This is a genomic window from Pseudoalteromonas sp. S3178 (genome assembly GCF_005886985.1).
Lineage (GTDB): Bacteria > Pseudomonadota > Gammaproteobacteria > Enterobacterales > Alteromonadaceae > Pseudoalteromonas > Pseudoalteromonas carrageenovora.
Genome location: NZ_PNCW01000040.1, coordinates 1 through 57,014, shown reverse-complemented (window position 1 = coordinate 57,014; position 57,014 = coordinate 1). Strand labels below are relative to the sequence as shown.

The 57,014-nt window shown below is 40.5% G+C and carries 60 protein-coding genes (1 of these 60 running past the window's edge); 24 read left to right on the top strand and 36 right to left on the bottom strand.

From position 1 onward, the window contains the following. Nucleotides 1–448, top strand: the 3' portion of a protein-coding gene (nfuA, locus tag CWC11_RS12845; RefSeq protein WP_058547934.1) for a Fe-S biogenesis protein NfuA. The gene continues 128 nt to the left of window position 1, outside the view; 448 of the gene's 576 nt are visible here — the last part of the coding sequence; its start codon lies off the left edge, out of view; it ends in the stop codon at nucleotides 446–448. A gap of 9 nt (nucleotides 449–457) precedes the next feature. Beyond that, entirely contained in the window at nucleotides 458–727 is a 270-nt protein-coding gene (locus tag CWC11_RS12840; RefSeq protein WP_138682999.1) for a hypothetical protein, read from the top strand. Between the two features lie 2 nt (nucleotides 728–729). Here the strand turns inward: CWC11_RS12840 and dinF are convergent, their stop codons facing one another. Then, nucleotides 730–2,064, bottom strand: a complete 1,335-nt coding sequence (gene dinF, locus CWC11_RS12835; protein ID WP_138682998.1) for an MATE family efflux transporter DinF — start codon at nucleotides 2,062–2,064, stop codon at nucleotides 730–732. On the opposite strand from dinF, the gene CWC11_RS12830 reads away from it, so the two are divergent. Then, entirely contained in the window at nucleotides 2,044–3,081 is a 1,038-nt protein-coding gene (locus CWC11_RS12830; protein ID WP_138682997.1) for a polysaccharide deacetylase family protein, read from the top strand. The genes dinF and CWC11_RS12830 overlap by 21 nt on opposite strands. On the opposite strand, the gene CWC11_RS12825 is transcribed toward CWC11_RS12830, so the two are convergent. The 13 genes from CWC11_RS12825 to CWC11_RS12765 all read right to left on the bottom strand — a co-directional run bounded on the left by CWC11_RS12825 (nucleotide 3,071) and on the right by CWC11_RS12765 (nucleotide 15,747). Next, a complete protein-coding gene (locus tag CWC11_RS12825; protein ID WP_138682996.1) occupies nucleotides 3,071–4,099 on the bottom strand; it encodes a protein-glutamate methylesterase/protein-glutamine glutaminase in 1,029 nt (342 codons plus the stop codon). The two genes, CWC11_RS12830 and CWC11_RS12825, sit on opposite strands and share 11 nt — an antisense overlap. Nucleotides 4,100–4,107: 8 nt before the next feature. Continuing rightward, a complete protein-coding gene (gene cheD / locus CWC11_RS12820; RefSeq protein WP_058547938.1) occupies nucleotides 4,108–4,725 on the bottom strand; it encodes a chemoreceptor glutamine deamidase CheD in 618 nt (205 codons plus the stop codon). Then, nucleotides 4,709–5,539 (bottom strand): CheR family methyltransferase, encoded by an 831-nt coding sequence (locus CWC11_RS12815; RefSeq protein ID WP_058547939.1) that lies wholly within the window; start codon nucleotides 5,537–5,539, stop codon nucleotides 4,709–4,711. The genes cheD and CWC11_RS12815 overlap by 17 nt, the downstream gene beginning before the upstream one ends. A 115-nt stretch (nucleotides 5,540–5,654) precedes the next feature. Beyond that, a complete protein-coding gene (locus CWC11_RS12810; RefSeq protein WP_138682995.1) occupies nucleotides 5,655–8,354 on the bottom strand; it encodes a methyl-accepting chemotaxis protein in 2,700 nt (899 codons plus the stop codon). 52 nt (nucleotides 8,355–8,406) lie between these two features. Beyond that, nucleotides 8,407–8,892 (bottom strand): chemotaxis protein CheW, encoded by a 486-nt coding sequence (locus CWC11_RS12805; RefSeq protein WP_058547940.1) that lies wholly within the window; start codon nucleotides 8,890–8,892, stop codon nucleotides 8,407–8,409. Further along, nucleotides 8,892–10,982 (bottom strand): chemotaxis protein CheA, encoded by a 2,091-nt coding sequence (locus CWC11_RS12800; protein ID WP_138682994.1) that lies wholly within the window; start codon nucleotides 10,980–10,982, stop codon nucleotides 8,892–8,894. The genes CWC11_RS12805 and CWC11_RS12800 overlap by 1 nt, the downstream gene beginning before the upstream one ends. A gap of 10 nt (nucleotides 10,983–10,992) precedes the next feature. Further along, the gene (locus CWC11_RS12795) at nucleotides 10,993–11,355 is read right to left on the bottom strand and encodes a response regulator (RefSeq protein ID WP_058547942.1); all 363 of its coding nucleotides are present in this window, start codon (nucleotides 11,353–11,355) and stop codon (nucleotides 10,993–10,995) included. Nucleotides 11,356–11,363: 8 nt separating this feature from the next. Next, a complete protein-coding gene (locus tag CWC11_RS12790; protein ID WP_104641771.1) occupies nucleotides 11,364–11,636 on the bottom strand; it encodes an STAS domain-containing protein in 273 nt (90 codons plus the stop codon). 316 nt (nucleotides 11,637–11,952) lie between these two features. Beyond that, nucleotides 11,953–12,570, bottom strand: coding sequence for an SCO family protein (locus tag CWC11_RS12785; protein WP_138682993.1), 618 nt, complete (start codon nucleotides 12,568–12,570; stop codon nucleotides 11,953–11,955). Continuing rightward, the gene (cyoE, locus tag CWC11_RS12780; protein WP_138682992.1) at nucleotides 12,567–13,496 is read right to left on the bottom strand and encodes a heme o synthase; all 930 of its coding nucleotides are present in this window, start codon (nucleotides 13,494–13,496) and stop codon (nucleotides 12,567–12,569) included. The genes CWC11_RS12785 and cyoE overlap by 4 nt, the downstream gene beginning before the upstream one ends. Nucleotides 13,497–13,508: 12 nt before the next feature. Continuing rightward, on the bottom strand, nucleotides 13,509–14,498 hold the full coding sequence (locus CWC11_RS12775) for a COX15/CtaA family protein (RefSeq protein WP_138682991.1): 990 nt from the start codon (nucleotides 14,496–14,498) through the stop codon (nucleotides 13,509–13,511). Nucleotides 14,499–14,528: 30 nt separating this feature from the next. Further along, entirely contained in the window at nucleotides 14,529–15,023 is a 495-nt protein-coding gene (locus tag CWC11_RS12770; protein ID WP_138682990.1) for a transmembrane cytochrome oxidase associated protein, read from the bottom strand. Next, nucleotides 15,013–15,747, bottom strand: a complete 735-nt coding sequence (locus CWC11_RS12765) for an SURF1 family protein (RefSeq protein ID WP_138682989.1) — start codon at nucleotides 15,745–15,747, stop codon at nucleotides 15,013–15,015. The genes CWC11_RS12770 and CWC11_RS12765 overlap by 11 nt, the downstream gene beginning before the upstream one ends. Here CWC11_RS12765 and CWC11_RS12760 point away from each other — a divergent pair. Continuing rightward, nucleotides 15,701–16,069, top strand: a complete 369-nt coding sequence (locus CWC11_RS12760) for a DUF2909 domain-containing protein (protein ID WP_349304431.1) — start codon at nucleotides 15,701–15,703, stop codon at nucleotides 16,067–16,069. The two genes, CWC11_RS12765 and CWC11_RS12760, sit on opposite strands and share 47 nt — an antisense overlap. Here the strand turns inward: CWC11_RS12760 and CWC11_RS12755 are convergent. The 5 genes from CWC11_RS12755 to lexA form a co-directional block, all read right to left on the bottom strand. Next, entirely contained in the window at nucleotides 15,972–16,850 is an 879-nt protein-coding gene (locus tag CWC11_RS12755; protein WP_138682987.1) for a cytochrome c oxidase subunit 3, read from the bottom strand. The genes CWC11_RS12760 and CWC11_RS12755 overlap by 98 nt on opposite strands. Nucleotides 16,851–16,885: 35 nt before the next feature. Then, nucleotides 16,886–17,416, bottom strand: coding sequence for a cytochrome c oxidase assembly protein (locus tag CWC11_RS12750; protein WP_138682986.1), 531 nt, complete (start codon nucleotides 17,414–17,416; stop codon nucleotides 16,886–16,888). Next, a complete protein-coding gene (gene ctaD / locus CWC11_RS12745) occupies nucleotides 17,416–19,008 on the bottom strand; it encodes a cytochrome c oxidase subunit I (protein WP_058547951.1) in 1,593 nt (530 codons plus the stop codon). Before ctaD ends, CWC11_RS12750 begins: the two co-directional genes overlap by 1 nt. Next, a complete protein-coding gene (gene coxB, locus CWC11_RS12740) occupies nucleotides 19,008–20,150 on the bottom strand; it encodes a cytochrome c oxidase subunit II (RefSeq protein ID WP_138682985.1) in 1,143 nt (380 codons plus the stop codon). The genes ctaD and coxB overlap by 1 nt, the downstream gene beginning before the upstream one ends. Before the next feature lie 478 nt (nucleotides 20,151–20,628). Then, the gene (lexA, locus tag CWC11_RS12735) at nucleotides 20,629–21,246 is read right to left on the bottom strand and encodes a transcriptional repressor LexA (protein WP_138682984.1); all 618 of its coding nucleotides are present in this window, start codon (nucleotides 21,244–21,246) and stop codon (nucleotides 20,629–20,631) included. Between the two features lie 177 nt (nucleotides 21,247–21,423). Here lexA and CWC11_RS12730 point away from each other — a divergent pair, with 177 nt between their 5' ends. Continuing rightward, nucleotides 21,424–21,864 carry a PaaI family thioesterase gene (locus CWC11_RS12730; protein ID WP_138682983.1) on the top strand — a complete coding sequence of 147 codons (441 nt, stop codon included), beginning with the start codon at nucleotides 21,424–21,426 and terminating at the stop codon, nucleotides 21,862–21,864. Nucleotides 21,865–21,874: 10 nt separating this feature from the next. On the opposite strand, the gene CWC11_RS12725 is transcribed toward CWC11_RS12730, so the two are convergent. Continuing rightward, on the bottom strand, nucleotides 21,875–22,255 hold the full coding sequence (locus CWC11_RS12725) for a hypothetical protein (protein ID WP_058547956.1): 381 nt from the start codon (nucleotides 22,253–22,255) through the stop codon (nucleotides 21,875–21,877). Nucleotides 22,256–22,486: 231 nt separating this feature from the next. On the opposite strand from CWC11_RS12725, the gene CWC11_RS12720 reads away from it, so the two are divergent. The 5 genes from CWC11_RS12720 to CWC11_RS12700 all read left to right on the top strand — a co-directional run bounded on the left by CWC11_RS12720 (nucleotide 22,487) and on the right by CWC11_RS12700 (nucleotide 26,382). Beyond that, on the top strand, nucleotides 22,487–22,738 hold the full coding sequence (locus tag CWC11_RS12720; RefSeq protein ID WP_089348912.1) for a DUF7218 family protein: 252 nt from the start codon (nucleotides 22,487–22,489) through the stop codon (nucleotides 22,736–22,738). A gap of 130 nt (nucleotides 22,739–22,868) precedes the next feature. Beyond that, on the top strand, nucleotides 22,869–23,570 hold the full coding sequence (locus tag CWC11_RS12715; RefSeq protein WP_138682982.1) for a hypothetical protein: 702 nt from the start codon (nucleotides 22,869–22,871) through the stop codon (nucleotides 23,568–23,570). Between the two features lie 56 nt (nucleotides 23,571–23,626). Continuing rightward, nucleotides 23,627–24,286 carry an endonuclease gene (locus CWC11_RS12710; RefSeq protein ID WP_138682981.1) on the top strand — a complete coding sequence of 220 codons (660 nt, stop codon included), beginning with the start codon at nucleotides 23,627–23,629 and terminating at the stop codon, nucleotides 24,284–24,286. A gap of 108 nt (nucleotides 24,287–24,394) precedes the next feature. Beyond that, on the top strand, nucleotides 24,395–26,014 hold the full coding sequence (locus CWC11_RS12705; protein WP_138682980.1) for a S41 family peptidase: 1,620 nt from the start codon (nucleotides 24,395–24,397) through the stop codon (nucleotides 26,012–26,014). Continuing rightward, complete coding sequence (locus CWC11_RS12700; RefSeq protein WP_138682979.1) at nucleotides 26,014–26,382, top strand: hypothetical protein; 369 nt, start codon at nucleotides 26,014–26,016, stop codon at nucleotides 26,380–26,382. The genes CWC11_RS12705 and CWC11_RS12700 overlap by 1 nt, the downstream gene beginning before the upstream one ends. 60 nt (nucleotides 26,383–26,442) lie before the next feature. On the opposite strand, the gene hmpA is transcribed toward CWC11_RS12700, so the two are convergent. The 3 genes from hmpA to CWC11_RS12685 are packed head-to-tail and all read right to left on the bottom strand — an operon-like array spanning nucleotide 26,443 to nucleotide 29,146. Then, nucleotides 26,443–27,624, bottom strand: a complete 1,182-nt coding sequence (gene hmpA / locus CWC11_RS12695; protein ID WP_138682978.1) for an NO-inducible flavohemoprotein — start codon at nucleotides 27,622–27,624, stop codon at nucleotides 26,443–26,445. 20 nt (nucleotides 27,625–27,644) lie between these two features. Beyond that, nucleotides 27,645–28,877 carry an NnrS family protein gene (locus CWC11_RS12690; protein ID WP_138682977.1) on the bottom strand — a complete coding sequence of 411 codons (1,233 nt, stop codon included), beginning with the start codon at nucleotides 28,875–28,877 and terminating at the stop codon, nucleotides 27,645–27,647. Beyond that, complete coding sequence (locus CWC11_RS12685; RefSeq protein WP_138682976.1) at nucleotides 28,877–29,146, bottom strand: hypothetical protein; 270 nt, start codon at nucleotides 29,144–29,146, stop codon at nucleotides 28,877–28,879. Before CWC11_RS12685 ends, CWC11_RS12690 begins: the two co-directional genes overlap by 1 nt. A 160-nt stretch (nucleotides 29,147–29,306) precedes the next feature. Here CWC11_RS12685 and norR point away from each other — a divergent pair, with 160 nt between their 5' ends. Then, nucleotides 29,307–30,863, top strand: a complete 1,557-nt coding sequence (gene norR, locus CWC11_RS12680) for a nitric oxide reductase transcriptional regulator NorR (RefSeq protein ID WP_138682975.1) — start codon at nucleotides 29,307–29,309, stop codon at nucleotides 30,861–30,863. On the opposite strand, the gene CWC11_RS12675 is transcribed toward norR, so the two are convergent. Then, on the bottom strand, nucleotides 30,856–31,755 hold the full coding sequence (locus CWC11_RS12675) for a LysR family transcriptional regulator (protein ID WP_138682974.1): 900 nt from the start codon (nucleotides 31,753–31,755) through the stop codon (nucleotides 30,856–30,858). The genes norR and CWC11_RS12675 overlap by 8 nt on opposite strands. 117 nt (nucleotides 31,756–31,872) lie before the next feature. Here CWC11_RS12675 and CWC11_RS12670 point away from each other — a divergent pair, with 117 nt between their 5' ends. Continuing rightward, complete coding sequence (locus tag CWC11_RS12670; RefSeq protein ID WP_138682973.1) at nucleotides 31,873–32,439, top strand: NADPH-dependent FMN reductase; 567 nt, start codon at nucleotides 31,873–31,875, stop codon at nucleotides 32,437–32,439. 2 nt (nucleotides 32,440–32,441) lie between these two features. Here CWC11_RS12670 and CWC11_RS12665 read toward each other — a convergent pair whose 3' ends face one another. Beyond that, entirely contained in the window at nucleotides 32,442–32,885 is a 444-nt protein-coding gene (locus tag CWC11_RS12665) for a tellurite resistance TerB family protein (protein WP_138682972.1), read from the bottom strand. Nucleotides 32,886–32,984: 99 nt separating this feature from the next. On the opposite strand from CWC11_RS12665, the gene CWC11_RS12660 reads away from it, so the two are divergent. Beyond that, nucleotides 32,985–33,359: a hypothetical protein gene (locus CWC11_RS12660; protein WP_138682971.1), complete on the top strand. Its 375-nt coding sequence runs from the start codon at nucleotides 32,985–32,987 to the stop codon at nucleotides 33,357–33,359. A gap of 1 nt (nucleotide 33,360) precedes the next feature. Here the strand turns inward: CWC11_RS12660 and CWC11_RS12655 are convergent, their stop codons facing one another. Both CWC11_RS12655 and CWC11_RS12650 read right to left on the bottom strand, forming a co-directional pair. Continuing rightward, nucleotides 33,361–33,954, bottom strand: a complete 594-nt coding sequence (locus CWC11_RS12655; protein ID WP_138682970.1) for a hypothetical protein — start codon at nucleotides 33,952–33,954, stop codon at nucleotides 33,361–33,363. A gap of 42 nt (nucleotides 33,955–33,996) precedes the next feature. Then, the gene (locus CWC11_RS12650; RefSeq protein ID WP_138682969.1) at nucleotides 33,997–34,983 is read right to left on the bottom strand and encodes an SRPBCC family protein; all 987 of its coding nucleotides are present in this window, start codon (nucleotides 34,981–34,983) and stop codon (nucleotides 33,997–33,999) included. Between the two features lie 349 nt (nucleotides 34,984–35,332). Between CWC11_RS12650 and CWC11_RS12645 the strand changes: the two genes are divergently transcribed. After that, nucleotides 35,333–36,844: a DUF3360 family protein gene (locus CWC11_RS12645; RefSeq protein ID WP_138682968.1), complete on the top strand. Its 1,512-nt coding sequence runs from the start codon at nucleotides 35,333–35,335 to the stop codon at nucleotides 36,842–36,844. Nucleotides 36,845–36,929: 85 nt separating this feature from the next. On the opposite strand, the gene leuD is transcribed toward CWC11_RS12645, so the two are convergent. The 5 genes from leuD to fabR form a co-directional block, all read right to left on the bottom strand. Continuing rightward, nucleotides 36,930–37,529 carry a 3-isopropylmalate dehydratase small subunit gene (gene leuD / locus CWC11_RS12640; RefSeq protein WP_138682967.1) on the bottom strand — a complete coding sequence of 200 codons (600 nt, stop codon included), beginning with the start codon at nucleotides 37,527–37,529 and terminating at the stop codon, nucleotides 36,930–36,932. Next, nucleotides 37,529–38,929 carry a 3-isopropylmalate dehydratase large subunit gene (gene leuC, locus CWC11_RS12635; protein ID WP_138682966.1) on the bottom strand — a complete coding sequence of 467 codons (1,401 nt, stop codon included), beginning with the start codon at nucleotides 38,927–38,929 and terminating at the stop codon, nucleotides 37,529–37,531. Before leuC ends, leuD begins: the two co-directional genes overlap by 1 nt. Before the next feature lie 55 nt (nucleotides 38,930–38,984). Then, entirely contained in the window at nucleotides 38,985–40,061 is a 1,077-nt protein-coding gene (gene leuB, locus CWC11_RS12630; RefSeq protein WP_004589388.1) for a 3-isopropylmalate dehydrogenase, read from the bottom strand. Then, nucleotides 40,058–41,611, bottom strand: coding sequence for a 2-isopropylmalate synthase (gene leuA / locus CWC11_RS12625; RefSeq protein WP_138682965.1), 1,554 nt, complete (start codon nucleotides 41,609–41,611; stop codon nucleotides 40,058–40,060). The genes leuB and leuA overlap by 4 nt, the downstream gene beginning before the upstream one ends. Nucleotides 41,612–42,015: 404 nt before the next feature. Then, on the bottom strand, nucleotides 42,016–42,636 hold the full coding sequence (gene fabR, locus CWC11_RS12620) for an HTH-type transcriptional repressor FabR (protein ID WP_058547975.1): 621 nt from the start codon (nucleotides 42,634–42,636) through the stop codon (nucleotides 42,016–42,018). A gap of 127 nt (nucleotides 42,637–42,763) precedes the next feature. On the opposite strand from fabR, the gene CWC11_RS12615 reads away from it, so the two are divergent. Further along, entirely contained in the window at nucleotides 42,764–43,897 is a 1,134-nt protein-coding gene (locus CWC11_RS12615; RefSeq protein WP_138682964.1) for an acyl-CoA desaturase, read from the top strand. 13 nt (nucleotides 43,898–43,910) lie between these two features. Next, nucleotides 43,911–45,341: a Si-specific NAD(P)(+) transhydrogenase gene (gene sthA / locus CWC11_RS12610; RefSeq protein ID WP_171038424.1), complete on the top strand. Its 1,431-nt coding sequence runs from the start codon at nucleotides 43,911–43,913 to the stop codon at nucleotides 45,339–45,341. A gap of 107 nt (nucleotides 45,342–45,448) precedes the next feature. On the opposite strand, the gene hemE is transcribed toward sthA, so the two are convergent. Continuing rightward, on the bottom strand, nucleotides 45,449–46,513 hold the full coding sequence (gene hemE / locus CWC11_RS12605) for a uroporphyrinogen decarboxylase (RefSeq protein WP_138682963.1): 1,065 nt from the start codon (nucleotides 46,511–46,513) through the stop codon (nucleotides 45,449–45,451). Between the two features lie 530 nt (nucleotides 46,514–47,043). Between hemE and CWC11_RS12600 the strand changes: the two genes are divergently transcribed. Next, complete coding sequence (locus CWC11_RS12600; protein ID WP_058547978.1) at nucleotides 47,044–47,508, top strand: Rsd/AlgQ family anti-sigma factor; 465 nt, start codon at nucleotides 47,044–47,046, stop codon at nucleotides 47,506–47,508. 45 nt (nucleotides 47,509–47,553) lie between these two features. Here the strand turns inward: CWC11_RS12600 and CWC11_RS12595 are convergent, their stop codons facing one another. Both CWC11_RS12595 and fkpA read right to left on the bottom strand, forming a co-directional pair. Further along, on the bottom strand, nucleotides 47,554–48,882 hold the full coding sequence (locus CWC11_RS12595; protein ID WP_138682962.1) for an IS4 family transposase: 1,329 nt from the start codon (nucleotides 48,880–48,882) through the stop codon (nucleotides 47,554–47,556). A 130-nt stretch (nucleotides 48,883–49,012) separates the two neighbouring features. Next, nucleotides 49,013–49,759 carry an FKBP-type peptidyl-prolyl cis-trans isomerase gene (gene fkpA, locus CWC11_RS12590; protein WP_138682961.1) on the bottom strand — a complete coding sequence of 249 codons (747 nt, stop codon included), beginning with the start codon at nucleotides 49,757–49,759 and terminating at the stop codon, nucleotides 49,013–49,015. 214 nt (nucleotides 49,760–49,973) lie between these two features. Between fkpA and CWC11_RS12585 the strand changes: the two genes are divergently transcribed. Together CWC11_RS12585 and CWC11_RS12580 are read left to right on the top strand one after the other, a co-directional pair. Further along, nucleotides 49,974–50,972 carry a WD40 repeat domain-containing protein gene (locus tag CWC11_RS12585; RefSeq protein WP_138682960.1) on the top strand — a complete coding sequence of 333 codons (999 nt, stop codon included), beginning with the start codon at nucleotides 49,974–49,976 and terminating at the stop codon, nucleotides 50,970–50,972. Continuing rightward, complete coding sequence (locus CWC11_RS12580; protein ID WP_058547981.1) at nucleotides 50,959–51,171, top strand: SlyX family protein; 213 nt, start codon at nucleotides 50,959–50,961, stop codon at nucleotides 51,169–51,171. Before CWC11_RS12585 ends, CWC11_RS12580 begins: the two co-directional genes overlap by 14 nt. Nucleotides 51,172–51,194: 23 nt before the next feature. Here CWC11_RS12580 and CWC11_RS12575 read toward each other — a convergent pair whose 3' ends face one another. After that, the gene (locus CWC11_RS12575) at nucleotides 51,195–51,398 is read right to left on the bottom strand and encodes a YheV family putative zinc ribbon protein (protein WP_058547982.1); all 204 of its coding nucleotides are present in this window, start codon (nucleotides 51,396–51,398) and stop codon (nucleotides 51,195–51,197) included. A gap of 132 nt (nucleotides 51,399–51,530) precedes the next feature. Between CWC11_RS12575 and CWC11_RS12570 the strand changes: the two genes are divergently transcribed. From CWC11_RS12570 to CWC11_RS12550, 5 genes are all read left to right on the top strand, one after another. Continuing rightward, nucleotides 51,531–53,453, top strand: a complete 1,923-nt coding sequence (locus tag CWC11_RS12570) for an ATP-binding cassette domain-containing protein (protein ID WP_138682959.1) — start codon at nucleotides 51,531–51,533, stop codon at nucleotides 53,451–53,453. Further along, complete coding sequence (locus tag CWC11_RS12565) at nucleotides 53,437–53,859, top strand: TIGR02444 family protein (RefSeq protein ID WP_138682958.1); 423 nt, start codon at nucleotides 53,437–53,439, stop codon at nucleotides 53,857–53,859. Before CWC11_RS12570 ends, CWC11_RS12565 begins: the two co-directional genes overlap by 17 nt. Nucleotides 53,860–54,288: 429 nt before the next feature. Further along, on the top strand, nucleotides 54,289–55,278 hold the full coding sequence (locus CWC11_RS12560) for a hydrolase (RefSeq protein WP_138682957.1): 990 nt from the start codon (nucleotides 54,289–54,291) through the stop codon (nucleotides 55,276–55,278). Further along, a complete protein-coding gene (locus CWC11_RS12555) occupies nucleotides 55,278–55,532 on the top strand; it encodes a YheU family protein (protein WP_138682956.1) in 255 nt (84 codons plus the stop codon). The genes CWC11_RS12560 and CWC11_RS12555 overlap by 1 nt, the downstream gene beginning before the upstream one ends. 64 nt (nucleotides 55,533–55,596) lie before the next feature. Next, complete coding sequence (locus tag CWC11_RS12550; RefSeq protein ID WP_138682955.1) at nucleotides 55,597–56,793, top strand: dipeptidase; 1,197 nt, start codon at nucleotides 55,597–55,599, stop codon at nucleotides 56,791–56,793. Nucleotides 56,794–57,014: the final 221 nt, after the last annotated feature.

The following is a 57,014-nucleotide window of genomic DNA, read 5'->3' as shown; positions in this document are numbered from 1 at the left end:
TTGTCCAGAAGACGCTGTTGAAGACAGTGACATTCGCTTAAACTTTAATGGTTTTGATGCCGTTGTAGATACAGAAAGTGCACCATTTTTAGAAGAAGCTGAAATTGATTTTGTTACCGACAAAATGGGCACTCAGTTAACACTAAAAGCACCCAATGCTAAAGCACGTAAAATTGGCGAAGACGCTACATTAAACGAGCGCGTACAACACATGCTTGAAACAGAAGTAAACCCACAACTTGCTAACCATGGTGGTCAAGTAAGCCTTGTTGAAATTACAGCTGCAGGTATTGCTGTACTTCAGTTTGGAGGTGGTTGTAATGGGTGTTCTATGATCGATGTAACGCTAAAAGAAGGCATCGAAAAAGAGATGATAGCTAAGTTTGAAGAAATCACTGGTGTTGCCGATATTACAGAGCACCAAGCAGGCGATCACTCTTACTATTAAGCATTATTGATGCTAAAGCAGCTTATTTATCGCTTAGGAAGCAATCCTAAGTTGAGCTTAAAGCGCTTTTTTCGCGGCTTAGCACTGTTTGTGCTAGCCGTGATTTTCATATCTATTGGGTACTATACCCACTTCAGTTTACAAATTATCGGCATTGTTATTTTAATCCCTGCACTTTTTTTTGCAGCTTGGGGATATGGCGGTATTTTTGCCAATCGCTTTTCTCAGGTTTTAAAAGATATGGGCCCTAAAAATCACGACCCTGACCTATGGAAGTAAGCTTAATCCAACAGTTGATTATTTGCTTTTAAGCGCTGATACTTAATAATTAATGTAACTCCACGCATTAACATAAAGCAGCTCATTGCAAGCCACAGTCCATTGTTTTGCCAATCAATAAATACCCAAAACACACCAAAAAAGCCTGCACCAGCTGAGAGTATCATACTGTTACGCATATTTTTAGCGCGTGTTAAACCAACAAATACGCCGTCAAACAAAAAGCAGCTCATCGCTAAAATAGGCAATACAATTACCCAAGGTAAATAGTGAATAGCCTCTTGTATTACTTCTGGGACATTAGTTAAAAGCTTGATTATAGTGCTGCCAAATAATGCAAAAAAGGCACTGTATAAAATGCCAAAAAGCATCCCCCAAAACACACTAATTTTAACCCACATCCTTATTTTTTTAACGCTTTGTTGACCCTTCGCCTGCCCCACTTTTGCCTCTGCGGCATACGCAATTCCGTCTAGGGCAAAGCTCACCAACATTAAAAAGTTAAGTAATACAGCATTAGCGGCGAGTGTGGTTTCGCCAATACGCGCCGCATAAAATGTCATAAAGCTAAAACATAATTGCAGTATTAAAGAGCGAATAAATATATCGCGGTTTAAGCTAAGTAACTCAGTCATTTTACTCACGCTAAGCCAATGAGGAGTGTTTAATTTAATCCCTTGTTTTTTAGCTAGTTTTACAACCAAAATTAAAGCAAATACTAAAGCGGTATAATCAGCAATAAGTGATGCCCACGCAGCCCCTGCAACCGCCCAATCTAAATACACAACAAAGTAAATATCGAGCACGATATTAGTTATATTAGTCACTAGTAAAAGATAAAATGGTCCCCTGCCATAATGCACACCAAGCATCCAACCGAGTAACACTAAATTACATAATGCTGCTGGAGCGCTAAAAATTCGAATGCTAAAGTACTGATAGGCTTGAATAAGTACATCGTTATGCGCAGCTGAAAGGTAAGCTATAGCGTGTTTTATTAAGGGGGATAACACAATTAATAGCACGGCAACTGCACTTGCAAGCAATAAGCTTCGTTTAAGTAAAGCAGCTAGCTGAGTTAAATCGTTTTTTCCATATGCTTGAGCAACCAGTCCCGTGGTACTCATTCTTAAAAAACCAGCGAGCCAAAATAAAATAGAAATAACGGCGGAGCCTAAGGCAATACCAGCTAAATAATGAGCACTACCTAAGTGGCCTATTACGGCGGTATCAACAATTCCTAACAATGGCACTGTGATATTTGATAGTATCATCGGACCCGCTAACAACAGCAAGCTTTTATGGTGTGCCTTATTATGTATAAGAAATTGTTTCATTTAGTATTATTTATCCTCATTAGTGTATCTGTACGTGCTCAAGCAGCCGTAATTTTACAGTATCATCATGTTAGCGAAACTCTACCCGCTGTAACAAGCGTTAGTGCAAATACATTTACTAAGCATTTGAGTTATTTAAAAGAGCATGACTTTAAGGTTATTGCGCTTAATGAGTTGATTAGCGCTCTAAAGCAAGGTGAAACCCTGCCCGATAAAACCGTTGCCATTACTTTTGATGACGGCTATAACAATAACTACGAACAAGCAGCGCCTATTTTAGAAAAGTTTGGCTACCCATACACTATTTTTGTAAACCCAAAATTAATAGACGAAGGCAAGAGCTACGTTATGGGGTGGGATAAACTAAAAGAACTCGCTAAAAAAGGCGCGCTGATTGCTAATCACAGTGGGCAACACGACTACTTACATCGCACGCTTGAAAACGAAACAAATGCTCAGTGGCGCGCTCGTATTAAAAAAGACATTTTAGATTCGCAAAAACGTATAAAAGAAGAAACCGGACAAGATTACAAATACTTAGCCTATCCGTATGGTGAGTTTAATAACGAGCTACAAGCACTGGTAACAGAGCTTGGCTTTATTGGTATTGGCCAGCACTCAGGGGCGGTAAATAAAGATTCTAACTTTAGCCGTTTACCGCGTTTTCCGGCATCTGGTTTTTATAGTAAATTAGAAACACTTATTACTAAGCTTAATTCACGAGCTTTTAATATTACTAAACTAACTTACAAAGACAGCGTGACAGAGCAAAACCCACCTATGCTTACGGTGACGTTTAATATGGGTGATTTTCATAAAAGCCAATTTGCTTGTTACGTATCAAGCGTAGGCCAAGCAGATTTAAACTGGATCAGTGAAAGCACAGTAGAAATAACCTCACCAAAAATACTTAATAAAGGCCGTTCACGCTTTAATTGTACTGCACCTTCTATTTCAAACCCAGGAAGTTACTTTTGGTTTTCACAACCATGGGTTATCGAAAACGCTAAACCTTAATAGCTTGGCTTAAAAGGCGCTGGGTAACTTTATCTAGCGCTACGACTTCGTTTTCAGCCCCAATATCAATTGCTGCCTTAGGCATTCCCCACACAACGGATGAATACTCATCTTGCGCCATTGTATATGCCCCGCTTTGCTTTAAACCAAGCAAACCTTGCGCACCATCACTTCCCATGCCAGTGAGTATTGCTGCAACTACGTTTTTAGCACCTGTTTGTATTAATGAATTAAATAAAACATCTACCGCAGGTTTATGCCTATTTACGGGCTCGTTATCATCAAGTTGACAATATAAACCCACCCCTCGCTTAACAATGCTCAAGTGTAATCCACCAGGAGCAATATAGGCGTTGCCTGCTGTTAGCTTATCGCCTTGTTCTGCTTCTTTCACATTTATGGTGCATGTACGATCCATTCTTTGCGCAAACGAAGCACTAAAGCCTGGAGGAATATGCTGCGTAATAACAATGGGTGGGCAGTTTTTTGGCATTTTAATTAACACCTCTTTAATAGCCTCTGTACCACCGGTAGATGCACCTATTGCAATGACCTTGTTCAACAAAAACTGCGTGTTAGCTGCAATAGGCTCATTAGATATAGGCTTTTTAAAACCTCTTACCCTTGCACCTGCAGCGACTCTTACTTTTTGTTGTACTAAAGCACTGTAATGGCTCATGTGTTCTTTAACATTAACGGTGGGTTTAGCTATAAAATCTACTGCACCGAGCTCTAATGCCTCTAATGTAATAGGTGAACCTTTTTTTGTTAAAGTAGAAATCATCACTACGGGCATTGGCCTGAGCCGCATTAAATTTTTTAAAAAACTAATACCATCCATTTTTGGCATTTCAACATCAAGAGTCAGCACATCAGGGTTAAGCTTTTTTATCATTTCCCGCGCTTCGTACGGATCCTCAGCACAACCTACAACTTTGATGTCGTCAGCTTGGCCTAAAATCTCAGTAAGTAACTGCCTAATTAATGGAGAGTCATCAATTATTAATACTTTTATCATATGCACCCCTAAAACAGTTCAATATCTGTTTTTTTATCTTGCTGTTGAAGATTTTGTAAGTATTTAACTTCGCGTTTTTCAATTGTATTGTTATGAAGATTTTTAAGCTTTTTTACGTGCACTTTACCGGTATGCGGATGAAAAAAAATTTTTCTAGGCCAAGGTCCACCCATATCATGAGCAACTAAATTAAGCGCTTCTTCTTTTATGTAGGCATTCGCAAAACTTATATTACCCAACCCAATATCTGTCATCGCACTTATTATTCGCCCGCCACCAAAGAGTTTAATTTTTAAATTTTTGCGTGAGCCGCCATTTTTGAGTACTTCGTTAATTAAATACTCCATAGCCCAATTGCCGTATCGCCCGCTTAAGCTATGCGCACCTTCTACATGCTCACCTTTTTTTACCGGCAACATAAAGTGATTAACGCCACCAATTCCTAATTTTTCATCGTATACACATGCCGCAATACAAGAGCCTAAAACGGTTGATATCAGTTCATTATTTTTTGATACATAAAACTCACCCGGTAAAATTTTAGCGACCACGCTTTCTCGCCCAGAGTCCCAGTAACGCTTTATATGCTCAAACCCAGGAAGAACCCCTTTAAACTGTGCGTGCATCGGCGGCCTTTTGGTACATAGTTTTGCCTAAATTTTTAAACTCAGTATGCTCTTTGCCCATGGTTTCTGAGTGACCTAAAAATAAATGCCCATGTGGAGCGAGTATTTTTGCATAACGTTTAAATAATAAATCTTTAGTGTCTTTATCAAAGTAAATAACAACGTTACGGCATAAAATTAGATCAAAGGGCCCTTTCATTGGCCAATCTTGTAATAAATTTAAGCGTTTAAAAGAAATTAACTGCTGTAGCTTTGGTTTAACCTTATAGCTTTCGCCATCTTTACTTTTTAAAAACCAACGCTTTAACAACGCATCATCTAACCCATTTACATTAGCTGCGCTATACACACCTGTATGTGCTTTTTTAAGTACATTAGAGTCTAGGTCTGTCGCTAAAATCTTAACGTCCCAGTTGCTAGGAAATAACTCATGTAACGCCATTGCTAGGCTATATGGCTCTTCTCCTGTTGAGCATCCAGCCGACCAAATTCGTACTCGTCGACTGTTTTTATTTTGTACTAATAAAGCGGGGACTAATTGTTTTTTTAGATAATCAAAGTGATGGGATTCACGAAAAAATGAAGTTAAGTTAGTTGTTAACGCATTAATAAATGCATCAAACTCCTGATCTTTATGGCTATTTAAATAAGCTAAGTAAGTACTAAAATCTGTTAGTTTTCTTTCTCGTATGCGCCGTGCAATACGTGAGTACACCATTTCACGCTTATGCTCGCCAAGCACAATACCGCATGCGTTATACACTAAAGCGGCAATTTCTTTAAAGTCGCGCTCAGTAAATAAAAACTCTTTCATTGGCTACTCTCAAATACAGAACAAGCGGCGCTTAGCGCAATTAATTACGCTAAGCTAAGTATATTTAACAAGCGCTTTGAATAATAAATCCCTTAATCAAAGCTCAGGTTATTTACTAGAACTCCTCCCACTCTTCAGCCGAATCTACAAAGTTTTCGCCTCGAGGTTTACTTCGGCTAAAGCTACTTTGCGGTTGCTGTGTTAAAGCAGGTGTACTCATGGTTGATGACACCAATGGTATGTCTTGCTGCCCTAACGAAAAGAAGTGAAGGAGTCTGCGCATTTCGTTTGCTTGCTCAGCCATAGACTCACCAGCTGCAGATGCCTCTTCTACAAGTGCAGCGTTTTGCTGAGTCATTTCATCCATTTGAGAAATAGCTTTGTTCACTTGCTCAATACCTGCGCTTTGCTCCTCTGATGCTTCGGTAATATCAGAAATCATTTGCGTAACACGCTGTACTGAAACAACAATTTCTTTAAGTGTTGCACCTGACTCATTAACTAACTGAGACCCATCGGCGACTTTCCCAACACTGTCTCTTATTAACTCTTTAATTTCTTTAGCGGCCCCTGCTGAGCGCTGTGCTAAGTTACGAACTTCACCTGCCACTACGGCAAAACCACGGCCTTGCTCGCCCGCTCTTGCAGCCTCAACGGCAGCGTTAAGTGCTAACAAATTAGTTTGAAATGCAATTTCGTCAATCACACCAATAATGTCTGCGATTTTTTTACTCGACTCATTTATTGCTGACATACTAGTCACTGCGCGGTTTACAACCTCGCCGCCTTGTATTGCTTTTTCACAAGTCTCTTCTGCTAAATCGTTCGCTACTTTTGCGTTATCGGCATTTTGGCGAACTGTGCTGGTCATTTCTTCCATACTCGATGCTGTTTCTTCAAGTGACGAAGCTTGCTCTTCAGTACGTTGACTTAAATCAGCATTCCCTTGTGATATTTCCTCTGCGCCACTTGCTACAAGTGTTGCTGAAGAATTTATGCGATTGATTACTTCTGTTAGTTTATCTGCGGTTGTATTTGCATCGCGTTTTAGCTTATCAAATGAGCCTTTGTAGTCACTTTCTATGCGTTTTGATAAATCACCACTTGCCAAAGCATCTAGCATATTTGCGGTATCGCCAACGGCATCATCAACAATTTTAACTAGGCTATTTAACCCTTTCGCTAAACGTAAGAAAAACCCGCTTTTATCAGCTTCAATAACACGCGCATCTAATTCGCCATTACCCGCGGCTAAAATTAGTTCTGCAATCTCTTTTTCAATAGCGACTTCATCGGTTCTATCTTCCCACTCGACCACTGTGCCTATGCGTTCGTTTTCGGGGGTCAAAATAGGGTTTGCTACCAAGCCAAATGTACGTCCACCAACAAGTATTTCTGCTTTGTAAGTAGTTGTTAACTTAGCAAGTAGGTTTTGCTGATGCGCAGGGTTTTTATGAAAAATATCAATATTTTGTTTAAGTAAGTTTGTACTGTCGAAGTTAGGCAGATCTTTGCGTAAATCATTTTCTGCTGCACTCATCATATTTTTAACAGCTTGATTCATATAAACAATAACGTTTGATGCATCAGCAATCATGGTATTAGTTGCAACGGTATCAAGCGCTTGGCGTACACGTAGATTTTCTTGGGCTTCGCTGCGTTCTTGCTCTGCTTTTGCAACACTTTCGGTTATATCTTCCCACTCAACAATAGTTCCTAAGCGCTCTCCCTCATGGCTTACCCAAGGAGAGGCAATAAGGGTAAATATAAGCCCGGCTAATCTTAGCTCTGCTTTATGCGGTTGTTCTAAATTTTTTAATAAGTCACGCTGATGTGATGGGTGTTTATGAAAATCATCAACACATGTACCAATTAAGCTATCTACAGCAAAATTAGGTAATACAGTTTGCAAGTCTTTCTCTCTGGCTTTAAGCATTGAATGAACGCGGTCATTTACAAATACTATATTAAGATCTTTATCTGCAATCATTACATTTGCTTGGCATACTTTTAATGCACTGGCTAAATCGGCCGCTTTTCGAGAAGCTTTTTCTAGCTCTTTTTGCTCAGTAATATCTGATGCGTATTTTATAACTTTGAATGGTTTGCCGTTCATATCGTAAATAGGGTTGTACGATGCTTGAATCCAAACTTCTTGTCCTTGTTTACCTATTCTTAAATACTCGCCAGAATCAAACTCGCCTTGCGCTAACTTATCCCAAAATGCTTTATATTCATTACTATTAGCGTATTCAGGTTCTACAAATAAACGATGATGTTTACCTTTTATTTCATTAAGTTGATAGCCTAAGGTATTTAAAAAGTTTTCATTGGCATCAATAATAGTGCCATCTAAATTAAACTCTATAACTGCCTGAGACTTACTAATAGCATTAATTTGCCCAGCAGCTTCTGCCGTTTCTAACTTCTGCTTGGTGATATCTGTGGCAAACTTTACAACTTTAAGTACTTGGCCGCTCTCATCAACAATGGGGTTATAGGTTGCTTGAATCCAAACCTCTTTATTACCTTTAGCGTTGCGTTTAAATTCATCAGAAATAAATTCACCATTGCGTAGACGCTGCCAAAAGTTTTTATAGTCGTTACTTTGCGCCTCATCTGGGTCTACAAATAAAGAATGGTGCTGGCCTTGGACCTCTTCAAGCCTGTAGCCCATTGCACTTAAAAAATTAGAATTTGCAGTAATTATTTGTCCGTTAGGTTCAAATTCAATCACCGCTAATGATTTATTTAACGCATCGACAATTAAATCATTACTGGATTTTGACTGCTTTGGATTACTAAACCATCCCATGCCCATCACCACCTTTAAGTTATTTTTTATTACTATATTTAGTTTTAACTAACTAAATATTCATTGTTTTTTGCAAATCGATTAATGCGATCATTTTCTCGCCCACATTAACCAAACCAGCTACGTACTCGCAGCTATTCGACTCAGATAAACTAGGTACTGCTTTTGCGTCTTGCTCTGCAATGCTGTAAACATCAGATACCGCATCAACCGCAATTCCCATAATTTTACTGCCTTGTTCAAACTCAATTTTTACAACAATAACAACCGTTAATGAGCCATATTCCGCACTTGAAAGGCCAAAACGTAACCGTAAATCTATTATGGGTACTATTGTGCCACGTAAATTAATTACGCCTTTTACAAAATCAGGAGAGTTTGGTAGTTCGGTTATTTCTTCCCAACTACGAATTTCTTGAACAGTTAAAATATCAACGCCATATTCTTCATCGGCCATGATAAAGGTTAAAAATTGTTTGATTCCCTGCTCTTGCTGCAGGCTTAGTGCATTATTTAGCTCGCTTTTTTCAGCGTTCATTAAGCCTCCACAGCTATATGCTGATCAATAATAAGCTCTTGGCTTCCTGGCTTTTTCAGGCCTGATAGCTTTATTAAACCGCTTATATCTACAATTAGTGACACGCGCCCGTCACCTAAAATAGTTGCGCCAGATACACCATCAACCTTGTGGTAATTTGCCTCTAAGCTTTTAATAACAACTTGCTGCTGAGAGAGTAAATCGTCTACAAGTAAGCCCACTTTTTGATTATCTGTTTCAACAACAACAAGGAGAGTTTTATCTAAAGATTCAATGGCATTTTGATGATTAAAAATATCGTATAATCTTAAAATTGGAATGTATTCGTCGCGCAGCCTTAGTACATCAAGGTTTTTACCTACTCGGCTTACTTTTGTAATATCAATTTGCAGTGATTCAACAATAGAAATGAGTGGAATAATGTAAGTATGCTTAGCTACTTTAACGAGCTGCCCATCTAAAATAGCGAGTGTAAGGGGTAAACGTATCGTAAATGTAGAGCCAACGCCTGGGGCTGAGGTAACCTCAACAGAGCCATTTAAAGACTGAATATTTCGTTTAACAACATCCATCCCTACACCACGACCAGATAAGTCACTTACCTCGTCCATCGTTGAAAAACCTGGCATAAAAATTAGTTCGTTTACTTCATCATCACTTAAAATGCTATCGGCTGTAATTAGCTCATTAGCAATCGCTTTTTCCCTAATTTTTTTAGTATTGAGTCCTTGACCATCATCCATAATTTCAATAACGATGTTACCGCCTTGATGAAACGCATTTAAAGTAACAGTGCCCACAGGATCTTTCCCCGCTGCAACTCTTTGCTCAACAGTTTCCAGGCCGTGATCGAGTGAATTTCTAACCAAGTGAACCATAGGATCTGATATTTTTTCCATGACCGTTTTATCAAGTTCCGTTTGCTCACCTATAAGCTTAAGCTCGACCTGCTTATTGAGCTTTTGTGCAATATCGCGAACCAAGCGAGGAAAACGACTAAAAACAAAGTTAATCGGCAACATACGAATTCGCATAACGTTTTCTTGTAAGTCGCGGGTGTTATGCGCAAGCTGTGCGAGCCCTTCTTGAAGTGAGGTAATTATGGCGGGTGTTATTTCTTGCTCGCTTAGCTGATTAAGCATAGCTTGGGTAATAACCAGCTCACCAACCATATTTATTAGCGAATCAACCTTATCGATTCCTACTCTTATTGAGGTTGACTCAGGCGTAGTTACAGGCTTTTTATCATTATCTTGAGCCTTAGGCTTTGCTGGAGTGGGTGCGGGTTGAGTGGTGCTCGACTCTTCATTTTTTGAAGTACACTCCTCGCTCACAACGGATTGTTTAACATCATTATTTTGGGAGTCGTTCGTAAATAGGCCGCCGCACAGCTCAATGCTTATATCTGCGTCATCTTCTACCCACTCAAATACCTCATTTATTGCTTTTTCATCTTTAGCTGTATTTAAAAAAAAGCGCCAATGCAAAAAGCATTCATCGCTGCTCAGCTCTGTTATATCAGGTACTTCGTCATAAAATACATGTGTTTCTAATTCGCCCAACTCAGCCAGCTCGCTGATCATAAATAATGGCTCATTACCGGTTTTAAAAAGATGCTGGTGTGGCTTAAAATCTATTTGGTAAGTATTACTGCCGGTATCTTTAGCATCGGCTAATTGCACAGATGCTTCTGCATCATTATTTATTTCAAGCACTTGCTCAAACTGTAAACGTAATGCATTGGCTTCATTTAAATCGGGCTCTTGCTCACTTTGAAGTGCAGCAAGTAACCCTCGTAAACAATCAACTGCTTTAAGAAGTAAATTAACATGCTCGGTACTTAGCTCACGCTCCCCTTGGCGTATTTGATCAAGCAGTGTTTCAAGCACGTGAGTAAAGTCGGCAACGGAGGTAAAACCAAACGTGCCACTGCCGCCTTTTATTGAGTGTGCGGCTCTAAAAATCGTGTTTATAGTTTCTAAGTCTTCCTCACCTGGCACCAAATTTAAAAGCTCGGCCTCCATGGTATCTAGGCCTTCAAAACTCTCTTCAAAGAAAACTTCAAAAAATTGACTTAAATCTATGCTCACACTGCGCTCCCTAGCGAATAACCTTTTTAATTACCGCTAACAACTGATCAGGATTAAAAGGTTTTACAATCCAACCTGTAGCACCTGCGGCTTTTCCCTCTACTTTTTTATCAAGTCCAGACTCTGTAGTGAGCATAAGCAATGGCGTAAATTTATAATTAGGTAAGGTGCGCAGCTCTCTTATTAATGTAATACCGTCCATAATAGGCATGTTTACATCGGATATTACCGCATCAAAATCTTGCTGCTTTGCAATTGCTAAAGCTTCGCTACCATCTTTTGCTTCGGTTACATCAAACCCTGCTGTTTTTAGGGTAAAGCTCACCATTTGACGCATTGATGCAGAATCATCAACCGCTAAAATTCTTTTCATATAAACCTCTAACCTTTACTTTCGAGTATTAAATATTGACTTAAACCGAGTTGATTAACGGTATGTGTTAACGCTTCGCTGCTGCCAACCCAAATTATTTTATGATGGATGGTTTGCAGGTGTTTTTGTAGGGAACATAAAAGTTGAATTGAAGCCGTGTCAGCAGATCTAACATCACTAACGTCAATGCAAATATCATCATTGCTATTGAGTTCTTGGAGTAAATCTTGATGTAGAGTCTCAACTTGCGTGATGGCAAGTTCACTGGGTAGCTTTAGCATTTTTTTGGGACTTTCCCTGTCAATTCAATTCATAACAAAAGCTTAGACCTAGTTATTGAAATTGCCATAAAAGGGTAAAAAAAAATTATAATACCAATTCGCTTAATTAAGTGATCTATTTTGAGGATGGAAAAACGTGTTGATAGCTAGGCAAAAAATTCGTTATTTAGTTGTTCTAAATGAGAATTTTTTAACGCAGATAGCGATACGTTTAGCCCCGCAAAATGATTAAGTATTATTGTGGATTGGTATAAATGCATTAAAAATATAAAAAAAGGAGCATAAAGCTCCTTTAAAATTCATTAAAAGTTAAAAACTAGTTTTTATAGTAGTCAGCTATTTTTATAAACTCTTCGGTTAATTGTGAGGCATTGATTAAAGGTACGCTGCCTTGTTTAAATTCAGGCTTAAAAATAGCTCTTACAGCACCGTTTTGATCAACCAGTGCCACAGATGCGCTATGATCAACTGCATATTCTGATTCGTTAGAATCGCTTATAGCGTAAATTAAGCCAAGCTCCCTTACTAAAGGAAATAGGTCTTTATGGGGACCTGAAACAGCTAAAAAGTCAGGATTAAAATAATCTATATAAGCTTTTCGTTTTTGTGCTGTATCTCGCTTAGGGTCGACCGACATAAACCAAATTTGTAGCGGGTAGTCGCTGTGCAAATTTTTATAAACATTGTTTAGCTTAGCAAGGGTCAATGGGCAAATATCGGGGCAACTTGTATAACCTAAAAATACTAAATTCCATTGCCCTAAAAACTGCGCTTTAGTGACTAATTCTCCATTTTGATTATTGAGCTTAAAGTTCGACAGTGGTTTTGCGGTTTCGTAAACTAACGCATCTACATCAGGGGGGCTATTTTTATCTGAACAGGCTGATAAAAACAGCATTAAAACAATACTAAAACAGAGCTTTAATCGCATCATAAAGGGAGCCATTTATCTATAAATAATACGACAAAGAGTACCATTAAATGAATGATTGAAAAACGAAATAAGTCCATAGCAGTTTCATCGTTTCCGGCAATTTTTAACTTAACGGCTTTGTATATGAATACTGCATTTAATGCACAAGCTCCAATTAAATATATTAATCCCGACATACCAATTAAGTAAGGTAATACACATACAACGGCTAGTAAAACAGAATAGGCAACCACACATGTTTTGCAAAAATCTATTCCGTGAGTAACAGGTAACATGGGTATTTTAGCTCGTTCGTAATCACTTTTACGGGCTATCGCAAGCGCCCAGAAGTGCGGTGGTGTCCAGGTAAAAATAATCATTACAAGTAACCATGGAGCGGCTGCCATTTGGCCTGTTTCAGATACCCAACCAAGTAACGGAGGCATCGCGCCCGCTAAACCACCAATAACAATATTTTGCGGAGTGGCACGTTTTAAAAATGAAGTATATATAAAGGCATAGCCAACCAATGCAAATAAAGTCAGTATTGCGGTCAGTGTATTTGCCCACACCATCAGCATAATAAAACCAGCTACGCCAATAGCAGCTGCAAAACTAAGTGCATGGGTCTTACTCAAACGCCCTTTAGCAACAGGACGATGACGGGTACGCGCCATTTTTGAGTCTATCTCGCTGTCAACAACGTGATTGATCACCGCAGCTGCCGCAGATAGTAAACCAATACCTAATAAACTCGTAAATTGTACAGCTATGCCTCTACCTACATCTGGAGCCAGCGCTAAGCCTACCCAAGCTGTTAATACGAGCATAGCCACAACCTTAAATTTGCTGATAGCTAAGTAATCTTGCAGTAAATTATAAGTACGATTAATTAAAGGTAGCGAGCTCTCGCCTTGTAGTGCTTTTTTATCAATTGTAAGTGCCATAACAACTCCCCTTTATGTGCGTGACTTTAGGTAGTAACACAACCTAACCATTGTTAATAATAGTATGGCAGCCATTAAATTGTGCGCCAGTGCTACCCCTAACGGAAAGTGCCAATGCACCACCGCAAGCCCTAAACTTATCTGACAAAGTAAGGCAACAAGTACGCTAACCACACAATTTTTTATTTTTTGAGAGTATGCTTGGCTGTATATTCGCCACATTATAAGAGCTAAAACAACACACGTTACAAGCGCCCAAATACGATGCAATAAATGTATAGACATACGCGCTTGTTGCGATAACACACCAAACTCGTAATTACTGTGCTCAAGGGGTAACTGAAATACACTACTAAGCGAAAATGGTTGAGCGTAGCTACACAAAGGTAAACCATTACAATGCGGTGCTGCATAATTTGCAGCAAGCCAACCGCCAAGCGCTATTTGAATAATGAGCACACCTAGCGCGACTAGACTCAAGCTAAAATACCTTTTTGCGCCGCTGTCTCCACCCATTATAGGTTTGGCTGTTAAGCGTAAATACAAAAGTGTAATTAGCGATAAAATACTAAAACCACCTAATAGATGGCCCATCACAATAAGTGGCTGTAAGTTCATGGTTACAGTCCACATACCAAGTGCGGCCTGAAATACTACAAGTAAAAGTAAAGCCAGAGGCAACTTAACGGGTGTAGTTGGATATTGACGCTTTAAAAAGGCCAATATAAACAAACCTAAAATAAGTAAACCTAAGGCACCTGCAAAATAACGATGGATCATTTCTTTCCACGCTTTTGCGGTTTCAAACATCATGTCGGGGTAGCTTTGCGTAGCGAGTGCTATATCAGCTTCATGTTTTGGGACGGTTAAAAAACCATAACAGCCGGGCCAATCTGGGCAACCAAGGCCTGCATCACTTAGTCGGGTATAGGCACCCAATGCCACTACAACTAAAGCAAGTAAGCCTGTTATTAATACATAGTTTTTATAATTTTTATACATTAAATACTCCAACTTAAGTAAGCTTAGCAATTAGCTCGAACGAGAATAATTAAGTAATTTTTTTAGATCTTTTAATAAACCTTTTTGTACTAAACGGTTTTCTTGTGGCTGCGTTTTAAAAGGATATTCAAGAACTACAAGCCCCATATGATCGATTAAATACAAGCTGGCTGGCTTTAAATTTTGTTGGCCGCTTATCATTTTCCAAGGTAGTTTTTTATCATTAACGATCCCCATCACCGCCATATCGACCTTGCCTTGGTTTTTACCCAATGCCACATATAAATTATCTAGCGCACTTAATTGTTCATTACATGCACTGTTACACTCTGCGGAGTAATTAAGCGCAATCGTCCACTGTTTGGGGTTGTTTTTTTGCCAATTAGTAAGCTTTACTTCTTGTTCTAAAAACTCACCATGATTTGTTATCGCCGTTGGTAACCAATCAAATTTAAGCGCACCATACGCTAGTGCTAGTGGTATGGCGCAGCAGATTACAAATAATAAAAGTGGTTTATTTTTCATTGTGTGTCCTTTTTTTACTAGCAAAAACAGCCACGAATACACAGGCAATGGCGATTAAAAACCACTGTACTGCGTAGGCATGATGTTTTTGCGGGCTCATAACAACAGCTTTATAATGAGGAGTAGCTAATTCATCCCCTTCACCTTGCCTATAAGCCATGTAGTTAACGAGTTTTTGCTGACTGGTTTGGCTTAGCTTATTAAGGTCAATATTTTGAATTCTAATATTGGAGGGAGCAGCTTCGCGTTCGAGCGTAAAGCCACTGAGGTTGTTCTCTTTTATTTGTGCAATTAATGTAAAGCGCTTAGTAGGAAGCTTTATTTTTGGTAATTCACTTCGAGATAGCGGGGCCTTAACCCAGCCAAGGTTTACCAAAATAGTGTGGGAGTCATCTGCTGGTTTAAACAATACTAATAAGTCGTATCCGACTTGCCCATTGTAAACTTGATTATCCAACAGCCAATATTGATCTTGAATAAATACCCCAGTTAATTCAACCAACACCCCTGTTTTATTCCAGTTAGAGGGTAAATTAGTAAGTTGCTGCCAACTCATAACACCTTGGGTTTGCAATTTTTCAATAGCCGTTAACTGCTGCTGTTTTTGCTCAGCTCTTTGTAGCTGCCAAAACCCTAAGCGCACACAAACAAGTACCACAACCGTCACCATACAGAGTGTGATTATTGAGCTAAGCTTTTGTTTGTGCCATAAAACTAACTGCATAAGGTTCAACCCAGTGATTATTAAAATTATTATCGTACTGTTGTTACTGTTTATACTTTTTAACTTATTTAGAGCTTTATTTATTATGGTATCTGGTAAGACAAGTGGACGGCCTATGTCTCACTTTTTAGGCCGCCGCGTGATGTTTTCGGTTGTTATATTAATTATGGTAATTGCCGCACTTAAATTTGGCTTTATTAAAGCTAATAATTCCCCAATAAATGCTACAGCACATATACAAATACAAATAAACACAGCCATACCACATCTACAAAATGCCAGTACCAAGCAGCAGCTTGAAATGCAAAATGCTTATCTTTAGTAAAGTGCCCTTTTAATATTCGTAAAAAAATAACCAGCAACAGTACAGTGCCAAGGGTTACATGCATGCCATGAAAACCAGTCAATAAAAAGAACGTATTACCGTATACACCGGCATCAAGCGTTAAATTTAAATCGTTATAGGCGTGTATATACTCCTCAACTTGCAGAGCCAAAAAGCAAACACCTAATAAAATAGTTGCCCCTAGAAATACTTTAAGTGGCGTACGTTTATTGTTTTCCATTGCTACGTGGGCAAAATGTAAAGTAACCGATGAGGTAAGTAGTATTAATGTGTTTATAAGCGGTAAGCCTTGCCAACCCATGGCTTGAGTTATATCTCCTGCAGGTGTTGTAATTAACGGCCAAACGGCTTCAAAGGTAGGCCATAGCACTTCGTTAGTCATCGCATTATTACCAGCCCCACCTAACCAAGGTACTGATAGTATTCGTGCATAAAATAACGCGCCAAAAAAGGCCATAAAAAACATTACTTCAGAAAAAATAAACCAGCTCATACCTTGTCTGAACGAACGATCCATTTGCGCTGAATATAAGCCTTGATCGGACTCAGTAATTACATTTTTGAACCAGCTATAAAGCATGTATAAAAGCACGGCAATACCAAAATATAGCAAGTAAACGCCGCTCCCACCTCCTTCTTTTGAGGCACTCATAACCGTTAATGCAGCACCTACCGCAATAAAAAACAAAGCAATAGCGCCCACTATTGGCCATGGGCTTTGCTCTGGTACGTAGTAATTTTCATATTCTTGATTCATGTTACTTGCTCCTAGTTTTACACTAGACATGCAGGCTAGTTATTGCTCGCTACTAGCTGCTCACTAATATCAAATACGGTGTACGATAAAGTTAGCTCTTCTATATCGCTTGGTAATGCGGTATCAACATAAAAAAGTAGTTTAAACTCAAGTTCTTCCCCTGCTTTTAGCGGTTGCTGATCAAAGCAAAAACAGGCAATTTTATGTAAATACTTAGCCGCTTTACCGGGCGAAACCGAGGGCACAGCTTGCATTACTTTATCGAGGTTACTGTTATTTTTAGCGCTAAACATTACCTCACGCATAGCGCCGGGTTTAACAGCAACACTGTATTCTTTTGACTTAACAACAAATGGCGCGCCACTTTGCGCATGGGTTGTAAAACTCACCCCTATTTCTCGGTTTTGAGTAACCTGTGTACTTAGCTTTGCTTGCTCAAGCGATGGCTTACCATTTAGCCCTGTTACATCGCAAAATACGTCGTATAAGGGCACTAAGGCAAAAGCAAAAGCAAACATACCTATGCAAATAAGTACTAAGCGTTTAAGTAGCGGCGCGTGAGTCATTACTTAATTTCCGGTGGTGTAGAAAAGGTATGATACGGCGCTGGCGATTCAACTTCCCACTCTAAACCTTCGGCACCATCCCATACTTTTGCAGGCACTTTATCGCCACCTCGGGCGCACTTAATTACCACGGCCACAAATAAAAGCTGCGATAAACCAAATGCAAACCCACCAATACTTATAATGGCGTTAAAATCGGCAAACTGCAGCGCATAATCTGGAATACGTCTAGGCATACCGGCAAGCCCTACAAAATGCATAGGAAAAAACAGTACATTTACACTCACAAGCGATAGCCAAAAATGCCATTTAGCCAAGGTAATATTAAACATATTACCGGTCCATTTAGGCAGCCAGTAATAAGCACCCGCCATTATCGAAAAGATGGCTCCGGTTACTAATACATAGTGAAAATGCGCCACCACAAAGTACGTATCGTGATACTGAAAATCAGCAGGTGTAATGGCTAACATCAACCCAGAAAAGCCTCCTAAGGTAAACAGCACAATAAAGGCAATACTAAATAGCATGGGGACTTCAAAGCTAATTGAGCCTTTCCACATGGTCGCTACCCAGTTAAATACTTTTACTCCAGTTGGCACCGATATAAGCATCGTTGCGTACATAAAAAATAACTCGCCAGCCACCGGCATACCTGTGGTAAACATGTGGTGAGCCCATACAATAAAACTAAGTAGCGCAATGGATGAGGTGGCGTACACCATGGACGCATAACCAAATAGTTTTTTACGCGAAAAGGTAGGCACTATGGTCGATATAATGCCAAAAGCTGGCAAAATCATGATGTATACTTCAGGGTGACCAAAAAACCAAAATATGTGCTGAAACATAACCGGGTCGCCACCGCCGGCCGCATCAAAAAAGCTAGTAGCAAAGTATTTATCTGTGAGTACCATGGTCACAGCTCCCGCAAGTACAGGCATAACAGCAATTAACAAAAATGCAGTTATTAGCCATGTCCACACGAATAACGGAAGCTTCATCCATGTCATACCCGGAGCACGCAAATTAACTATGGTCACAATTACATTGATTGCGCCCATAATTGAGCTGATACCCATAATATGAACGGCAAATACAAACAACGCAGTATTATCGTTACTGTAAGTGGTTGAAAGTGGAGCGTAAAAAGTCCAGCCGAATGCAGGGCCACCGCCAGGCATAAATAAAGAAGCTAGCAGGATTAAAAATGCGAAGGGTAATATCCAAAAGCTCCAGTTATTCATTCTTGGTAATGCCATATCTGGCGCACCAATCATTAATGGCACCATCCAGTTAGCAAGGCCGGTAAAGGCTGGCATAACCGCACCAAATACCATAATCAAGCCATGTACAGTGGTCATTTGATTAAAAAAATGAGGCTCAACTAGTTGTAACCCAGGTTGGAATAATTCGGCCCTAATGACCATAGCCATAGCGCCGCCAATTAAAAACATAGTCAGCGAAAAAATTAAATATAAGCTGCCAATATCTTTATGATTGGTTGTATATAACCAGCGCTTAAAGCCTTTTGCAGGATGATGACCGTGGTGAGCTTCATTGGCGTTAGATTGTTCTACTATGCTACTCATTAGTTCGCCTCCCCATCAGCATCAAGTGCTGCCTGAATTTCACTAGGTTGAATTACATCACCCGTATCGTTACCCCACGCATTGCGTTTGTAGGTAATGACTGCAGCAAGTTGTTTTATTGATAGTTGTTTAGCAAAAGCTTGCATTGCAGTACCAGGGCGACCATGGATCACAACATCTATATGATCTTTTATATCACCAAGCACAATGGGACTGCCTTTCAGTGCAGGAAATACGCCTGGTAACCCCATACCCGTTGGCTGATGACACGCAGCGCAACTTGCCATATACACTTGCTCGCCTAAAGTCATTAACTCTTCTTTAGGCAACGTTTGATCAAGCAGAGCAGCATCGGCTAATGCCGCTTTTTGCTTTGCTTGTTTTGCATCAGCAAGCCAAGCGTTAAAATCTTCCTGTGATTTTGCCTCGACCACCACTGGCATAAAGCCATGATCTTTACCGCACAGCTCAGCGCACTGTCCTCGGTAAATACCTTCTTCGTTAATGTTGCTCCATGTTTCGTTTATGAAGCCGGGGTTGGCGTCTTTTTTAACAGCAAAATCAGGTACCCACCAAGAGTGAATAACGTCATCCGAGGTGATTAAAAAACGTACTTTTTGATTAATTGGCAGCACTAATGGCTTATCAACTTCAAGCAAATAATTTGGATTTTTATCTGCAAGGTTGGCTATTTCATCTTGAGGGGTAGATAAAATTGAGTAAAACGCGACATCCTCACCCATGTATTCGTAATGCCACTTCCACTGCGAACCAGTAATTTTAATGGTTAAATCAGCTTTGCTGGCATCTTCCATTGCAATAAGTGTTTTAGTGGCAGGGATTGCCATGGCAATTAAGATAACAAATGGAATGGCAGTCCAAAGTATTTCTACTTTAGTACTTTCATGAAATTGGGCAGGTACTGCCCCTTTAGATTTACGGTGATGAATCAGTGCCCAAAACATAATTGCGAACACTATCACCCCAATCACACAACATATTAAAAATATGGTCATGTGTAGCTGATATACATTATTGCTTATATCGGTTACGCCTTTGCGCATATTGTATTGGCTATTTGCCATTACATGCTGCGGAAAAACAATCAATACAAGCCACAAGGTAGAGGTCAGTTTACCCATGTGACGGCTCCTTTGATGCTATTGCGAGTGCAAAGCGAAGAGGCATACGGCTTAAACGCCTATTCGTTATTTTTATTATTTAACCAATCTTATTTGTTTTAATTGGTATTGCTGTGCCAACAAAGAGTTTGTGTATATTGTGTGTTCTCAAAACTAAAAGCTGTGAGTTATTGTTAGCCCAGCAAATTAATAATTAGCTAAAAAACGTACAACAAGCAAGTTTTAGTATAAAAAACAAACAAGTTATATTTTAAAATGAGCCTTAATTACACCAACATAAATACAATTTAATAATCAAAAAACGAGCTAAAATAGGGGGTGTATCACATAAAAGAAGAGTTAGGTACGAGTGCAAAAAAGTTTACAGCTTAGATAACTTTATGACTGCTTTAGTATTGCTAAAAGGTGGGTTTTTAAAACAAAAATGCACACTAAAAAGTGCGCATTTATAAATTTACTATCTAATATAGGCTAGAAATTACATCCAATCGGCGTTTCTAATTACACCTACTGCTAAGCCTTCAATATTAAAAGACTCATTTTCAAGGTCTACTTCTATTGGCGTAAACTCTTCGTTTTCGGCGTGTAATAATACTTTGCGGCCTGCTTTTTCTAGGCGTTTTACGGTTACATCTTCATCAACTCGCGCAACCACAACTTGACCGTTTTCAGCGGTTTGAGTGCGATGTACAGCCAGTAAATCACCATCCATAATACCAATATCTTTCATACTCATGCCATTTACACGAAGTAAAAAATCGGCGGCAGGTTTAAACATTAAAGGATCTATTTTGCAGTGGCTCTCAACATGTTCTTGCGCCAAAATAGGAGAACCTGCAGCAACACGCCCTATAAGTGGTAGGCCTAACTGCTCTGGCTCTTCTTCTTCAATTAATTGAATTCCACGGCTGGCGCCTGGCTTCATTTTAATAGCACCTTTTTTTGCCAGTGCTTTTAAGTGCTCTTCTGCTGCATTAGCACTTTTAAAACCTAATGTTTGCGCTATTTCGGCACGTGTAGGAGGCATACCAGTGTCTTTAATAAAAACTTTAATGAGTTCTAGTATTTGAGCTTGGCGTTTCGTTAATGGTCGCATACAACTGGTTTTCCATACAGTACATTTAACTGTGAGTATATACAGTTAAATAAAAATCGCAAATTTAAATTGTGCTTTAAAATAGCTAAACTAAAAGCATATGTGTACATTTTAGGTATTTATAAAATTCACATTTATAAAGTGCTATAAACTTGGTTTTAATTCAAAGGAGTAATTATGAGTATTTGGCACCACCCCATCACTTTAGAGCTTTGCAAACAGTTAGAAGAAGGCATTGACGGCCAAGGCACATTAATGAAAACCATGGGCATTGAAGTCACAGAAATTGGTGATGATTACCTAGTTGCCACTATGCCTGCTATACCTGAACATCATAATCCTATGGGTATGGTTCACGGTGGTGCAAATGTAGTACTTGCTGAAACAGTAGCAAGCTATGCTGCTAATTTTGTTGTCGACTTTACAAAATTTTATTGTGTAGGGCAGGAAATTAGCGCAAGCCATTTAAAAGCATCTCGCAATGGTACTTTAACTGCAACCGCTAAGGCTTTTCATATAGGTAAACGTAGTTCTGTGTGGGAAATAAAAATAACAAATAGTCGCAATGAGCTATGCTGCGTATCAAAAATGACCGCAGCAGTTGTAGAGCGCAGGTAATTACTTCTTTTTATTTTTCGATAGGATAAATAGTAATTTCCATACCTGCACCAATCGCAGATATACGTAGCAGTGTGTCTGCATGTAGGGCTTGGTTAAAACACTTAGGTGACGTGCCCGATTCAAAGCCAATATCAAACGTTCTTCGCGAGCAGCTTAGCCATTGCTTAAGCGCGTTACGTGAACACGACTCAATAAGCTCGCACAAGTGGTTAATAGCTTTATCTGGTGTTGATATTTCACCTGAGGCTTCAATACGCGCAAGTTGACGATATTCGTCTTTATCATAATGCAAAACCGTCGCGTTTTTCTTTAAGTCTGCCACTAAGGCGCTAATATCATGTTTAGACTCAAGCTCTAGATCTACATTTAAAAATTGAATTTCCGACATTGTCTGCTTTTTACCCTCTTATAGTTTCATCGCAAACTTTAACGCAGTTTTACTTTTATACCAAATTAACAAAGCAGTAATCCTTGCTTTATCTTCATAAATACACTTTTTAGCGCTTTTGGCACCTAACTTGCTCGTTTTAATTAAGCTGGCTTAATCGCTTAGTTTTACAATTAAACAATGAAATTAATACACACATTGTGTAAGTAACGATTTTTAAGGAGCATTAAAATGGTAGATCATGGTCCACAAATTAAAAACGACGATCAGTACGATGCACTTCGCGATGAGGGCATGAGTAAACAAAAAGCCGCACGTATTGCCAATAGTAATACCCATAAAACAGCGGTAAAAGGCGGCAAAGCCTCTCAGTATGAGCAACGCACAAAAAAGCAGTTATACGATAAGGCAAAAGAGGTTGGTATTAGCGGGCGCTCTAAAATGAGCAAACAAGAGTTAATAAATGCCCTGCGTGAAAGCTAAAATTAACTAAAATCTATTGATGTCATTAAAGCCTCATATTTATAAACTTATGAAAAACTGCGACAAAATGCCGCAGCAAAAGCGTGGGAAGCTATAATAAACTAACGCTAAAAATAATAAGAAGATAAATATGAGCAAAAAAATATTTAAGCGTGCACGCAAATTACATAAGTGGCTGGGCTATTTACTTGCCTTACAAATTTTGGCTTGGCTTTTAGGCGGCCTAGTTATGAGCGCTATTCCACTTGAATATGTGCATGGTAAACACCTTGCCAAGCGCACACTTACAAACCCATTTGCACAAGCCGACTACCCCGCATCACTCGATAATATTACTTCACAAGTGGCTAATCCCACTCAAATACTATTTGAAAACTTTTTAACTACTCCCCTTATTACTGTTATCAATAATACCGAACAGCAAAGCTTTAATGGTTTAACGGGGCGCCCTTTTGAACCACCTACTAAAATACAAATTACCGCTAATGCGCAGGCTCATTTACTAATCAACGCTAAGCCAATTAGTACAACGCTTTTAAAACAAGGTACTCGAGAGGTCGGATACAAAAAAAATGTGTGGCAAGTACAATTTAACGACACCTTTAATACTACGCTGTATTTAAATGCAATTAACGGCAAAGTAATTACTGTTCGCAGTACTCTATGGCGTATATTCGACTTTTTTTGGATGCTGCACATAATGGATTACGACGAGCGAGAAGATTTTAACAACCCGTTACTCATCAGCTTTGCAGCCACCAGCGTGCTATTTTGTTTATGCGGCATGTTGCTACTTTTGCAAAATTTAAGGCTTAAAAGGATTTTTAAATAGGTTTATATTTTAATTTCAAGGCTTTAAACTAGCGCCTCCTGTAGTTCACGTATGTGATGGATATGCTTAAATTTATTTTAGCCTTTGTGGCTTGTTGTATTTGTTTTTCGGCATCGAGTGAAGAATTCACCCGTTTTTCAACGGCTAAAAGGCACTTAATTAAAACCCTGCCTAATAACGCCAAAAGCCTCTACTGCGGCTGCGACATTAAAAAACAAGGTAAAAAACTAGTGCCAGATCCAACGGATTGTGGTTATGTGCCTCGTAATACATTTACCCGCTCAGGCAAGGTAAACCAGCGCGCTTTACGTATTGAATGGGAGCACATAGTGCCCGCGTGGGAGTTTGGCCACCAGCTACAATGCTGGCAAGACGGCGGACGCAAAAACTGCCGAAAGGTCAGTGCTAAATTTAGGAAAATGGAAGCCGACATAAACAACTTAGCCCCCGCTATTGGCGAAATTAACGCAGATCGCTCTAACTATCGCTTTGGTATGCTTAGCGAAAACGCCACACAGTATGGACGCTGCGAAGTAAAAGTTAACTTTAAACAACGCGTAGTAGAGCCACCATTTTATGCCCGTAAACGCATTGCCGACACCTACGCTTATATGCAAAAAACATACGGGCTAAAAATATCTGATAAACAACAAAAGCTATTTGATGCGTGGCAAAGGCAAGCGTTTGCTAATAAAAGTAGCGCAAGCAAGCTCTAAAAAAGCCTGGTTTGTACACTCATTTACATAAATCAGGGCCAAATACGTTGAATAAATAGGCGGGTGTTGTAATATTTTAAACAACTTATTTACAAAAAGTAGTTTTGTATGTTTAAAAATAATAAAGCATCACTCGCTATTATTGCTGCACTTTCAGGTCTAACGCTTGCTGGTTGTGGCGGCGGTAGCAGCATGAATGAAACGCCAGATCCAGTAATAACCCCTCCAGCAAGCTCAGCACCAACGTGGACTGCTGGAGTATTTGAGCCATCGGATGATTTAAAAAACTTTTGCGAAACACCGCGCACAGGTAACGATCCGTTTAATAATAATGAGCCTTACCCAGACCAAGCAGGCTCAGCACTTTACGAAAAGCTTTGGCTTCGCTCGTGGAGTGACGAAACCTACCTTTGGTATGACGAAATTGCCGATAACGACCCTGAATCATTCGATACAGTAGCTGAGTACTTTGCTCAGCTAAAAACCGAAGAGCTAACCGACTCAGGTGCTAAAAAAGATAACTTTCATTTTTCTGAGCCTTCTGAGGACTACTTTCAAGAAGCGCAATCGGGTGTTACCTCAGGTTATGGCATAAATTGGGCATTTATAGGCGACTCAGCCGATAGAATTTTGCGCGTTGCCTACCTTGAAGATGACTCACCAGCAAGCCAAATTGGCTTTCGACGAGGTGATACTGTCCTTGAAGTTGATGGCGTAAGTATAAATACCAATACACAAGCTGGCGTAGATACCCTAAACGAAGGTTTATTTAGCCCAACTAATGGTGACTCGCACACCATCGTTGTGCGTAGTATCGATGGCGCCGAAAAAACCTTTAACGTAACCGCTGGCAACATAGAGCAAACGCCTGTTCAAAACGTTAAAACCTTAACCACAGCGAATGGCACAAGCGTAGGTTACATGCAGTTTAATAGCCATATAGGTATTGCCCAAGAAGGCCTAATTGCTGCCGTTAACAAATTTAAAACCGATAACGTAGACGAGTTAGTAATAGACTTTAGATACAACGGGGGCGGTTTATTAGCGCTTTCTTCGCAGCTTGCTTACATGGTAGCTGGCAGTGCAAATGTGCAAAGTCGTATTTATTACCAAACCCAGCAAAACGATAAACAACCTGTTGAATCGCCTTTTCCGTTTATAGATGAAGAGATTGATTACTCAACCTTTTTTAGCACTGGTGAAAGCCTACCCGATTTAAACCTATCTAAGGTGTATGTGCTTAGTACATCGGGCACTTGTTCGGCATCAGAAGCCTTTATTAATGGCTTAAAAGGTATAGACGCAGAGGTTGTGCTCATTGGCGATACCACCTGTGGCAAACCATACGGCTTTACTCCAACTCATAACTGCGCAACAACCTATTACACGATTCAATTTAGTGGTGTAAACAGTAAAGGATTTGGTGAATATGCAGCAGGCTTTACGCCTACGCCTTCGCCGCAATTTGATGCTGATGTTAAAGGTTGTGTAGTGAGTGACGATTTTGACAGCCCATTAGGCGACCCAAGCGAAGGGATACTCTCTACTGCGCTTTACCACATTGATAATAACGGCACGTGCCCTGTTAGCACCGCCTCTGCGAGTAATAAAACGCAAGTACAAAGCGCTGCTGGCGATAGCAAGCAACTATTACCTTTAAACGCACCTGATAACTTTAACCGTGGCAATATGGATTTAACATGGCCTACGTTAAATAAGGATAAGTAATGACAAAGCTAGTGGCAGTATTAATATTATTATTTATTGGAGGCTGTAACAGTATGAATAATGCCACTGCTAAGCCTGCGCTACTAACAGAGGTAAACCCAGGCGTTATAGCTACGCTGCAACAAGCGATTATACAAGCTAAAGGTGGCAAACTAGTTACACTAGCCGACACCGTTTTTACCAAACGCAGTGAGCTGTTACTAAACCATGGTACAAGTAAAGATTCAAATGGCATGCCCATAATGGGCGCGCATAATATAAAGTCTGAAAAATTTGTTTTACAAATAATCGGCGAGCAGTGTGTGCTTTATTATCCTAAAAAAGATATGTCTATTGAGCTTAAAAACGTAAGTTGTAAAGCGCAATAAAATACTATTAAAAAGGCACACAGCATTAATACTGTGTGCCTTTATCATTTTTCACTTGGTTTATAAGTCTTGATGCGGACCAAACACTTCGTAATGAATATGCTCGTTTTTAACGCCTAGTGCCAGTAACTGGCTTTTCACAAACGCCATAAACCCAGCGGGGCCACATAAGTAAAAATCGCCATTTTTAAGAGGTAACTGTTTTTTTATGGCCGTTAAATCCATTAGCCCAGTAAAATCAGCCCCATCACTGCTTTGATTAAACCACGTCATAGTTTGCAAACAGTTATAAACCGTACTTAATTCATTTAAATAGTGTGCAAACGAGTGCTGTTGAGTATTTTCGCACGCATGTAAATACAGAATGTTGTTATTAGGGTTATCGCTTAATAACGTTTCGAGCATAGCAAGCATTGGCGTTTGCCCAACACCTGCTGAAATAAGTACCGTCGGTTGAGTGCTATTGCGTAAAAAGAAATCACCTGCAGGCGGGTATAGTTCAACTATGTCACCTTGAGCTAGTGAGTGTAAATAATTAGACACCATGCCAGGCTTTGGCTGTAGCTCTTTTTTAACACTAATACGGTAGTTTTTACCGTTACTTTTTTGCGAAATAGAATACTGGCGAATTTCTTCATATTCAGCGCCCTCTGGCTTAACTTTAATACCTAAATATTGGCCAGGTTTATGGGTAATAACCGCTTCGCCATCAACCGGCGTAAGTGTAAAGCTTGTTACTAGCTCAGATTCAACTTGCTTGTTGGTTATTTCAAATTGGCGAGTACCCACCCAACCACCCAGTGTGTTTTTACTGTGTTCATACAAAGCCGCTTCTTCAGTAATACAAATATCAGCAAGCAGTGCGTAAGCTTCACGCCATGCGTATTCTACATCTGGCGTAAACTGCTCTGGTATTAGCTCTTTTAAGGTGCCAATTAAATGAGCACCAACAATGGGGTAGTGCTCTGGTAAAATATTTAAACTGGTGTGTTTATGATTAATGCGCGCTAATGCCTCTTTTAACACCGCTAAGTTATCAATATTTTGGGCGTATGCCGCTAATGCGTTAAACAAAGCAAATTGCTGGCGGCCGGTGTTTTGATTCGCCATATTAAAAATATTTTTAAGCTCTGGGTTATGGCTAAACAAACGCTTATAAAAATGATCGGTAACAACCGTGCCGGCTTGCGCTAATAACGGAACGGTGCTTTTAACAATTTCAATGGTTTTATCAGATAACATAATGTATTCCTGTAGGTAAACTAACCACGACGCCCATCAACACGACGCCGCGTTAATATAGGTGTGCAGTAAATTAAAAATAACAAAAAAGCCACTAACCACAGCAAAGCACTTATCTGCCAAGCAAAGTGTGGCCCAATAATTAAGGGGAGTATTGAGCGAGTAATAGCTGCCACCAGCACAAGCGCAAAAGCAACAGATATATAATTAGGGGTGCTAAGCGTACGCCCTGTATGACCAAGCGATACACGGGTCATCATGGCTAAAATCATCATCCCTATTGTGCCAATAGTGATAAGGTGGAGCGCATCTTTGAAAGGTATTCCGCTTGTGTAAAAGCTAAATGCAATCATCATTAAGCCAACACCTAAAGCAAGATAGGAAAAGTGCAAAGACCATAATAAAGGCACTTTTAGCACTTTTGCGTCCCACCAAAACCCAGATCGAATTAAGTGAAGCGCAGACACTATTGCAACAATGAATGCAGGGCTAATTGAGCTTAAAAATAACTTGCTGATAAAAAATAAAGTAATTGCCAATATTGATAAATACAGTAGCGCTTTATCAATTTTAGGAGTGCGGGTTTGCTCGCTAAGCAATAAACCTTTAGCAGTAAAAAAGGGAAGCACCCGCCCTACAACAATGCCTACCAGTAAGCTAATAACGAGTACGGCGGTGTCAACCACAGCCAAAGCAAGCTGCATGTTGTTATTTAAAACAAGTAATAAATAAAGTGTATTGAGGGCGCACAACACACTTAAAATAGCTAAAAACTGATAGTTATTTTTACTGCGTGCTTTTAATAGCATATTAGCCAGCGCAGCAATTGCACCTATCCACCATGCAAGCTGCAGCACAGTGACAGCCAATAAATTAATATTGGCAAAATCTGGCAGCACAATAAAAAAAGCTAAACGAGCAATTACCCATATTAAAGTAAGTAGCATAAGTGCTTTGCCACTTATACTTCCAACGCCCGTCCATGTTTGTGCCGCCGTAAGTAAAAAACCTACAGCAACCACTCCTGCAAAGCCAAACAGCATTTCGTGCGCATGCCAAAGTGTAGCTGGTATGGTTAAGTGCCAACTAGCATGGCCCGTTAAAATAAGTAACCAATACCCTATCGAAAAAAATGCCAGCAAACCGCCTGCTAAAAAGTAAGGTCTAAATGCAAGCATCCATAACGGCCATTTAGTTACGTGATGGATAGCTATGTGTGCTGGCATTGGCTCTGTTAAATTTAGTGGGCGCATTAACGTACTTCCTGCCCTAAACCATGTTGAGCAACACAGCGCAGCACATAACTAACTTTTAAAATAGCTGCCACTACAATAGTGCTAATATGCGCTGATATTTGTACCTGCATCGAAAAGTACTCTGCATACGAGTAGCTAATTAAAATGCTTACAACTATACAAATAACGCTAAGCCCTAATACGGTATTAGCAGTAAATAAAAGCGATTCAAAAAATGAGCCTAACTCAACATTGTTGCTTACATTATTTATTATAAGTGTGTTCATAACTACCTCGGTAACCATTAACGTTACTTAGCTATTACACATACTGTGCCAATAAAATAAAACACTACTATTCAGTAGGTTAAATATAATCACTTTACAAAGTAAGTCTTTATGACCTACTCTATTTTAAATCATAAAAACACGTGTAGGTCATTTTGACATGAATCAGCAATTCAACCTCACCCCAGTAGCTTTAGAGCTTGCCCAAAGCACCCTGCACGAGCACAGCTTTGACCAATTACTGGCAACGGTTGAGCGTGTAATACCTAGCGATGCCAGTGCATTACTTGTGGTGCAGGGCGAGCAACTTAAACCCTTAGCCATTAAAGGCCTGATGCCCGACAGCCTTGGCAGGCGTTTTAAAATAGCAGAGCACCCTCGCCTTAAGGCTATTTGTAGTGCTAGCCACGCATTACAATTTGCACACGACTGCCCACTGCCCGACCCATACGACGGCCTACTGCTGGCTAAAACAGGCGATATTCCTGTGCATGCCTGTTTAGGCTTACCCCTTTACGATAAAAATGCACTACTTGGCGTACTCACGTTTGATAGCCTTAATGCAAATGCCTTTAGCAGTATCAGCACAGATACGCTAAGCACCTTACAAACGCTGTGTAGTGCACATTTTAAAACGGCTCTAGAGCTTGCCCACTACAAACACCATGCGCAGCATTCAAGTGCACTTGTGCAAGAGTTAACACGTGATGCACTTACTCGCGATGGCGGTGAAATAATTGGCCAAAGCCCAGTAATAAAAACGCTTAAAAATGAAATAAAACTAGTTGCTGCCTCTAACTTTAGTGTATTGGTTTTAGGAGAGACAGGCGTAGGAAAAGAGCTAGTAGCGCGTAATATTCACTTAAATTCTGCACGTAAAGATCAGCCTCTCATTCACTTAAATTGTGCATCACTTCCCGAGAACCTTGCTGAGAGTGAGTTTTTTGGCCATGCCAAAGGCGCTTTTACTGGCGCACTAAATGCCCGCCAAGGTAAGTTTCAGCTAGCTGATGGCGGCACATTATTTTTAGACGAAATTGGCGAGCTGCCATTGGCAATGCAAAGTAAATTATTACGTGTGTTACAAAGTGGTGAAATTCAAACCGTTGGTGAAGACACACCAAAATACGTAGATGTTCGAGTAGTCGCTGCCACTAATCGCGATTTAAAACATGAGGTAGCACAAGGTCGATTTAGAGCCGATTTATATCACCGGCTAAGTGTTTACCCTATTACCGTACCGCCACTTAATGAACGTGAGCACGACATAACCCTACTTGCTGGTTATTTTATTGAGCAAACAGCCCGCAAATTAGGTATTAAACAATTAAAGCTAAGCACTGAAGCGCAAGCATTGCTTAACCAATACAGTTGGCCTGGTAATGTACGCGAGCTTGAACATGTTATTAGCCGCAGCGCATTAAAGGCTAAGCAAAGCCAATGGCAAAACCCTATAGTTTCGATTACAAGCGAGCACTGCGATTTAACCCCACAGCTAAGTAATACAGTGCAAGTTAACACGCAAAAAACCATTCACACTGCCTGTAATCAGCCATTAAAGCAGGCCGTTGAATCTTTACAATTTACAGTTATAACCGAGCAACTAAAGCAGCATAATTATAACTGGGCAGCAACTGCAAGAGTGCTGGAACTCGACAGAGCAAACCTTGTACGCCTTGCTAAGCGTTTAGGTATTGAGGTTAAAAAAACTATTTAAGGGTTTGAGGCTTATTAAAATGCGCTTTTAATAAGCCTGCAAAAGCTTGTACTTTCGCGGTGCGATGCACTAAATGATGTGTTACAAGCCAAACATCAGTGGGCCAACTAAGCTCACTATGTAAAATAGGTACTAAATCATTATATTGGGCCGCTACCCCATGCAGTAAACCGCCTATGCCTAAGCCTTTAATTATGGCTCTTGTTGCTTCGGAGGTTTCTGAAACCCGTAACTTTATTTGCTGCGCCGGAATATGCTTATCGGCCCACTCAAAATAAGGAACTCGTGCATTAAAACCCGCTACACCCGATACAAAGTTATGATGCTGTAAGTCACTCAATGTTTTAGGCAGGCCATACTTATTAATGTAGCGTTTGTTGGCGTACAAGCCAGATTTAAGCTTAGTTAAATGCTGAGCTATATAATCCCCTTCATCTGGCCTTGGCCCTGCGCGCACTGCAATATGTGCTTGCCCATGATCGAGCCTTAACCGCTTTTGTTCTAAAATAACTTCAAGCTGTACTTGAGGGTGTAAAGCCTGAAACTCTTCGCAAACATCGCCTAGTACATCCATAAACCCACTTACTGTGGTAAGTAATAAACTTCCGCGTAACGTACTGTCGGCAGCGGCAATATCGTTATGTAATTGCTCAAGTGACGAATCTATAGTTTGCGCTGTAGTAAATAATTTAGCGCCTATTTCAGTTACTTTATAACCCCGGGCATGTCGATGAAATAAACGCGTATCTAAGTTTTTTTCAAGGCTATTAATACGTCTGAGTACTGTACTGTGGTGCACATTTAAAACCTCTGCGGCAGCCGTTAGCGTACCAAGCCTTGCAACTTCAAATGCTACTTTTACATCTTGCCAGTCGTCAAATTTTATTGCCACGCTACCCGCCTTCTACTTATGTGCATATACGCACATAAGTGTTGCGTTTATTCGGGTTTTCTACAAGCAAAAATTTGCTACATTAGTGTTATACCCAACCAATAAAAGGTCTAAATTATGTCAGCACCAAAAATTATCGCGCTCGCGGGTAGTCTGCGTAAAGATAGCTTTAATCAAAAACTAATTAACGAAGCAGCTCGTTTTGCTCTGCAAACAGGTGCCGAAGTAGAAGTAATTAAACTCGCCGATTTAGATTTACCTATTTTTAGCGAAGATATTGAAGCGCAAGGCACACCAGCCGATGCCCAACTTTTAAAAGATAAGTTACGCGCTGCTGATGGTATTTTGCTAGCAAGCCCTGAGTACAATGGCTCTATTACTGCCGCGCTTAAAAATGCAATTGATTGGGCGTCACGTACTGAGCAAGGCGCTGTGCCTGCATTTCGCAACAAAGTAGTGGCGTTATTTGCTACATCACCTGGTGGGCTTGGTGGGCTGCGCGGTTTAAACCATGTACGCGACATTTTAAGCGGCATTGGCTCATTAGTGCTTGCCGATCAGCTAGCGGTACCTTCAGCATTTACTGTATTTGACGAAAACGGCCAAATCAGTGACCCAGCCACCGCAGAAAAAGTCACTGCACTAACACAGCAGCTCGTTTCTGTTGCTAGTAAATTGAGCTAAATTTATGATGGTGTCGCCGCTATTTTAGCGGCGATAAAATCGGTATGCGCTACATATAAAAGCCCTGCTACTTTACGTATAACGTACTCTTCTTGTGGGTCTAACTCTCCATCGGCATACGCTAATTGCCATAATAGCTCAATTATTTCAATGCGCTGAGCTGCACTGCAATGATCGTTAATTTGCTTTGAAAACTGAAAGTAATCAATCGCCCCATCTAAACTGCTCGCAGCATTTGTTGTTAGCTCATCTACTTCTGTGTCAGTTAAATTAAAGTATTTTTTTAAGGTTACAGTCAGGGTGTGTTGTTCATTATGGTCAAGCTTAGTGTCGGCGCGCATTACTTCAATAAGTAATGCAGCCACAGCTGTTTTTAAATCGTGTGGCTCTATACTTGGCTCTTGATCATCGAATACTGCAAAAAGCTGTTTTATTTGTTTGAACATCACGTTATCCCTTTTTGGGTGTTAGACTGAATATAAAGAAATTGAACTTGTATGAGTAATTAATGGGTATTAAGTTCGCAAATTAAAGGATACATTTTTATGAAAGGATTAAATGCACCGCGCTTAGTAATTGGCAGCGCACTGGTAGCCCTTTCGAGCATTGGCACTGTATTTGCCGAAACTATCGAAAAAGAAAAATCATATGACTTTGATAATAAAGTGCATTATTACCAAACAAAAATTGGCGAAGACAATTATAAAATAGAAATACAATCAGACGATTACAAACACTTTGCTAATCAAAGTATGTTTTTACTGCGCCATGCAGACAGGTTATGCCGTGGCAGAACCTTCATGTTAAAAGTGCTTGAAGGCGTGCAAGAGTACGAACGTTTTCCTACTAAACCACGCGCTTACCAACCACCATTAAACGTTTTACTACAATGTGAAGCACCCGAGAAAAAAGAAAAGTAGTTTATTTTTCGTAGCCCCAAGGCGCTGCTGGTGGAGTAATTGGTTTAGTTAAATCAAAATCCACCTTAAACTCGCGCCCTTTGCGAATTAGCCTATAGGTGAATACCTCAGGATAAATATACATTTGCCATGTATTGCCTGCCGACTGTGCAATAGCTTGTGCTACAAATAATTCTTTAGAATATTGATCAGCTGGAAACGCCTGCATTTGTGCAGAACCCGCATCAAGTGTATGACCGCCATACATAGTTGAGACATCATCGCTACCATCTTTATGGCGATGATCGTGCTTTAAGCTCAAACCACTACCTGTTTTAGTAATGATCCACGTACGTGATGCATCATCACCTACATGAAATGGCACTTGCAGCTCGCTATCAGTACATTTGCGTACATGCATGATTAGTTTTTTATTATCAAATGAGCTTGGGCCTTTTGCGTTATCTACGCTTACTTTGCCCTCAAACGCTTTACCACAATGCACGGCAATATTATTAAAAAACGTATCATGTGTTGGTATAGATACCAAAGGCGCTGGGCGCGCGATGGCCGCTGATGAGGCAAGTAATAACGTTGCTGCCGTTAATAATTTCATAAAGTACTCTTATAATAGTTTTTAATACCATAGCGGTTTAAGCTAAAAATGGGAAATAGCTGCGACAAGTGGCTTTTCTGATCTATTTTTCATTAATGTTAAAAGTGAATGATGGAAGTCTTGAAAAATTACCTCACCCCATATTCGCGAATAAACACCAAAATTTGTATTATCTTGCACGGTCGTTTTTAAAGTTAAAATGGTATTGCCGCTTTTATCTTCACTTAACTCATACCCACCGTAAAGAGGTGAAAAGTATTCGCCGCCTAGTTTTACATGTTTATCGAGTGCATCATCGGGAATAGCATCAGGGTCTATCTCAAATCTATAAAGCATGCGTTTATTTGGCTGCCAATCAGTAATAACTTCTTTAAATATAACCCCTTTTTGCCATTTACTGGTTCTAATTGCACCAACACCCGTAGCATTCATATTTGCTTCTAAGGGTTTAGGTACACCTATTAACTGGGTAAGCGAAAATGGCAATTCTTGTGGCTCTATGGTGCTTACATTTGCAAGCTGCTGCCACACACGGTTTATAGGCGCTTCAATAATTATAGAGTTGGTGACTTCGTACGTTTTTGATAAGTGTAAATAATTAACCTCAATAGGTGAGAGCAATACAGGAAGCAAAGCTATTGAAAGTAAAGAACGGTTAGCGTTTTTTGTTTGACGATTTTTAAAAAAGCCTGCCAGTAAACCACCCATACTTGCAAAGAACATAAAGGCAGGCAAAGCCATGGCCACACAAATACTGCCTTCAAGTAACGTAATAACACTTACAAGTAAAAAAACAAAAATTGGCTGCCAAGCAATTGTCACCATTTGCCTTTTAGTTAATGTTTTTGAGCTTTTAAATTCAAAATGAATACGAATATAGCCAATTGCAACAGGCACTAAAAACATAAAGGAAATAGAAACAAGGCTACTTAAATTATAAGTGTCTAATAGCTCTACAAACAGCCGCATAAATATGCCGTAAAGCGTACCGAGTAAAATACCAATTGATTTAGGGGATTGAATTTGCATTATATTTCTTATTATTTCAGTAACCATTGAACCTAGCAGATGCGCTATTTCAGTTCAATTAAAATACACAGACCACTACTTAGACTAAAGGATAACAGCCCTGCTTTTATAATGCCTCATCTAATCAGAACAAGCAAAAAACACCTAACCATTTGATTTAAAATAAAATTAAATTAAATTGATTTTATAACTAAGACTACCAACTCGCAGGTTTAGCGTTAAATAAAGCCATACACGACCTTTTGCCTATACATTCCTGAGTAAAAGCTGATCTACCCTGCTTCTTCACTATTCATTTGCTTTAACAAAAGCCGTATTAATAAATAAGCAACGAGTAACAGGAGGGACTATGTCAGTAACCCCAAAGGGTAACGAGCCAGAAAAAACAAGCGCATCGCACTTAGATGATGCCAACAGCTATCAAAATAAGCATAAACCAAGTTCAGAGTTTAATACCCGTGACGAATATTTAGAGCACGAGCTGCAAATTATGCAGCCAAAGCGCTGGCGGCCTAATTTACCATTTAGAGACTACCGCTTTGAATTTGAAGACACGATTCCAGCTATGGCGGGCACCATTGGTAAAGTCGTTATGGTGGGGGCTATTGCCGCTACTTTTGCAGCGCCACTAGGTTTAAGTGATGCGTTTGTTTTAGAAAACGTACGCTATGAATTACTCATTGTTTCTATTTTTATTATTTTGTTTTCGGGCTTTATTTTACCCACGGCTAACTTAGCCGGTACTCACGGCCCACTTATTCCTCTTATTCCTATTGTGGTTGCCGCTGGCGGCCACCCTATGGCATTTGGCTTACTCATTGGTGCCTTTGGCTTTATTTTAGCGATAACCAAAGGAGGGAGTTTGCTGGCACGCTTAACCAGTAAAGGTGTGTGTGGGGGCTTACTTATATATTTAGGCTTTATTGGTACTATTTCGCAGGTTAAAAAGCTGTTTGCATGGGCTGAGGCCATTGATATGGCGCACATTGCATTTATTGTTATTTTGGCCACCATTTTATTGTATGCGTTACTAGAGCATTTTAAAAAGCGCTGGCTAGCTGTACCACTAAGTTGCCTTATTGGCGGTGTGGTTGCGTTTGCGCTCGGTGCCCCATTTGAATTTCATACTGCACCGGGTTTACCAAATATGAACCCAGCTTATTGGTGGGGCGAAAACACAGGTTGGATGCTTGGCCTACCGACGCTTGAAAGCTTTGTGGTTGTACTGCCGTTTGCGGTATTGGCTGTAGCTATGTGGTCACCAGATTTTTTAGGGCATCAAGTTTTTCAAAAAATTAGTTACCCACAACGTACTGAAAAAGTACAAATGAACATAGACGATACCATGCTAAGCGCATCAGTTAGACAAACCTTTGGTTCACTTGCCGGTGGTGCTAACTTTACCTCATCGTGGGGGACTTACATTGTACCTGCAGCGATTGCTAAACGCCCTATACCGGCGGGCGCCATTTTAACAGCCGTATTTTGTATTATTGCGGGTTTATGGGGCTACCCAATGGATTTAGCCATTTGGCAACCAGTGCTTTGTGTTGCGCTTATTGTTGGTGTGTTTATTCCGCTGCTTGAGGCGGGTATGGAAATGACACGCGAAGGTAAAACAACGCAATCGGCTGCTATTGTCGTATTTGCGTCAAGCTTGGTTAACCCTGCTTTTGGTTGGTCACTAACTATGCTGCTTGATAACTTAGGCTTAATTGGCTGTAAAGAGCGCAGTGCTAATTTAACTAAAATGAGCCGCTGGGTTATTCCGCTCATTATGTTTGTGGTTTTAACCACAGTAATGGCCATTGTTGGCATGCTGCCAGGTATACCTGCGCTAATGGCTGATTTTAGACATTAATAACTAAAAGCCTTTAGGATATAAAAAAGCGCGGCTGATATACTCAGCCGCGCTTAGTTTTCATATGTAATTTAATTATTTAGCCTTACTGCCAAGGGCGCTCAGCAGCAAGTTGGTTTTCAAACGTATCAATTTGTGGGTTTAGCGTTTCGGTCACACCAATAAAGTCTAAGCCACTTAATAAACGCTCTTTTACGTCTTTACGAATATCAAAACTAATTGGCGCAAATTTATCGCTTGTCAGTGTTTGGTTTTCAAGATCAATTTGAATGTTTATATCGTCGTGCTGCTCGCTAAGTACAAACAGTTGCTCAAGCGTGTCGGCTGGTAGCGCAATGGCTAGCATTTGGTTGTTACCACAGTTATTAAAGAAAATATCAGCAAAGCTTTCTGCTAAAATCACTTCAAAACCATATTGCTTAAGCGCCCAAGGTGCATGCTCACGCGATGAGCCACAACCAAAGTTGTCGCGCGTTAATAATATTTGCGCACCTTGGTAGCACGGGCGGTTTAAAATAAAATCAGGGTTTGGTTCGCCGTTTTCTAGGTAACGCCAATCGTAAAACAGTGCCGCATCAAAACCATCACGGCTAGTAGATGTTAAAAACTGTTTAGGAATGATTTGGTCTGTATCTACATTGTTTTTATCAAGTGGGGCCATTAAGCCACTAAAAAATACGCTCATTAGGCTTCTCCTCTAATATCAACAAAGTGACCATGTATTGCAGCAGCTGCCGCCATTGCAGGGCTTACTAAATGCGTGCGCCCGCCACGACCTTGGCGGCCTTCAAAGTTACGGTTAGACGTAGATGCACAGCGCTTGCCCGCTTCTAAACGGTCGTCGTTCATTGCTAAACACATTGAGCAGCCCGGCTCGCGCCATTCAAAGCCTGCCGCTTTAAAAATATCGGCTAAGCCTTCGTCCTCTGCTTGCTTTTTAACTAAGCCAGAGCCCGGTACAATAAGTGCTTCAATGCCAGCTACAACTTGCTTACCTTCAACAATTTTTGCCGCTGCACGTAAATCTTCAATACGGCTATTAGTACACGAACCAATAAATACCGTATCTACTTTTGCGCTTGATAATTTATCGCCCGCTTTTAAGTCCATGTATCTAAGTGCACTGCGTATAGCATCGGCTTTAATTAAATCAGGTTCTTGGTCAGGATCTGGTATGCATTCATCAACGCCAATTACTTGCTCTGGGCTTGTGCCCCAGGTAATTTGTGGCTGAATATCGTTAGCTTCAAGCTCAACAACTAAGTCAAACTCAGCGCCTTCATCTGTCTTTAAGGTTTCCCAGTACTTAACTGCGGCGTCAAAGTCAGCGCCTTTAGGCGCAAATGGGCGGCCTTTTAAGTAATCATATGTAATTTTATCTGATGCTATTAAACCCGCTTTAGCACCCATTTCAATGCTCATGTTACATAGCGTCATACGGGCTTCCATTGAAAGTGCTTCAATGCCTTCACCACAAAATTCAGCAACATAACCTGTGCCACCAGCAGTACCTAATTTACCAATAACCGCCATTATTAAATCTTTAGAGGTTACCGTTGGGCGAAGCACACCGTTAATTTGAATTTTTAACGACTTTGCCTTTTTTTGCTGTAGCGTTTGCGTTGCTAAAACGTGCTCAACCTCAGACGTACCAATACCGTGTGCTAATGCGCCAAAGGCACCATGCGTAGAGGTATGGCTATCACCACATACAATGGTAGTGCCAGGCAAGGTAATACCTTGCTCTGGGCCCATTACATGCACAATACCTTGGTTAATTGAGTTTAAATCGTAAAGTACAATGCCAAACTCTTTACAGTTTTTATCTAGTGCCATTAACTGGTTTTTAGATACTTCGCTTGCGGCATCAAGTGATCGGCTTTTAGTCGATACGTTATGATCCATCGTTGCAAAGGTTTTTTCAGGGCAACGTACTTTACGGTTTTTTTCACGTAGGCCTGCAAAGGCCTGCGGTGATGTAACCTCATGCACTAAATGGCGGTCAATATAAAGTAAATCAGTTTGCTCGTTTATGCTGGCAACGGTATGTGCTTGCCAAATTTTGTCGTATAACGTTTGGGCCACTTGCTAATTCCCTACTCTGTTAAGTCGCAGCATAACGGTGCTGCGCCTTTAATAATTAAATACGTGAAACGATGGCTGCTGCCACATCGCTTGTGCTGTATCCACCTTGTGGGTAGATATCTGGCGTGCCAACGCCTGCTTCAACGGCTTCGGCTACGGCTTTTTCAATGGTGCGCGCTGCTTCGTCTTGCCCTAATGAGTAACGTAGCATAAGTGCGGCACTTAAAATTTGTGCAATCGGGTTTGCAACGCCTTTGCCTGCAATATCTGGCGCTGAGCCACCAGCAGGTTCATACAAACCAAAGCCCGATTGATTTAAGCTTGCTGATGGTAATAAGCCCATAGAGCCTGTGATCATCGCACACTCATCTGACAAAATATCACCAAATAAGTTATCGCAAAGTAGTACGTCAAACTGGCTAGGCTGTTTAACTAACTGCATCGCTGCGTTATCTACGTATATATAATCTAGGCTTACTTCTGGGTAGTCTTTGCTTACTTCGGTAACTACTTCACGCCATAATACGCTTGATGCAAGTACGTTGGCTTTATCTACCGAGGTTACATGGTTACTACGTAATTTTGCCGCTTCAAAGGCAAAGCGGGCAATGCGTTCAATTTCTTTACGTGAGTATGTTTGTGTATCGAATGCGGCTTCTTCAGCGCCCTCTCCACTTCGGCCTTTTTCACCAAAGTAAATGCCACCTGTAAGCTCGCGCACACATAAAATATCAAAGCCTTTTTCGCTAATATCTGCACGTAATGGCGATGCTGCACTAAGTGCGGGTAAAAGTTGTGCTGGGCGTAAGTTACAAAACAAACCAAAATGCTTACGAAGCGGTAAAAGCGATGCACGCTCAGGTTGCTCGTTTGGTGGTAGGTTTTCCCACTTAGGGCCACCTACTGAGCCAAATAAAATGGCATCGGCGTTTTCACATGCGCTTAGCGTTTTTGGTGGTAATGCTTCACCAAATTCGTCAATGGCTGCGCCACCAATAGCATGATGCTGGCGGTTCAGGGTAAAACCAAACTTATTGCTTACAGCATCAAGTACTTGCTCTGCTGCTGCCATTACTTCTGGGCCAATACCGTCGCCAGCTAATACTGCAACGCTGTAGTTTGTTTTACTCATCCTGCTTTCCTTTGTTGTTTTAAATCAGACACTTTTTGTGCACGATAAATTAAGTTGTAAACACGGATCATGGCGCGTACCGACGCCTCTACCACATCCGCAGCAATACCCGCACCGTGATAAGGGCGGCCATCGTATTTAGCAATAATGTTTACTTGACCAAGCGAGCTTGCGCCTTGCCCTGTCGCTTCTAAGTTGTATTCAATCATTTCAACGCTCATACCGGTTAAGCGCTCAATTGCCGCAAACGAGGCTTCAACAGGGCCATTACCTGTGGCAGCTTCTTGTTTTGCTTCGCCATTAATTAACATCCCAATGGTAGAGCTGGCTACCGACTGCGAGTTAGACGCTGAGTTTACAAACTCTAATTGGTATTTTTCGTCTTTGTCGTTAATTTGATTAAAGTAAATCATGGCTTCAAGGTCGTAATCGTATACGGTGCCTTTTTGATCAGCTAATGCTAAAAAGCTCTCGTATAAGCTGTCCATGTCGTAATCAGCTTTTTGGTAACCTAACTCTTCTAAGCGGTGCTCAATAACATGACGACCCGAACGCGAAGTCATATTTAATTGGTTATTTGGCACACCTACGCTTTCTGGCGACATAATTTCGTAAGTATTTTGCGCTTTTAATACGCCATCTTGGTGAATGCCCGAGCTATGTGCAAAAGCGTTTTCGCCCACAATGGCTTTATTTGGCTGAACCGGCATATTACAAATTTTTGCCACTTGGCGAGATGCGCGATAAATTTCTTCGCTTTTAATATCGGTATGTACTTTTAAGTGGTCTTTGCGCATTTTCATGATCATCGCCACTTCTTCAAGCGAACAGTTACCCGCACGCTCACCAATACCATTTATTGTACATTCAATTTGGCGAGCACCCGCTTGTACAGCGGCTACCGAGTTAGCTACAGCTAAACCTAAATCGTTATGACAATGTACACTTAAACGCGCTTTATCAATATTTGGCACGTTATTCATTAAATGGCGGATCATTGCAGCGTATTCGTCTGGCGTTACAAAGCCAACTGTATCTGGCAAGTTAATAGTAGAGGCACCCGCATTAATTGCCTGCTCAACAATTTTACATAAATCCCAATGCGGCGTACGCCCTGCATCTTCACACGAAAACTCAACATCATCAGTGTAGTTACGCGCTAATTTAATTGATTTAACCGCCATTGCAGTTGCGTCATCTAGGCTCATGCGTAATTTATGTTCAAGGTGCAAAGGACTTGTGGCAATAAAAGTATGAATACGGCTTTGCTGTGCTGTGCGAAGTGCTTCGCCACAGGCTTCAATGTCTTTAGCAACAGAGCGTGCTAAACCACAAATAATCGGTCCTTTTACTTCGGTTGCAATACGTTGCACCGAGCGAAAATCAGCAGGGCTCGAAACCGGAAAACCCACTTCCATCACATCAACATTCAAGCGGCTAATAGTATGCGCTAACTGAATTTTATCGTCTTCTGTAAGGCTTGCTTTAAGTGCCTGCTCGCCATCACGTAAGGTGGTATCAAAAATCCATACTTTATCTTTGTCTTGCATAACTGCCCCTCATTCCTCTATTACCCAAATTTCAATTTATCCCAGCCGCGAGATAAAAAAAACCCCGCAATTGCGGGGTTTTTAATGTTTAACTCGATGCAAACACACTAATCCCCGCTCACTGACCATAGCAGTAAGAGGTTAAGTTTTAGTGTAATTAAACGAATATTTTGCATCTTGTTTCTTGTGTGTGTGTTCAGTGAGGCCTATTTTTAACATTACAGCGCAGTGGGTGCAAGCATAAATATTCCACGCAGCATATTTAAAATCGAATTAAACAGAAAGATTAATCTAACAAGAGTCTACTTAAAGAATTAAAAACTCACAAATAGGTGCGCTTATGTTTAATTTAATAAGCGCTTTAGAATACTCTGCTTATATTAACTTTTTGCTATTTTTTTAAGCTACGCTTCTTTATTTGTTTCTCTGATGTAATGCCCTGCACCGCGAGTAATATAACGTAGCTGCCAAATAACACGCTCAATTAATTCATCACGTTGCTGGCCTTCAATGTCGAGTGCTTCAGCACCGGCATTAAATACCAGCGTAACCATGGCTTCGGCCTGAATATAAGCGTGGATTGAATCGCACTTGGTTTCGCTTTCTAAATAATGCGCAAGTTCTAAAATAAAGTGTTTTACTTCGCGTGCAACAGCGGCTCTAAAGGCTTTGGAGGTGCCAGAGCGCTCGCGTAGTAGTAATCTAAATTGGTTGCTTGAGTTATCAATAAACTCCATAAAGGTAACAACCGAAGTATTTATTACGCTGCCGCCACTGGCTATACGTCTGCGGGCTTGGCGCATAAGCTGGCGAAGCGTTAAACCGGCTTCGTCGACCATTGTTAAGCCTAGCTCGTTCATGTCTTTAAAATGGCGATAAAAAGAGGTGGGGGCAATTCCGGCTTCACGCGCAACTTCGCGCAAACTTAAATTTGAAAAACTATGATCAGCACTTAGCTGATTAAATGCCGCCTCAATTAAGGCTTGTCGTGTTTTTTGCTTCTGTTGTGCTCTAACACCCGACATCCACAGCTCCCTGAGTAATTTTATATGAAGTTTTAATGATAATTAGCCTAATTGTCTAGTCTAATACTTGACGACAAGAGATTGAAACACTATTTTAGCTTACAGTTGTACGCTGAGAGTAAATACGATGAATAAACCACCAATTATTTGGACAAACGTCCTATTTTTTAGCCTAACCTTTTTGGCGGCTGTCACACTTGTACCTTGGTACGGCATTAGCTACGGATTTACCAGCGCACATTGGATTGCATTTGTAGGCTGCATGTTTTACGCGGGCCTATCTATCACTGCCGGATACCACAGATTATGGGCGCACAAAGCGTATAATGCACACCATGCAGTTGAATTTATTTTTGCACTTGGTGGCGCCTTTGCTTTGCAAAACAGTGCCCTGCATTGGAGTAGCGATCATCGCATACACCACGGTCAAGTAGACGACCCAGTAAAAGACCCATACGCCGCAACAAACGGTTTTTGGTACAGCCACATAGGCTGGATGCTTCGTGATTACCAAGGCGATAGTTATAGCGACTATAGTAACTGCCGCGACTTACAACGCAATAAAATAGTGATGTGGCAACACAAACACTATTTAAAGCTTGCTATTGCTATGAACGTAGGCCTTCCACTTGCACTTGGATTTTTAGTTGGCGATGTATGGGGCATGTTAATTTTAGCCGGCTTACTACGCTTAGTATTAAGCCAGCACTTTACTTTTTTTATTAATTCAGTTGCTCACATTTGGGGCTCACGCCCATACACTGAAAAAAATACAGCACGTGATAACGGCTTTTTAGCTTTATTTACTTATGGTGAGGGATATCATAACTTCCACCACATTTTTGCAAGCGACTACCGTAACGGTATTAAGTGGTTTCATTACGATCCAACCAAATGGATGATCCGCTCTTTAGCTGCTATTGGTTTAGCTAACAAATTAAAGCGCACACCCGTTGAACGTATAGAAAAAGCCAAAGCAGAAACACTAATGAGTAAAACGCAAACTCGCCTTGCAAAATTGCCTTTAGCCCAAGATAAGCTTACATTATTACAACAAGAGTACGATTTACTGCTGAAAAAACTGCAAAATTATTGTTCACTACAAAAACAAGTGTTAGAAGTTAAAAAAAATAACATGGCAAAGCAGTGTGAACAATCAGCATTAATGGCACAATACCATGAGTTGGAAGCCGCCTGGGAAAATCAAAAACAGGCATGGCTAGCACTTAATGCGAGGTTATTAAAAGCCTCTTTTAATTAATTTAGGAGTGGCTGTGGCCAAACAACCAGAACAAAAAAAAGTACCCGTGACATACCAATATGACGCAATAATTATTGGCACGGGTCCTGGCGGTGAAGGTACCGCCATGAACCTTTCAAAAAACGACAAAAAAGTAGCGGTTATTGAACGCCAAGAAACTGTAGGCGGTGGGTGTGTACATTGGGGTACTATTCCTTCAAAAGCACTACGTCACTCGGTTAGTCGCTACATTGAATATAAAGCAAACCCGTTGTTTAATGTTGGCGAGCGCCCTAGCCGCTTAACGTTTCCTGATATTTTACGTCATGCAAGTTCGGTTATTTCGAAACAGTCTAATTTACGTAGTAGTTTTTACGATCGTAACCGCATTCATATGTTTCAAGGCGACGCGAGCTTTGTAGATAAGCATACTATTGAAGTTAAACGTAATGACGGTTCAACAGAGCGATTAACGGCTAAAACAATTGTAATCGCCACCGGCTCACGCCCTTATCGTCCACCAGAGGTAGACTTTAGCCATTCTCGTATTTACGAAAGTGACACTATACTCGGCCTTGAGCACGACCCACATCGCGTACTTATATACGGTGCGGGTGTTATTGGCTGTGAGTATGCTTCTATTTTTAAAGGCTTAGGTGCTAAAGTTGATTTAGTTAACACCCGCGACCGTTTACTTGCCTTTATGGATGCTGAAATATCAGATGCGCTAAGCTACCACTTTTGGAATAGCGGTATTGTTATTCGCCATAATGAAGAGTTTGATCGTATAGAAACACGTGATGACTGCGTTATAATGCATTTAAAATCAGGCAAGCGTGTAAAGGCTGACTGTATTTTATTTGCCAATGGTCGTACCGGTAATACTGATACACTGAACCTTGAAGCCATTGGCTTAAAAGCTGATAGCCGTGGTCAACTAAAAGTGAACGAAACATACCAAACAGAAATCGATAATGTTTACGCAGTAGGCGATGTTATTGGTTACCCAAGTCTTGCCAGCGCAGCGTTTGACCAAGGCCGTATAGCTGCTGATGCGATTGCCTGCGGTAACTGCGACGACCGCCTGATTATTGATATTCCGGCAGGTATTTATACGATTCCAGAAATGAGCTCTGTAGGTAAAACAGAGCAAGAGCTTACAGCAGCTAAAGTACCTTATGAAGTTGGCCGTGCTCAGTTTAAGCATTTAGCGCGCGCGCAAATTGCAGGCACTGAAGTAGGTAGCTTAAAAATATTATTCCACACCGAAACCAAAGAAGTACTTGGCGTACATTGCTTTGGTGAACGTGCCTCTGAAATTGTTCACATTGGCCAAGCCATTATGGAACAAAAAAATGGCGGCAATAATATCGATTACTTCGTAAATACCACATTTAACTACCCAACGATGGCTGAAGCCTACCGTGTTGCAGCGTTAAATGGTTTAAATCGCTTATTTAAATAATCGCTTCAATAAGTAGTTTTAAAAGCCTTTATAAATAGGTAACAAAAAACCCGCAACTTAGCGGGTTTTTTACTTTTAAACAGTTTTAAAGCTTGTTTAAGTGGCTATTACTTATGGTACTTAGCACTTAGCTCATGTACTGCATTAATGAATACGCCAGCATTTTCAGGATCTACATCTGGTGTGATACCGTGGCCTAAGTTAAACACGTGGCCATTGCCTGTGCCAAAATCTTCTAAGATAGTACCTACTTCTTGGCGTATACGATCTGGCGTACCGTGAAGCATTGACGGGTCCATATTACCTTGCAGCGCCACTTTATCGCCTACACGGCGTTTAGCGTCGCTAATGTTAATAGTCCAATCTAGGCCTACTGCATCACAGCCTGTAGCCGCTATTGCTTCAATCCATTGGCCACCGTTTTTAGTAAATAGCGTTACGGGTACTTTACGACCATCGTATTCGCGGATTAAACCATCAACAATTTTATGCATGTACTGCAATGAGAACTCATTGTAATCGCGCGGGCTTAATACACCACCCCACGAGTCAAATACCATTAGTGATTGTGCACCCGCTTTTACTTGCGCGTTTAAGTAATCAATCACTGAATCAGCTAGTTTATCGAGTAATAAATGCAGTGTTTGCGGCTCTGCAAACGCCATTTTCTTAATTTTACCGAATACTTTACTGCTACCGCCTTCAACCATGTAAGTAGCAAGTGTCCACGGTGAACCCGAAAAACCAATTAATGGTACTTCGCCTTTAAGTTCACGACGTATGGTACTTACTGCATTCATTACATAACCAAGCTCGTCTGTAGGATCGAGTTTTGGAATCTTTTTAACATCAGCAAGTGACGAAATTGGGTTTTCAAACTTAGGACCTTCGCCAGTTTCAAAGTACAAACCTAAACCCATTGCGTCAGGAATGGTTAAAATATCGCTAAATAAAATAGCGGCATCTAACGGGTAACGACGAAGTGGTTGTAGTGTTACCTCACAGGCAAGTTCAGCATTACGGCACAGGCTCATAAAATCGCCCGCTTGTGCACGTGTAGCACGGTACTCTGGTAAATAGCGTCCTGCTTGGCGCATCATCCATACCGGGGTTACATCAACAGGTTGTTTTGCAAGTGCACGTAAATAACGGTCGTTTTTTAATTCGCTCATAGCGTAAATGATCCTAAGGCTTATAGAAATTGTGCAAGATTGTACCACCATATTCATCGCCCCTCTATTGCTTAAGAGCGAAAAGACAACTTCCTGGTGCGAGATCACGTTTTGTTGCTATATTCGTCTGTTTTGATTACTAAATAAGCAAAAAGAACTAACAATAAAAACTTTTTGTTAATATGTTTGCAACATCACAAAAACCTTGTTATTGTTTGTCCCGCGTTAACAAAAACAATAATAAAAATCTTAAAACAATAAAAATAATAGCTTTAAAATAATAACAATAAAAATTATCTCATAAAAATAAGAAAGCTTGTATAAACAAGTCACTGAAAGAAATTAGACCACCGTAACTGGTGGTTTTTTCTTGCCTGCAATAAAATTTCCCCGCTGGAATAACTTTTAAAAAACACAACCTTCTAGAAGGCTACTTTACTTGTTGATATACACGCTAATTAAATATATCTTGATGTATATAAACCGATTATATTTTAATTAAAAAGACCAACCCAGCTAGGAGAACAATTATGCTGACGCGTGTAGAAAAAGCTCAACAAAAATGGGGTGGTAGCCACACAGTAATTGATAAATGGCTTAACGAACGCCAAGAACTTATTGTGTTGTATTGCAAGATTGCAGGCTTTTCGCCGTACGATAAAAAAGATCATGCGTTACCTGAGCCGCAAGTTATTGAGTCTTTTTGCCAACTTTTAATGGATTACCTATCGGCGGGCCATTTTGAAGTGTATGACGATATTGCAAAAGCATGTGAAAAAAAGGGTTTGCAAAGCCAAGAACTGGCAAATTCTATTTACCCGCGTATTTCTAGCACAACCGATGTTGCACTGGATTTTAATGATAAATACGCCGAAGTAGATAAAGAAGACTTATTAGCAGACTTTGATAAAGATTTATCAGTTATTGGTGAGGCACTTGAAGCACGTTTTGCGCTTGAAGATGAGCTGATTGATAACTTGTTTTCTAATCACTAAGATTAATTAAGCACATTAAAAAAGGGACCTAAGGTCTAATGCCAGTCAGTTAAGCTGACTGGTATTTTTCTTTTTGGTGGGGTATTTGCTTGGTTTGGGTTTGACCCAGCGAGGGTAAGATCTGTCCTCCCGCCGTATTGGAAGCTCATAATAAGTCAGTTGATTGATGAGGTTTTCATACAACACGGGTAGCTTTCCTGGGCTTGTAAGCCCTGTTGTAAGTAGGAATGCCACAACCGCGCTTGAGCACCCGCTGAAGCTTAGCTGATTTGGCCAGATACCTTTACGTTTAGCCGCTTCGGTCATAGCCACTCTTATCAAGTTATAAGCAAGCAGTAACCCCCACAATTCTTGTTCAACCATGTCTGGGCGTTTGCTTCTAAGCGTGTATTCACTGTTCAGTAGCGTGTGTTTCATTTCACGATACCCTAACTCAATTTCCCAGCGGTGGCTGTATAAGTCTACAATTTCCTCACTGGGGTAACGCATTACATCGGTAAGCGATGTAAGAATTCGGCACTCTTTCCCTTTAACTTTTTTCGTAATTAGTCGCGCCTCAATCTCGTCCGGCAGCTCGGGGAACTTCTTTCTCGCTTGTGGTGTGGCTCTCAGCCTTACCCGCTTATCTACACGGCTATAACTTTTTATTACATCAAACTGAAGCCCTTTTCTTGCCGGTATCATCCAGTGTCTTTCCTCTCCCGCTTTTTGCCATTGATGCAGCAAGCCTAAGGAATAAAAACCACGGTCAAACAGGGTCAGTGAATGATTCGGGGTATCATTAATTAGCTGCTCTGCTAGCACCATTTCATTCGATTTGTACTTATCAAATGCACTATTAATGAGTTGGTGGCTTGTCAGTTCCATTTGGCACACCATGCGGATTTGAGGAAATGCCGTATCGCCATACTGAGTACTACCAGAGCCATACTTTTCACGGTTTTGAGCGGTATCACCCGTTCTCCACACAACCCCATCGACACCGAGCAAATTTAGTCCACTCCATGTTTCGAATTTATTTTGTTGATACCAATGCTTGGCCATCTTCTTAAAGGATTGTTCGACAGCTTCGGTTCCTAGGCGCTGTCGCGCCTGAACCATCGCACTGGGTGCAACAAGCGGTGCTTTACCTGGTAGTGCAATATCCATCTTAGTCGCAATATTCCACACTGACTCTTGCCTAAAAAGACTCATCCCCATGACACACCACATCACAGATTCAAGAGGTAAGCGACGCTTTCTGACGGTGGCGACTCCTGCTTCAACAAAAGCCTCATCAATAATAGATGGCTGTAGAAATGACGAGAGTTTTTCAAACGAATGAAATTGGGTACTGGCATTAAATGCGGTGTCTAAAGCTGTTTTAATATTCATAAAAAAATCCGATGGCAAATGCTCATCGGATTCTTACATCTATAAAAGATCGGTCAACCGATCATTAAAATATTTCTTAACTGATCGGCATTAGCCTTTAGGCTCCTTTTTTATTTGTACAATAAACTTATTATTGTGCAGGTGCTTCTTCGTTTTGAATTTCAAGTAATTCTACTTCAAATACTAATGTTGAATTAGCAGGGATTTTACCTAAATCGCGATCGCCGTAAGCAAGTTCTGAAGGAATAGTGAACTTGTACTTAGAACCTACAGACATAAGCTGTAAACCTTCAGTCCAACCAGCAATTACACGGTTAAGAGGGAAAGTTGTAGGCTCGTTACGAGCGTATGAGCTATCAAACTCAGTGCCGTCTAATAAAGTACCTTTGTAGTGAACTTTAACTACATCAGTTGCTGCTGGCTTTTCGCCGTCGCCTTCGCTAAGAACTTCATACTGAAGACCAGACTCAGTTACTGTAACGCCTTCTTTTTTAGCGTTGTCAGCTAGGTATTTAACACCTGCTTCTTTGCTTTTCTCAGACTCTACTTTTGCTTTTGCTTCTTGTTTAGTACGAACTGATGTATCTAGCTCGGTAAGTACTTCACGAATTTTTTCTTCGTCAATTTTTGCATTACCAGCAAGCGCATCTTCAAAACCACGAATTAAAAGTGCTTGGTCTAGCTCAATACCAATTTCTGATTTGTCTGCTAGGTCTTTATTTAAAAAGTTACCTACAGATGCACCAATACCGTATGCTTGTTGCTGTTCTACAGTGTCTAATTTAACTTCAGCTTGTTCTTTTTTTGCTTCTTGATTACAAGCTGTAAGCGCTAAAACTGACGCTGCAATCAATGACAATCTAATCGTCTTTTTCATTTTAAATCTCCGACACACTTTGCAGTTGCCATTTTAATGTATTATTACTAGTTAAAGATCAACGGCCCACATGATAGGCTGCTTGTTTAATGACTAAATTTCACGTTGTTAGCTAAACTAAAACATATCCAGTGATTAGACAAACAACCTAGGCCTTAAACGTGACCTAGTCTAACCTCTCAATCACGAAGAGTTAAGGGAAAATACCTGTATTATGTCGATATTTCGTACTTTTTTAATCGTATTTAGCTGTTTTTTAGCTATCGCCTGTACCGAAAAAAAACAGCAGGCTGTAGCTAGTTACGAACACGCAGCGCAAGGCGCGTTTTCGTCAGCGTTATCTAACGATGGTAAATACAGTTTGATCTCCTCTATCAACCATGGGGTCGCATTGTGGGATAATCAACAGCAAGTATTAAAATACCAGTGGTATCAGCAGCAATCGCAAGACAGTTTAGTTTATGCCGTTGCTATAGCGTTTGATAACAGCGTGGCCGTTACCGCAGAAAAAACCACTTTTGCCGTATGGGATATAGCCACTGGCAAAAATAAAGGTTACTACGAAATACAAAAAGCCAGTATTCGTGATATTGCTATTAGTAACCAAGGTCGCAGCGTTTTATATGGGCGAAGCGACGGTGTTGTCGTATTTGTAAACCTAGAAACAGGACGTCGTATTGAATTTTTAGGTCATCAGGATAAAGTTAATACTGTTGACCTATCACCTAACGGACGCTACGCCTTAAGTGGCTCTAACGATTACGTTGCGTATTTTTGGGACACACGTACGGGGCAAGTAATTCATCGCTTTAACCACCCTACTCGTGTTACCCAAGTAACGCTTGACCCACAAGGTCGCTATGCATTTACCGCAGATAGTATGAAGCAAGCACATGTATGGAAGCTGACTACAGGTGACCTTGTGAGTAAACTGGCGTATATTGCGCGTCAGAAAATTTTTACTGCGGTACGCTTTAACGAACAAGGCACATTGCTCGCAACGGGTTCGCCTAATAAACGTGTTGATTTATGGCAATTACCCAGCGGTGAAAAAATTCAAACTTGGCAAGTAACGCCGCGCGAAGGCAGCAAGCCTAAATCGGCAGTGGTGTTAGATGTAACGTTTATACAAAACGGCAAGTCGTTGTTAACCGAGAGCTCAAGCGGTATCGCTGAGCGCTTTATTATACGAGAAGATAATGAACACAATTGAACATCGCTTAATGGAACTTGAAGCCAAAGTGGCTTTTCAAGACGAAACGATTGATATATTAAATGACGAGCTAAAAGCACACCAACAGCAGCTTGCAAAAATGAAGCGCCAAACTGAGCTACTAGCAGAAAAGCTAAAAGAGTCGCAGCAGCCATCGTTAATGTCGCAAATGCAAGAGCCTCCGCCACCGCATTACTAAAGTGGGTTAAAATAAAAACCGGGTTAATCGCCCGGTTTAAACACACCAATTACTTGTTCAAATTGGCGAGTTGACGCCTGAACAGCGTTATCGGGTTGCGACATTTTATGCCCACACTCAACACACTCTACTTTTTCAACATCATGTTCTCTGTATAGCATCATGGTATCCATAGCTTTACACTCAGGGCACGATGCACCAGCAATAAATCGCTTCTTTTGTCTCACAACATTTTTCCTGTGGTTTGAACTGCCTATATTTTATCGTATAACGTCACCTGTTGATACGCTTGATAAGAGCATTAAGTTCTATGCTATGATAGCGCCAACTTAACAAGGGCACAGCAAAGTAACGCATTCATGATCCAAATCTCAGAAATAGAACTACTTCGTGGCGGTAAAGCCTTATTAAAAAATGCATCAGCCACTTTATTTCCAGAACATAAAGTTGGCCTTGTAGGTGCCAATGGTTGCGGAAAATCAACGTTATTTGGTTTATTAAAATCAGAACTACAGTTAGACGCCGGCAGCTGCAGCATCCCTAAAGATTGGTCTATCTCCTCTGTTAAGCAAGAAACTCCAGCACTTGAAATAAGTGCACTTGATTATGTACTGCAAGGGCATCCTGAATATTACGCATTGCGTATTGCCCTACGTGAAGCAGAGCGAACAAACGATGGCGACACACAAGCCAAAGTGCATATTCAACTAGAAAACATAAAAGGTTATAGCATTGAGTCAACTGCGGGCGAACTATTACACGGCTTAGGCTTTGCCAATAATCAAATAGAAAACCCCGTAAGTGCGTTTTCAGGTGGTTGGCGCATGCGTTTAAACCTTGCGCAAGCACTAATTCGTGATGCCGATTTACTGCTACTTGATGAACCAACTAACCACCTCGATTTAGACGCAGTGTATTGGCTTGAGCGCTTTTTACGCGCCTACACAGGCACCCTTGTGCTTATATCGCATGACCGTGAGTTTTTAGATGCAGTGGTTGATCAAATTTGGCATGTAGATAAGCAACTTATTAATGTGTACAAAGGTAACTATTCGCAATTTGAGCGCCAAAAAGCAGAGCGCCTATTACAACAGCAAGCAATGTTTGACAAGCAGCAAGAGCAAATTGCACACCTTGAGCAGTTTATTACTCGTTTTAAGGCAAAAGCTAGCAAAGCAAAACAAGCACAAAGCCGTGTAAAAGCGCTAGAGCGAATGGAAAAGCTAGCACCAGCTCACGCTGACTCACCGTTCAATTTTGAATTTGCAGAGCCTACAGCCCTACCAAACCCGCTAATGAGTTTAGATAAAGCTAAAGCGGGTTATGGTGAAGTGACTATTTTAAATAATATAGAGCTTAACTTAGTACCTGGTAGTCGCATTGCTTTACTTGGTAGAAATGGCGCAGGTAAATCAACGCTAATTAAACTACTCTCTGGTGACTTAGAGCCACAAGCAGGTAAGGTTGTGCAGCATCATGGTTTAAATATTGGTTATTTTGCGCAGCATCAACTTGAATCGCTTGATTTAAAAGCCAGCGCGATTACACATTTACAACGTTTAAACCCAAAAGCTACTGAACAATCACTACGTGACTTTTTAGGTGGCTTTGCCTTTATTGGTGATAAAGCTCTAGAGCCAGTAGCGCCCTTTTCGGGCGGTGAAAAAGCACGCTTAGTCCTTGCTATGCTGGTGTATCAAAAGCCTAACTTACTACTGCTTGATGAGCCTACCAACCACCTTGATTTAGAAATGCGCCACGCACTTGTTATGGCACTACAGGGTTTTGAAGGCGCAATGGTTACTGTATCGCACGACCGCCACATGCTTAAAAACACCGCTGATGAGTTTTATTTAGTAGATGATGGCAAAGTAACTCAATTTGGCTACGATTTAGATGCGTATTATCAGTGGTTACTAAATGCGAATAAAGAAGCAGTAAAAGCCCAGCAAAGTGATGAGCCTAAAGCTAACTCAGGTATTAACCGAAAAGAGCAAAAACGCTTAGAAGCCGAATTTAGAAAAGCCATTCAACCGCTTAAAAAGCAAATTGAAAAGCTTGAAAAACAACTAGACAAATACTCTGCAGAGCTTAGCGAAGTAGAAGTGGCCCTTGGCGATAACGAACTCTACAACGACGACAATAAAGCCCAATTAAAAGAGCTAATTGCTAAGCAAGCAACGCTAACACCTAAACTTAACGACATTGAAGAAGAGCTCCTTATGGCTCTTGAAGAAATGGAAGAAAAAGAACAGGCTTTTACCGATGAACTTGCTCAATAGCGACCGTTTTTGGCAATTTTCGTGCACCTTGTACGCAAAGCCTGGGCAACAACAAACCTTGCTGGCACTACAAAACCAGCAAGGTAAAAACGTTAATCTGTGTTTATTATTACTGTATTTAGACTCACTTAAACTAAGTATCAATGCCGAGCAGCTCAGTACTTTAATAGAGTCAATTGACGAATTTGATACGCAAGCACTTAATCCACTGCGCTCTGCCCGTAGCTATTTAAAAGCAAATCAGGAGACGATTGCTGACTACACAAAAATACGTGAAGAGTTATTAAGCGCAGAGTTAAAGCTTGAAAAACAGCAACAGCAAATGCTTGTTGATAAAGCTAACCAGTTTAAAATGGTAGAAGTGATAAAACCTAATAATATCGAGCTATACGTAAAGCTAGCCTAAATTAAAACAGCGCTTCGGTAATAATCTAATAGTCTTTAAAACATGATCTAAATCAACTTAGAGTGGTTACTCTTCCCACTTAGAAAAATAGTTTGATCTCGATCACATTACTCCCTGCAAACTCCCTCTATGATTAACTCATCAACCAACGAGGAGAAAACTCATGAACGTATTCTTTAGAGACTTTTTTAGCGACCCTGTATTATTTATGTCTTTTGGGATCTTAGGTGTCGTGATTTCTCTTTGTTTATTTTACGCTTTTTACTTTATTAAAAAAATAAGTGAAGCGGAAGTTCCTGATTAGCATTAAAAATTAAGCACGACGCACTAAAGCGCCTTATTAGTTTACTAGTTAGGCGCTTTTTATTTTCTGCAGCGAAAAATTTGATACACTAGCTTTTCGTTTAATACAAAGTGCGTAGTACAAACATGATCTCTCAGTTCAAACCAGCATGGTGGATGACCAATCGTCACGTTCAGACCATAATGCCGCGTTTTTTCCGCCCATTTCACCATACTCGCTACGAACTTGAGCAGCTTGATACACCTGATGGTGACTTTATCGAGCTTGCTTGGTCGCTTCCACATAACGAAACAGCTCCACTTGCCGTTGTTTTACATGGTCTTGAAGGCAACATAAATAGCTTTTATGCCAAAGGCATGATGAAGGCCTTAAAAAAACAAGGTTATGCAGTAGTGCTTATGCACTTTAGAAACTGCTCAACTGAAGTAAATCGCCTTCCGCGCGCATATCACAGTGGTGATACAGCAGATTTAGCTTTTTTTATTGACCATTTACGCCAACAATTTCCAACACGCCCGATTATGGCCGTAGGGTTTTCGCTAGGTGGCAATGTGCTGGCTAAATACTTAGGTGAAGAGCGCGAAACATGCCCATTAAGTGCAGCAGCGGTAGTATCGGCACCTTATGATTTATCCTCTTCAAGCGATGTTATTCGTAAAAGCTTAGGTAAAATTTACCAAAAATATCTGCTCGATAGAATGAAAAAGTCAATGCAACGCAAATTGCCGCAAATAAAGCAGCAAATACCGATTACTACCGACCAACTAATGGAAATTGACGATTTATTAGAGTTTGATAACCAGCTAACTGCACCATTACATGGCTTTGAAAACGCACACGATTACTATCGTAAAGCCAGCGCTATGCCGTACTTAAAAGACATCGCTATTCCTACGCTTATTATTCACGCTAAAGACGACCCAATGCTCTCTATTAAAGCCGTACCGAGTAGGCAAGATGTAAGTGAGCATGTTACGCTGTGCGTCTCAGAGAAAGGCGGCCACGTAGGTTTTATTAGCGGTAACAACCCTTTTAAACCTGTATTTTGGTTAGAGAAAGCCGTGCCATATTATTTTGGCCAACACATATTAAATAAAGCGAGTAACAAGCAGTAATGATTATCCCTTTTGAACAACTCGATAAAGACACTCTTTATAATTTAATTGAAAGTTATGTACTGCGCGAAGGCACTGATTACGGTGAGCAAGAAATAACAATTGAAAGCAAAGTCGCTCAGGTTAACCAACAACTAAAAAGCGGCGAAGCGATGGTGTTTTTTTCAGAGCTACATGAGTCAGTAACTATAATTTCAAAAGGCGAATTTAAAGCACTACAAAGTGAAGAGCATGTGGCGCAGTCATTTGATTAAAGCGTAACACTTGTAACTTTTGAACTGAACGTACACAATGGCTTTTTACCCAAAGAGCCAAAACATGATAAAACTCAGCACTCTAGTGGTAGCCATATCACTAGCATTAACACCTCAAGCCTTTGCAGAGCAAGTAAAAAGCCCGTCAGACAAAGCAGTTAAACTTGCCAAAGACACTATTTTAATAGATACCCACATTGATGTACCTTACCGTATACACGAAGGCTGGGTTGATGTAACTAAAGCTACCGCTGATGGCGACTTTGACTACCCTCGCGCCGTTAAAGGCGGTTTAAACGCCCCATTTATGTCGATTTATATTCCTGCGCATTTAGAGTTTGAAGGCAAAGGTAAAAGTTACCAGTTAGCCAATCAAATGATTGATAGTATGGAAGCCATCGCTCAGCGCGCACCTGATAAGTTTGCCATTGCCAGCTCAAGCGCTGATATTGAAGAGCAGTTTAAACAGGGCAAGCTGTCTATTGCGATGGGTATGGAAAACGGTTCACCAATTGAAGGCGATATGAAAAACCTTCAGCACTTTTATGACCGTGGTATTCGCTACATCACGCTAGCTCACTCGCAAAGCAATCATATTTCTGACTCTTCTTACGATATACGCCGTAAATGGAAAGGTTTAAGCCCATTTGGTAAAAAGCTTATCACTGAAATGAACAATGTAGGTATGTTAGTCGATGTATCTCATATTTCAGATGATGCGTTTTATCAAGTAATGGAGCTCTCTAAAACGCCGGTAATTGCCTCGCATTCATCGCTACGTAAATATACGCCAGGTTTTGAGCGAAATATGAATGACGATATGCTACTCGCACTTAAAGAAAATGGCGGTGTTATTCAAATTAACTTTGGCTCAAGCTTTGTTACCGCAAAAGCTGGTAGCTGGGGTAAACAGTTAAAAAGTTCAAAAGAGTCAGCTAAAAAAGAAGGCACTAAGTTAAGTAAAGATTTTGATGCTGCGTATCGTGCTAAGAACCCATACCCATATGCAAGCCTTGAACAGGTGCTGGATCATATTGACCACGTTGTTGAGCTAATTGGTATTGATTATGTTGGTATTGGTTCTGACTACGATGGCGTGGGTGATTCACTGCCAATTGGTTTAAAAGATGTGTCTAGCTACCCTAATCTTGTTCAAGGTTTAATGGATAGAGATTATAGCGATGCTGATATCAAAAAGATTTTAAGTGGCAATTTATTAAGAGTGTTAAAACAAGCTGAAAAGTACGCTAAGAAACACTAGCGGGTAAGTTGTCAAAGAGTTTTATGAATAGCACGGCTTGAAGTCGTGCTTTTTTATGCCTTAATTATATTTAAATTACTTAAACTTAAACACAAACGTAGCCCTCTAAATTTAACTCCGAGCTACTGAAAGCTGATAGCTGAAAACTAATCACTTTTCTTCAGACATTAAAAAAGGCCACCTAAGTGACCTTTTTCTAATAATTAACTTAAAAGTTAACT

Bases quoted from the DNA above. Each gene is read 5' to 3' on its own strand.
- CWC11_RS12690 (WP_138682977.1), bottom strand. From the start codon at position 28,877: ATGCGCCCACTAAATTTAACAGAGCCAATGCCAGCACACATAGCTATC.
- CWC11_RS12585 (WP_138682960.1), top strand. From the start codon at position 49,974: ATGTCGATATTTCGTACTTTTTTAATCGTATTTAGCTGTTTTTTAGCT.
- CWC11_RS12705 (WP_138682980.1), top strand. From the start codon at position 24,395: ATGTTTAAAAATAATAAAGCATCACTCGCTATTATTGCTGCACTTTCA.
- CWC11_RS12655 (WP_138682970.1), bottom strand. From the start codon at position 33,954: ATGAAATTATTAACGGCAGCAACGTTATTACTTGCCTCATCAGCGGCC.
- CWC11_RS12660 (WP_138682971.1), top strand. From the start codon at position 32,985: ATGAAAGGATTAAATGCACCGCGCTTAGTAATTGGCAGCGCACTGGTA.
- CWC11_RS12570 (WP_138682959.1), top strand. From the start codon at position 51,531: ATGATCCAAATCTCAGAAATAGAACTACTTCGTGGCGGTAAAGCCTTA.
- ctaD (WP_058547951.1), bottom strand. From the start codon at position 19,008: ATGAGTAGCATAGTAGAACAATCTAACGCCAATGAAGCTCACCACGGT.
- CWC11_RS12830 (WP_138682997.1), top strand. From the start codon at position 2,044: ATGTATAAGAAATTGTTTCATTTAGTATTATTTATCCTCATTAGTGTA.
- CWC11_RS12565 (WP_138682958.1), top strand. From the start codon at position 53,437: ATGAACTTGCTCAATAGCGACCGTTTTTGGCAATTTTCGTGCACCTTG.
- CWC11_RS12595 (WP_138682962.1), bottom strand. From the start codon at position 48,882: ATGAATATTAAAACAGCTTTAGACACCGCATTTAATGCCAGTACCCAA.
- CWC11_RS12650 (WP_138682969.1), bottom strand. From the start codon at position 34,983: ATGCAAATTCAATCCCCTAAATCAATTGGTATTTTACTCGGTACGCTT.
- CWC11_RS12560 (WP_138682957.1), top strand. From the start codon at position 54,289: ATGATCTCTCAGTTCAAACCAGCATGGTGGATGACCAATCGTCACGTT.
- cheD (WP_058547938.1), bottom strand. From the start codon at position 4,725: ATGCACGCACAGTTTAAAGGGGTTCTTCCTGGGTTTGAGCATATAAAG.
- CWC11_RS12765 (WP_138682989.1), bottom strand. From the start codon at position 15,747: ATGCAGTTAGTTTTATGGCACAAACAAAAGCTTAGCTCAATAATCACA.
- CWC11_RS12580 (WP_058547981.1), top strand. From the start codon at position 50,959: ATGAACACAATTGAACATCGCTTAATGGAACTTGAAGCCAAAGTGGCT.
- leuA (WP_138682965.1), bottom strand. From the start codon at position 41,611: ATGCAAGACAAAGATAAAGTATGGATTTTTGATACCACCTTACGTGAT.
- lexA (WP_138682984.1), bottom strand. From the start codon at position 21,246: ATGCGACCATTAACGAAACGCCAAGCTCAAATACTAGAACTCATTAAA.
- CWC11_RS12665 (WP_138682972.1), bottom strand. From the start codon at position 32,885: ATGTTCAAACAAATAAAACAGCTTTTTGCAGTATTCGATGATCAAGAG.
- CWC11_RS12785 (WP_138682993.1), bottom strand. From the start codon at position 12,570: ATGATGCGATTAAAGCTCTGTTTTAGTATTGTTTTAATGCTGTTTTTA.
- dinF (WP_138682998.1), bottom strand. From the start codon at position 2,064: ATGAAACAATTTCTTATACATAATAAGGCACACCATAAAAGCTTGCTG.
- fabR (WP_058547975.1), bottom strand. From the start codon at position 42,636: ATGTCGGGTGTTAGAGCACAACAGAAGCAAAAAACACGACAAGCCTTA.
- CWC11_RS12645 (WP_138682968.1), top strand. From the start codon at position 35,333: ATGTCAGTAACCCCAAAGGGTAACGAGCCAGAAAAAACAAGCGCATCG.
- fkpA (WP_138682961.1), bottom strand. From the start codon at position 49,759: ATGAAAAAGACGATTAGATTGTCATTGATTGCAGCGTCAGTTTTAGCG.
- CWC11_RS12615 (WP_138682964.1), top strand. From the start codon at position 42,764: ATGAATAAACCACCAATTATTTGGACAAACGTCCTATTTTTTAGCCTA.
- CWC11_RS12730 (WP_138682983.1), top strand. From the start codon at position 21,424: ATGAGTATTTGGCACCACCCCATCACTTTAGAGCTTTGCAAACAGTTA.
- coxB (WP_138682985.1), bottom strand. From the start codon at position 20,150: ATGGGTAAACTGACCTCTACCTTGTGGCTTGTATTGATTGTTTTTCCG.
- CWC11_RS12555 (WP_138682956.1), top strand. From the start codon at position 55,278: ATGATTATCCCTTTTGAACAACTCGATAAAGACACTCTTTATAATTTA.
- CWC11_RS12805 (WP_058547940.1), bottom strand. From the start codon at position 8,892: ATGAACGCTGAAAAAAGCGAGCTAAATAATGCACTAAGCCTGCAGCAA.
- CWC11_RS12670 (WP_138682973.1), top strand. From the start codon at position 31,873: ATGTCAGCACCAAAAATTATCGCGCTCGCGGGTAGTCTGCGTAAAGAT.
- CWC11_RS12815 (WP_058547939.1), bottom strand. From the start codon at position 5,539: ATGAAAGAGTTTTTATTTACTGAGCGCGACTTTAAAGAAATTGCCGCT.
- CWC11_RS12685 (WP_138682976.1), bottom strand. From the start codon at position 29,146: ATGAACACACTTATAATAAATAATGTAAGCAACAATGTTGAGTTAGGC.
- CWC11_RS12715 (WP_138682982.1), top strand. From the start codon at position 22,869: ATGAGCAAAAAAATATTTAAGCGTGCACGCAAATTACATAAGTGGCTG.
- CWC11_RS12795 (WP_058547942.1), bottom strand. From the start codon at position 11,355: ATGAAAAGAATTTTAGCGGTTGATGATTCTGCATCAATGCGTCAAATG.
- hemE (WP_138682963.1), bottom strand. From the start codon at position 46,513: ATGAGCGAATTAAAAAACGACCGTTATTTACGTGCACTTGCAAAACAA.
- CWC11_RS12550 (WP_138682955.1), top strand. From the start codon at position 55,597: ATGATAAAACTCAGCACTCTAGTGGTAGCCATATCACTAGCATTAACA.
- cyoE (WP_138682992.1), bottom strand. From the start codon at position 13,496: ATGGCACTTACAATTGATAAAAAAGCACTACAAGGCGAGAGCTCGCTA.
- norR (WP_138682975.1), top strand. From the start codon at position 29,307: ATGAATCAGCAATTCAACCTCACCCCAGTAGCTTTAGAGCTTGCCCAA.
- CWC11_RS12720 (WP_089348912.1), top strand. From the start codon at position 22,487: ATGGTAGATCATGGTCCACAAATTAAAAACGACGATCAGTACGATGCA.
- CWC11_RS12840 (WP_138682999.1), top strand. From the start codon at position 458: ATGCTAAAGCAGCTTATTTATCGCTTAGGAAGCAATCCTAAGTTGAGC.
- leuD (WP_138682967.1), bottom strand. From the start codon at position 37,529: ATGAGCGTATTTTTTAGTGGCTTAATGGCCCCACTTGATAAAAACAAT.
- CWC11_RS12825 (WP_138682996.1), bottom strand. From the start codon at position 4,099: ATGATAAAAGTATTAATAATTGATGACTCTCCATTAATTAGGCAGTTA.
- leuB (WP_004589388.1), bottom strand. From the start codon at position 40,061: ATGAGTAAAACAAACTACAGCGTTGCAGTATTAGCTGGCGACGGTATT.
- CWC11_RS12810 (WP_138682995.1), bottom strand. From the start codon at position 8,354: ATGGGATGGTTTAGTAATCCAAAGCAGTCAAAATCCAGTAATGATTTA.
- hmpA (WP_138682978.1), bottom strand. From the start codon at position 27,624: ATGTTATCTGATAAAACCATTGAAATTGTTAAAAGCACCGTTCCGTTA.
- CWC11_RS12725 (WP_058547956.1), bottom strand. From the start codon at position 22,255: ATGTCGGAAATTCAATTTTTAAATGTAGATCTAGAGCTTGAGTCTAAA.
- CWC11_RS12775 (WP_138682991.1), bottom strand. From the start codon at position 14,498: ATGTATAAAAATTATAAAAACTATGTATTAATAACAGGCTTACTTGCT.
- CWC11_RS12790 (WP_104641771.1), bottom strand. From the start codon at position 11,636: ATGCTAAAGCTACCCAGTGAACTTGCCATCACGCAAGTTGAGACTCTA.
- CWC11_RS12600 (WP_058547978.1), top strand. From the start codon at position 47,044: ATGCTGACGCGTGTAGAAAAAGCTCAACAAAAATGGGGTGGTAGCCAC.
- CWC11_RS12755 (WP_138682987.1), bottom strand. From the start codon at position 16,850: ATGAATCAAGAATATGAAAATTACTACGTACCAGAGCAAAGCCCATGG.
- CWC11_RS12710 (WP_138682981.1), top strand. From the start codon at position 23,627: ATGGATATGCTTAAATTTATTTTAGCCTTTGTGGCTTGTTGTATTTGT.
- CWC11_RS12770 (WP_138682990.1), bottom strand. From the start codon at position 15,023: ATGAAAAATAAACCACTTTTATTATTTGTAATCTGCTGCGCCATACCA.
- CWC11_RS12750 (WP_138682986.1), bottom strand. From the start codon at position 17,416: ATGACTCACGCGCCGCTACTTAAACGCTTAGTACTTATTTGCATAGGT.
- CWC11_RS12700 (WP_138682979.1), top strand. From the start codon at position 26,014: ATGACAAAGCTAGTGGCAGTATTAATATTATTATTTATTGGAGGCTGT.